The organism is Pseudoalteromonas sp. S2755 (assembly GCF_005886535.1).
GTDB lineage: Bacteria > Pseudomonadota > Gammaproteobacteria > Enterobacterales > Alteromonadaceae > Pseudoalteromonas.
In genome coordinates, this window is sequence record NZ_PNDS01000004.1 from 1 (window position 1) to 57370 (window position 57370).

Genomic DNA, 57370 nt, shown 5'->3' on the forward strand with positions numbered 1-57370 from the left:
TCAATTTGAAGGAGAAAATCGTACGATAACTTCGTTAAAAATTTCTAATTTAGAACAACTAAATAGCAAAATTTTCGCCTTGCCTACATGAATGTAGGTACCTTGGCGTGAGCAGGATGCGGAAGCGGTGTTATCGACAAGATTTTCTCGCCTCAAAATAGATCACTTAATTAAGCTAATTGGTATGACAGAGAAGAAAATGAATTGGAAAATTAAAAGTTATGATGCGCTCACTAAAGATGAGCTTTTTGAGATTTTAAAACTAAGAGTAGATGTATTCGTTGTGGAACAAGCATGTCCCTATCCAGAAATTGACGATACCGATAGGGCGTCTGAAACTCGACATCTGTTTTTGGTTAAAGATGAACACATCTTAGCGTATGCACGTTGTTATAGAAAATCCGCAACTACCGCATCCATTGGCCGTGTTATTGTTTCATCTATGCTGCGAGGGCAGGGTGTTGCGCATGACCTCATGCATCGCGCGATTGCTTGTTGTGAGATGGATATTGCTCATGAGGCTTTAGTTATTTCTGCACAGTGTTATTTAGACAAGTTTTATACTGGGCTCGGTTTTGTGAAGCAAGGTGAAGAGTATCTAGAAGATGGGATCCCACATCAGGATATGTTATTTGTGAAAAAGTAAAAGAGGCTACGTGTAGCCTCTTTTTTATGAGCGAAATTATAGTGAATTCAAAAATACTGCAGCAATGGCGATTGGACAAACGAAGCGAATGTACCACGGCCATATCTTCCAGAAAAAGCTACTACCAACTTCCGGGCATCCTGATTCAATTTCTTTAAGCAGTTTTGCTCTGTGCCAAATCCAACCGACAAATACACAGCACAACATGCCAAGTAGTGGCTGGCCAAACTTCGTTGTCAGGCTAACAGTAAGGCCGAACAGGGTTTCGATGTTTACCAAAATGGTGAAGCTCACGGCTGTTACCAAGGTGCCGATAATCCAGGTAGCCTGTACTCTTCCCAGTGCGAAACGTTCAACAGCATAGGATACGGGCGCTTCTAACATCGAAATAGATGAGGTGAGTGCGGCAATACTCATCAAAGCAAAGAAAGCAAAACTTACCAAAAGGCCAATACTCCCCATGCTATCAAACAATGCAGGTAATACTTGAAACACTAAGGTGTCTTCATTGAGCAGTGAGCCGTCAGCTGCAAAAATCTCTACGCCTTGTGCTTGCGCGACATACATGGCGGGAATGATAAGTAAGCCAGCAACGAATGCGATAAAGACGTCAATTAAGGTAACCATTGCACCAAGTGAAACTAGATTCTCTTTTTTACTTATGTATGAGCCGTAAATGATCATCACGCTGGTACCGAGCGAAAGCGAGAAAAATGCTTGCCCTAGGGCATCAACGAGTAACTGTGGATTAAGCACAGAAGAAAAGTCAGGAACAAGATACACCTTAAGACCTTCAACGGCACCTTCTTGGGTTAATACATACGCAATTAACGAGAATAAAATACCGATAAGTGCGGGCATCAAACGCTTTGACCACTTTTCTATCCCGTTTTCTACACCTTTACTAATTATGAGCACGGTGAGTGCAATAAAGGCGGCTGTAAAGACGATGTTGCGTGACATAGAGGAATCAGCAAGCCAAGATTGCGCTTGAGTCATTGAGGCAGCTTCCGCGATGGGCTCAAGTGTTGCGCTAAACATCCACCCAGCCACGATGGCATAAAAACTTAAAATAAGACCCGCACAAATTATACCGCCGAACCCGACAACAAAAGCAAGTTTACTTTGCCATGCTGTATTTGTTAGTTTGCGCAGTGAAGACACTGCATTTGCTTGGCCGTGACGACCAACAACGAGTTCTGCCATTAGTGCTGGATAGGCAAGACAAAAAGCCAAAACCAGATAAACTAAAACAAACGCAGCACCACCATTGGAGGCCGTTTGTGTTGGAAACCCCCAAATGTTTCCCAAACCTACCGCCGACCCTGCGGCGGCCATAATAAAACCAAAGCGAGAGCTGAACTCTCCTCGGACATTGCTCATAATTATTATACTTCTCTAAAAATTTCTAACGGCGCTGACAATCTACTGTAATTAAAAAGAAATAAAAAGAGTAAATTACCTTGATTTAGCGCAAGTTTTAACCTGATATTTAGCCGTAATTAAGTTGTTGCACTCAAAAAGCAAAGCTTAGCTTATAAGCCAATGTTTTCACGATTATTTCTGTACGAGATAAGTCGCCGTGTAGCGACTTATTTACAATAATTATTTTTCTTTACAGGGTAGCGAAAGAACAAATTTTGCGCCACCTAGTCGCTCTGACTGGTCAACGGTGGCTGTACCATGATGCCAATCCATGACTTTCGCAACGATTGCAAGGCCTAAGCCATAGCTTTTACCTGCACGGTTGCGGTGAGTTTGCTCTTGAAAGAAAGGACTAAAGACTTTATCCCAATTTTGTCTTGCGATCCCAGGTCCATCGTCTTCAACGGTAATAATGAGCCAATGCTCGGTGCGGTGTGCACTTAATAACACACTGGCAGTGGCAAAATCACAAGCATTGCTGATCAAATTACTTATCGCTCTCGCAAGCCAATGTAAGTCACCATGGATCATTAAGTGCTCAGGAATTTCTACACGACCAGATAGCTTGCTTTTTTGTAGTTTTGGTTGCATTTGCTGCATCAAATCTCGACCATAGCGAGATAGGGTCGTTACTTCATGTTTGAGTAGATGAGACTTTTGTTCAAGCGTCGCAAAAGATAGGTAGCTCGAGAGCATGTCCTCCATTTGATCTAAATCTTTTTCCATGCGTGCTAAATAATCGTGAATGGCACCGATGTCACTTTCATCTAAAGCGGCATCTAGACCAAATCTTAAACACGCAACAGGTGTTCGAATGTCATGAGAAAGACTAGAGGCCATTAGCTTATTCTCAGCCATCAACTTCTCTATTTGGCTTGCCATTCGATTAAAGGTATTTTCTAAGTCACGGATGTACGTGAAATGATTGGGGGCGATGCGCGCGCTTAGATTACCGCTGGCAAAGTGCTTTGCTGCAGTGTTGAGAACGATCAAGCGTTTAACTAACGGAGAGAGAATAAACCATAATATTGCGCAAATGCCACCATAGAAAAATAACGTCAGCAATACGTCGTAATTTGCCTGTTCAACCTGAGGTTTCCATTCTAGTTCAACGTAATCAGGCGCCATTTCAGGCGTTGTTTTTAGCAGATATACATTCTCGTTCTCTATCACTAACCCATCAGGTAGTAACATCTGTTGTTTTAGTTCGAGGGGCATGGCTAAAGTGTCGCCATCTTTATAACGAATGTTGATGTCGAATTGTTGGGCAATTAAAGCCGTTGCATTTTCGCGCTTTTCCTGCTCAATATTCGCAACTTGCTTCGCAAGGCCGGTGATCAGCTTGCTTTGCCACTCAAAACTATCTTCTAAGGGAGCGGTTTGCTGATTGTAGGTGTCGATCACCCAACCTAGTGCAAAGATCGAAATCAATGCACCAGCGAGTAAGTAAATGTAGAGTTTTTTCACGATATTAGCTTGCGACCTTCATTACCAAGCTGACGGCACGAGTAGATATCCTTTACCCCATACCGTTTTAATTTTTTCTGGGTTTTGAGGATCATCATTGAATTTTTTACGCAGGGCAGAAATGAGCACATCGACGCTTCTGTCGAGACCGTCATATTCTCTCCCTTTTGTCGCTTTAAATACTGCATCGCGAGAGACAACTTCACCAGCATGACTAGCTAAAAATTGCAGTAGTAGATATTCGGCACTAGAAACGATGACTTCTTGACCAGCAACACTGACTTTGCGAGCTTGCGTATCGATACATAACTGTCCAACCACGAGTTCGTGATTAGCTGTGTGATGATCTTGGGGTTTTTCCTGTGCAGCGCGCACATTTGCTTTGATCCGAGCGAGTAAGGCTCGAGGACGAACGGGCTTGATAACGTAATCGCTAGCACCGACTTCCAAACCAATGACTTCGTCCATTTCTTCATCTTTAGCAGTGAGCATAATAACAGGCTTGTTATAAAACTGACGTAAGTCGCGACATACACTGATACCGTCCTTACCTGGGAGCATAAGATCAAGTAAAACAAGGTCCGGGTCTAGTGACTTAACACGTTCAATAACTTCATCACCGCGATAGCAGCAATGTGTTTTATAGCCTTGGTTATCAAGATATTCAGCGACCCATTGCGCCAATGAAGTATCATCTTCAACCAATAAGATTGTGCCGTATTGCTCCATGTCTTTACTCCGAACTTTTTATTTTTCTGCGTCGAGTATAATCCTAAAAGCTCCATTGTCTGTAAATAAGTGTAGCGCCAGCTTGTAGTTGACCGCTGTTAAACTGGCGAGTACTTAAGCTACTTAACGTTTAGCTTCTCAATTAAACTTTCGGCTAGGTGTTTTTGCATATCAGCTGTTAACGCTGATACTTCCGTTTGGGTACATGCACCTGCTGTCTTTTCGAGCGGTGAAACCGTTTTAGTTACCTTGTAAGGGGGAATATCAACTGGTTTCTCGCCACGTTGACGGCGTGCCTCGTCGGTATTTTGTGCAACGATAAACGACAGTACATCATGTTCGTTTTCTATTTTCTCCACCTCAGTAAAGGTAAATTGTAGAGGGATACCTTGGAAGCCCGCGCTATCTACCGATGACTTGGCAAACCAGACAACATCTGATGATGCTTGGTGTGCTAAACGCATACTGACAGAAGCCACAATATTAGTACATTGAAATGCTGGTGAATTTTGAGCAAGTTCAGCAATATGTGGGTGTGGATTTCTTGGCCTATCCAGTGCGTAAGTTTTATTAGCTGCAAATTCCAAATCAAGTTGATGAATCGTTAGCGTGTAGTTTGCGTTCTTAGCTGCAACAACCTTTAGGCCTTTTTTCTCAAGTAAAGCAACAATCTGCTTTCTCAGTGTATCAGTCAAGCTTACCTTATCTGCGTTGATGTAGACGGTGTCACCTTGAGCAAGTGGATGAGCGGGTAATTGCACTGATTTAATTCGTGCGGAATTAAGTTCAGTACTATAGCTGATTTGATAAACAGACTTTTTTAGTAGTGGCTTCTTAGGTACATCTAACTTTGGCGCTAATGGCGCTGTGGTGACACATCCAAAAAGTAGACTTGTACATAGAGCTGCTAGCACTAAACGCATTAAAATACCTCAATTAAACAGTTATTTTCTTATATTTAGTGAGTTCCGCCAATTCATCATGTTAGTATGGCGAGCGAGTGTTAATGAGATGAGTCATTATGAAGTCGCTAATTCTCACATTAGTTTGTTTTTTTTGCATTAGTTATCCAAAAATAACAATTGCAAAAGCCCCAAACCAGCAATGGTCACAATTTTTAAAGAGCTATTCTAAGCAAGTCGAGCGCAAACTAAAAGAAAAATCGGTGCCCGGTGCTGCTTTATCCGTCGTGCATGTCGAGCACGGCAGCTACGCAGAAGGTTTTGGCAGGACGAAAAGTCGACATGGAAGAGTGGTCAACGAACAAACTCGCTTTCGCTTGGCATCGGTTTCAAAAACGTTTGCAGGAAGCCTAACGGCTAAATTGGCGAGCGACGGGTATTTTAATATTGACGATAGAGTGAGCAGCTATTTGCCGCAAGTCGCCAAAGGTGATTATAGCCAACTTAAGCTCTATCACTTGTTAAGCCACTCGAGTGGTTTAGTGCCTAATGCCTACGATAATTTAATCGAGTCTCGCATGGACTACCCACAAATTGTTGAGCGCTTACTGCAAGTCAAAGCGTTATGTCAGCCCGGGGAGTGTTATGGATATCAAAATGTCATGTTTAGCTTGATTGGAGATGTTATCGAGCAGGCGACGAATATCAGTTACAAAACTTGGATGGAAGAGTTTATTTTCGCGCCTCTTAATATGCGTAACGCCGGCCTTGGCTACAAGCAAATGACAAAGAATGACAATTTTGCGTGGCCACATGTCAGAGGGCGAAAGCGTTGGCATACCGCTAAATTAAAACCGCATTATTATAAAGTTCTCCCCGCAGCCGGTGTAAACGCCAGTGCTGCTGATATGGCGCAGTGGTTAAAAGCACAATTAGGTCTGTATCCAAGTGTTTTATCACCGGATGCTCTGAGTAAGCAATCAGTGCCGTATACGTTGACGAAACGTGAGCTGCGCAGGCGCGTGTGGCGCGGTCATGTAGAGGAAGCTTACTATGGACTTGGATGGCGAATTTATCGCTATGATGGCAAATTGCTCTATTACCATAGCGGCTGGGTGCAAGGTTATCGTACTGATGTGGTGATTATTCCAGAGCTTGGTATTGGGTTTAGTCTATTGTTAAACGCAGAGAGTGGTATCATTAATCAGTTAACTAACGACTTTATTGTTGACGCATTGGCGCTTGAGAAGAAATTACTGCCTCGGGTGAGTGAGCAAGAAATAACGAAAGTAAAAGCAGAAGAAGCGAGTTTATTACAAGAGATTGCGACGTCTTCAGATGAAAACGTCACAGGCGACAAAGATTAGTTGCGAGGTAACTGGATCTTTTTGTCTTCGCTTTGGCGGTACAACACAATGATATGGCCAATGGTTTGTACTTTATGTGCATTTGTTTCACGAACAATTGCCTCAAAAATCAGCTTCTTAGTTTCACGATCATTGGTTGGTACTTTTACCTTGATAAGTTCGTGAATGTTCAGGTTTTGCTCAATTTCAGCCATGACGCCTTCGGTTAGGCCGTTTGCGCCAAGAAGAACAACTGGGTTTAAAGAATGAGCTAGCCCTTTTAGGAACTGCTTTTGTTTATTTGATAAGGTCATATTGATACAATCTTATTTATTAAAAGGCTTGAATTATCGATATTCTAACGCCATCTAGACAATATTACTAATGAGTTGTAGTTAATATGGCAAATAAAAAACATTCCGCCAGTTCGAAACGTTGGTTAAAAGAACACGTAGAAGACCCGTATGTGCATGAAGCCCAAAAACGTGGCTATCGCTCACGAGCGGTTTTTAAGCTGGAAGAAGTCCAGCAAAAGGATAAATTGATCCGTAAAGGAATGACGGTAGTTGATTTAGGGGCTGCTCCGGGGAGCTGGTCACAGTATCTCGCAGAGCAGGTAGATATTGACGGACAAGTTATTGCTTGTGATATCTTACCGATGGACTCATTAGCGGGTGTCGATTTCCTTCAGGGAGACTTCAGAGAAGAAGCTGTATTAAATGCATTATTGGATAGAATAAACGGCAAGAATGTTGATGTAGTTTTTTCTGATATGGCGCCAAATATGAGCGGAAATATGTCAACCGATCAATCTGGCAGTATGTATCTGGTCGAGCTAGCATTAGATATGTGCCATCAAGTGCTAAAACCAAACGGTGCATTTGCGGTTAAAGTTTTCCAAGGAGAAGGCTTTGATCAATTTGTACAAGAGGTACGTAATTGTTTTAAGGTCGTAAAGATCCGTAAACCAAAAGCGTCTCGTCCTCGTTCACGTGAAGTATATGTAGTGGCGACAGGTTACAAACTGTAGTACAGTTGGAAAGCATCAAGTTGAATTTGAATTTTTTTGGATACAAGAGGTTAACTCCTTGAGCGATATGGCTAAAAATCTAATACTCTGGTTAGTGATTGCAGTAGTGCTAATGACTGTGTTCCAGAGCTTTAACGGTGGCGAACAATATGATCGCCAAACGAGTTACACACAATTTGTAAAGGATGTGCGCAATGGCTCTGTAAGAGAAGTCAGTATTGATCGTCAAACCGGCGTGATTAGTGGCGTTCGTTCAAGTGGCGATCGTTTTCAAACAGTGATCCCATTAACTGATTTGGATTTAGTTAATGACTTACTTAAGAACGATGTAAACATCAAAGGCGTTGCGCCAGAAGAGCAATCGTTTCTTGCAAACATCTTTATTTCTTGGTTTCCAATGCTTTTGCTTATTGGGGTATGGATTTTCTTCATGCGCCAAATGCAAGGCGGTGGCGGCAAAGGCGCGATGTCGTTTGGCAAAAGTAAAGCTCGATTAATGAGCGAAGACCAAGTTAAGACAACATTCGCGGATGTTGCTGGTTGTGACGAGGCGAAAGAGGATGTTACTGAGCTAGTAGATTTCTTGCGTGACCCGTCAAAGTTCCAAAAGTTGGGCGGTAGCATTCCGAAAGGCGTGTTAATGGTTGGTCCTCCTGGTACGGGTAAAACTCTACTTGCGAAAGCCGTTGCTGGTGAAGCAAAAGTACCATTCTTTACTATATCCGGTTCTGACTTCGTAGAAATGTTTGTTGGTGTTGGTGCATCTCGTGTTCGTGATATGTTTGAACAGGCAAAGAAAGCTGCGCCTTGTATCATCTTTATCGATGAAATCGATGCGGTAGGCCGTAAGCGTGGTGCTGGTATGGGCGGTGGTCACGACGAGCGAGAGCAAACACTTAACCAAATGCTTGTAGAAATGGATGGCTTTGAGGGTAACGAAGGTATTATTGTTATCGCTGCTACTAACCGTCCTGATGTACTAGACCCTGCATTATTACGTCCTGGTCGTTTCGATCGCCAAGTCGTAGTTGGTCTTCCGGATATTCGTGGTCGTGAACAAATCTTAAACGTACACATGCGTAAAGTGCCATTAGACGATAATGTTGAAGCGTCTGTGATTGCACGTGGTACGCCGGGTTTTTCTGGTGCTGACTTAGCTAACCTTGTGAATGAAGCTGCACTGTTTGCTGCTCGCGGCAACAAGCGTAAAGTAAGTATGGCGGAGTTTGACGCCGCGAAAGATAAAATCATGATGGGTGCTGAGCGTAAGTCCATGGTGATGAGCGAGCAAGAGAAGGAAATGACGGCTTATCACGAAGCCGGTCACGCGATTGTAGGTCGTTTAGTGCCTGAACATGATCCTGTATATAAAGTGTCGATTATTCCACGTGGTCGCGCGCTGGGTGTAACAATGTACTTACCGGAGCAAGACCGTGTAAGTCACTCTAAGCAACACCTAGAATCTATGCTTTCGAGTTTATACGGTGGTCGTATCGCTGAAGCGCTGATTTACGGCGATGACAAAGTAACGACAGGCGCGAGCAACGATATTGAGCGCGCAACCGATATTGCTAAGAAAATGGTTACTCAGTGGGGCTTAAGTCCGAAACTTGGTCCACAGATGTATTTGGAAGAGCAAGGCGAGATGTACATGGGTGGTGGTTCTCACCGCATGTCAGGTATGTCGGATGAAACCGCTAAGCTTATTGATGCTGAAATTAAAGATTTCATTGATCGCAACTACCAACGTGCGGAGCAAATCCTAAAAGATAATATGGATATTCTTCACACGATGAAAGACGCGTTGATGAAATACGAAACGATTGATGCATTGCAGATTGATGATCTAATGGAGCGCCGTGATGTTCGTCCACCAAGGGATGCGCATGACATTAAGCCAGAGAAAAAAGCGGAATCTGCGAAAGTAACAGAAGTAAAACCTGAGCCTAAAGCTGAAAAACCAGCAGAAGAGCAGTCAAACGACACATCATCAAACTCAGAACTTGATGACAAATCGTAAGATTAGGTAGAATACGACAGCCCCGAGCAATCGGGGCTTTTTTGTATCAGTTGATATAAGTTTTATCAGCACTCAATGCGAGAACTTAAATCAACTGCTATAAGCCTTTCGTTATCATCAAACTTAAACTACAGAAAATAGGTATAGAATGTACGAGTTACGTTTACCCAAAGGGCGCACCCTTAGTTTAGATAAGCCTCAAGTAATGGGGATTTTAAATGTTACTCCCGACTCATTTTCTGACGGTGGACATTTTACTCACCTTGATAGTGCGATAGAGCAAGCAAATTTAATGCTTTCACAAGGCGCTACCATCTTAGACATAGGTGGAGAGTCCACTCGTCCCGGCGCGCCAGACGTACAACTAGAAGAAGAATTACAGCGCGTAATACCGGTTATTAAAGCAATTCGTACACACTCCAACTGTGTGATTTCGGTAGATACCAGTAAAGCCGAGGTGATGAAGCAAGCAATAGAGGCTGGCGCTGATATCATTAATGATGTTCGAGCGTTGCAAGAGCCAGGTGCGCTCGAAGCCGCAGCTCAATACAGGGATGTACCAATTTGTTTAATGCATATGCAAGGTCAACCTCGCTCAATGCAAAATAACCCTCACTATGATGACTTATTTTCAGACATCAGTCAGTTTTTCAAAGCTAGGATCAGTGCGTGCAAGCAAGCTGGGATTGATATCAATCGGCTGATTTTAGATCCTGGCTTTGGCTTCGGTAAATCTCTAGAGCATAACTTTCAGATATTAGGCGGGCTGGACAAGTTTCACGCTTTCAATTTGCCTATTCTGACAGGTCTCTCTAGAAAGTCCATGTTTGGACAACTACTCACTCGGGAAACGCATGAGCGCGTAGCTGCGAGTCTAGCTGGTGCACTGATATGTGTGCAGAAAGGCGCGCACATAATTCGTGTTCATGACGTAAAAGAAACAAGCGACGCGCTTAATGTATGGCTAGCGTCGGTCAATGGAGTTACTCAATGACAACAAGAAAGTACTTCGGTACGGATGGTGTAAGGGGCATGGTGGGCGAGTTCCCAATTACGCCTGAGTTTGCAATGAAACTAGGCTGGGCGGCTGGAAAAGTGCTGTCTGAGCGTGGTACCAAAAAGGTAATTATTGGCAAGGATACCCGTATTTCTGGCTACCTTCTTGAAACCGCGTTAGAGGCTGGATTAATTGCCGCTGGGATCAATGTGATTTTATTAGGGCCTATGCCGACACCTGCTGTTGCTTATTTGACGCAAACGTTCAGAGCTGAGGCTGGTATTGTGATCAGTGCATCTCATAATCCATACCATGATAATGGCATCAAGTTTTTTGGTGGCGATGGCAAAAAGCTCCCTGACGAGGTGGAACTTGCAATAGAAGCAAAGCTGGATGAACCGATGACGTGTGTAGCGTCTGAGAAGCTCGGTAAAGCTAAGCGTCTAGAAAGTGCGGACGGTCGCTATATCGAATTTTGTAAAGGCCAGTTTCCTAAAGAGCTATCGCTTGAAGGGTTGAAAGTGGTATTGGACTGCGCAAATGGCGCGACTTATCACATTGCGCCTAGCGTAATGCGTGAACTTGGTGCGGATGTGATCACAACTGCATGTGAACCGAATGGTGTTAACATCAACGAAAAATGCGGTGCAACGCATGTCGAAGCGTTGAAAAAAGCCGTGCTTGAACATCAAGCGGATGTTGGTATCGCTTATGACGGTGATGGTGACCGAGTTATGATGGTTGATCACGACGGCCATGTATTTGATGGTGATGATATCGTCTATATTATTGCATGCCAAGCTCATGCCGATGGCACATTAGGTGGCGGTGTTGTCGGTACGGTAATGTCTAACATGGGGCTCGAAAACGCCCTTAAATCACGCGGAATTGCTTTTGAGCGCAGTAAGGTCGGTGACCGCTATGTGATGGAGCTTCTTGGTGAGAAAGGCTGGAAAATCGGCGGCGAAAGTTCAGGTCACGTTTTAAATCTGGACCTGATCAGCACCGGTGATGGCATTGTCTCTAGCTTACAAGTGCTTGCAGCCATGGTTGCGCAGAACAAAACATTAAAAGATTTGGGTGAAGGTTTTAGCAAATACCCAATGAAGATGATTAACGTGCGTTATAGCACTAAAGATGATCCAACCGAGCAAGACGCTGTTAAAGCAGTCGTCGCTGAAGTTGAAACTCAGCTTGCAGGTAAGGGCAGAGTGCTATTGCGTAAATCTGGTACAGAGCCAGTGGTTCGCGTCATGGTTGAAGCTCAACAACAGAAGCAAGTTATCGATTTTGCCCAAAAAATCGCTGAAGTTGTTGAATCTGTGAGCAATTAAACCAAAAATTAAATTTATTTCTTGTAACTTCGGGTGAGTAGAGTTAGTATCTCACCCGCTTTCTACTGCGGAGTATCGTATGACAACTAGAAAGCAAATTGTTGCTGGTAATTGGAAAATGAATGGCTCAAAAGCCCTCATTGACCAAATATCAGAAGCAGTAAGCAATCAAACATTTCAAGCAGATGTAATTGTTTTTCCTCCTGCCATGCTCATTGAGCAAGCAGCAAGTAAAGGGCTTACTGTCGGAACACAAACTGTTTCGGAATACAAAGAAGGCGCGTACACTGGAGAAATTCAGGCGTCCCTAGCAAAATCGCTAGGTGCAACATATACCTTAGTTGGTCATTCAGAGCGTCGAGCTATTTATGGCGAAAGCGATGAAGATGTTGCTAATAAATTTGCACAAGCTCAAGAACAAGGTTTGACACCAATTTTATGTGTTGGTGAGACCGAAGAAGAAAGAGAAAATGGGCAGACAGAGCAAGTAGTTGCTAGGCAAATAAACGCAGTTATCACCAAATTAGGTGTAGCAGCGCTAGCAAACTCTGTGATAGCATACGAACCTGTTTGGGCTATTGGTACTGGTAAGACAGCATCTCCTGAGCAAGCGCAAGCAGTACACAAATTTATACGTGATTTGCTTTCAGGCAATGACAAGCAAATTGCACAATCACTGCAACTCCTTTACGGCGGCAGTGTTAATGAACAGAACAGTGAATTGTTATTCGCACAAGACGATATAGATGGTGGACTTATCGGTGGCGCAAGCCTAAAACCTGAGAGTTTCGCTGCTATATGCAGAAGTGCAAAAGGATAAGTAAATGTACGAAATTCTAATGGTTGTTTACTTAATTGTGGCATTAGCATTAATTGGTATGGTGTTAATTCAACAAGGTAAAGGCGCAGATATGGGCTCTTCGTTCGGTGCAGGTGCATCAGCGACAGTTTTTGGCTCATCAGGCGCAGGCAACTTTATGACCAAGACAACAACAATCTTAGCAACGGTATTCTTTGTGCTAAGTATTGTTCTAGGTAACCTAACTACGGGTCAGATTAAAAAGACTAATGAGTGGGAAAATCTAGAGGCACCAGCTGCTGCAACAACGGTTCCAGCTTCAAATGATGTGCCAGCGACAGAAGAAAATCCAGCTTCTGACGTACCTAACTAATCATTAGGAAATACACCGAATTTGCGAATGTGGTGGAATTGGTAGACACGCCATCTTGAGGGGGTGGTGGCTTCGGCCGTGGGGGTTCAAGTCCCCCCATTCGCACCAAATAAATAAACCAGCTTAGGCTGGTTTTTTTTCGTCTACCGTTTGTCGCTAAGTCTAATTAGTCTTACAATTCACAGGTTCGCTATTCGTCAATAGAAGTTATTTCAAACAAATATAAACCATGGTAAAAATCTAGGTAAAGTTTCAATTTAGTAACATATTATCCAGTTATCCGGTATAATTACTTGTTCTATAACGATTTTTTATTAAAATTAATTTCCTAACATTGGTTTTATTATGGTTACAAAATCCCTAAAAGTAATTTTTATTAAATAAATATTTCAATTTGCCCAAGTTGTGACTACAATACCCCTCCAGAGGAAAGAGATGCCCCTAGTGCATCTTTTTTTATGCCCAAAATTTGTAGTGTTTAAGTCTATTTAGATTTAACGGATTACTGGGCTAGAAGTAATAACACTGAGCTTGTTACTTCTCTAGTTTGCGACCTCTCGCAACTAGCACACACACGGTGATTCCTTTGGAGATTATATGATTACAGTTTTACCTCGCCTTGGTTTATCTGCGATTTCAGCTGCAGTGTTAGCAGCAGTAGCCCTTCCTAGTACAGCATTGGCTGAACAAGCTAATGTAGAGCAAGAAAAACAAGTTTTTGAAAAAATAGAAGTGACTGCTCGTAAACGTACAGAAAGCTTGTTCGAAACGCCTACTGCAATTACTTCTATCGGTGCTAGTGATATTGATAAAGCCAATATCAGCAATCTAGACGATATTGGTAAGTTCGTTCCAAACTTAAATATTACTCGCTATGGTGTAGGTAACGCTGCACATGCTTCTGTATTTATCCGTGGTATTGGTCTACAGGACCATGTGATCACCACAGATCCTGGTGTTGGTGTGTACGTTGATGGTGTATATCTTGGCCGTCAGATGGGTTCTAACCTTTCATTGCCCAATGTTGAACGCGTAGAAGTACTACGTGGTCCACAAGGTACACTGTACGGCCGTAATACATTAGGCGGTGCCGTAAATGTGATCACTAAACAACCTGGCGCTGAAGAAGTTGCACGCGTTGAAGCTAAAATAGGTTCTCGCGGTCGTTTAGCGACTGATCTTTATACAAGCCAAACGTTAACAGACACACTAAGCTTTTCTGCAAGTGCTTCTTATAAAGAGCGTGATGGTGTAGGTAAAGCAATCAACTTAGCAAATCCTGAAAAAGAAATCGGTGAAGAACAAGAGTTTAGTGGTCGCTTAGCACTTAGATGGCAAGCGACGAATGATTTAGTTGTCACCGCTGCATTTGACGGCGTTGAGAACGAGTCTGGTCAATCGCCGTATACTATCGAATTAACAGATCCACTAGACTCAAATGACCCTTTCAATGGTGATTTCCCATTGCTAGATGAATCTATGCTGCCAAGCAATCCTGATGATTTGGCAACAACGGTTGCTGGCATTGAAAGCAATGATTATTCTGGTTGGGGCGGCTCCGTGACTGCTGATTGGCAAGCAAGTGATGTTTATTCGGTTAAATTTATCGCAAGCAAGCGTAGCTCTGAATATACCGGCGGCCTAGATGACGATGCGGTAGCACTTAATCTATCAGAATTCCCAGAAGAGGGCGGTGCAGATCAGTACTCATTTGAACTACAGCTAAATGGTACTTATGACTCTTGGGATTTTGTATCGGGTCTTTATTACTTTAACGAAGACGGCTTTACCAGCTCTGGTCCGTTCGTATTTAGCCCATGGAACACGCCAAATGGATTATTGAATGATGGTCAGACCGCTTCTTTTGGTGGCTACGGTTACTTTGACATCAACCAAGAAACCGATGCCTATGCGGCATATATCAATGCAAGCTTTGACGTGACTGAGTTACTCAGCATTGGTGGTGGTTTACGTTACTCTGAAGACAAAAAAGAGGCAAACGCGCTATTCCCAAGCTTTGGTGCTCGTAAATACGTTAGCGCAGACTTTGACGAAGTGACGTGGGATGTGAATGCGTCATACCAGCTAACTCGTGACATCAATGTCTACGCACAGGTTCAAAAAGGATACCAAAGTGGCGGCTTCCCACCTCGCCCATTTGGCGGCCCAGATCAATTCGCTGCGTTTGATGAAACTAAAGCAATTAACTACGAAATTGGTTTCAAAGGCCAAGTGCATGAAAACGTATCTATGATGGTTGCTGCATTTGTAACGGATTACACCGATCTGGCGTTACCTTTCAACGACCCGACAGCTGGTGGTGGTTTCGTCACTATCGTGGAAAATGCGGGTGAGTCGAAAGCACAAGGTATTGAACTTGAAACGACAGTCGCAATTACTGATGATTTCTCAGTACGCAGCTCAATCGGTTATCTAGACTCTGAAATTACCCATGTTGATGAAGGTGTTATTGGTATTGGTAAAGGCGATGCGCCAGCACTTACGCCAAGATGGACTGTGATGGTGGCACCATCTTACTTCCATGACTTAGAGCATGGTGCAACGATTGCAGTTAACGCCAGCTACTCGTACCGCTCAGACATGCAAGGTCAGTCTGTAACACGTGCAAGCGAGCATATTGATTCTCGCGAATTGTTAGGCTTTAACATCTCATACACCAACGCTGAAGGCGATATGGAAGTAACGTTATACGGTGAAAACGTGCTTAACGAAGTGTACGATGTAGGTCGTCTACAGCAAAGTGGCTTTGTTGGTGTCATGCGCAGCAATGACCGCAGTGAGTTTGGTATTAAGTTCAAAAAAGAATTCTGGTTAGATTAATCTAGCCCTAGTTTGAAGATAGAAAAAGCCGCTTAGTTTCTTACTACGCGGCTTTTTTTATTTTAAATGTCTCGTACTAAATTATTTTGAAACATTTCAATCTCATTCAGTATGCACAAAGTAATGGATATAACTGATTGTTTACATTGTGATTAATCTATGGGAATCTAGTTATAGATAATATATCTAGTCCAGCTTTTATTCGTGTTGAGCTAATCATATCGCTGTAACTCGTTTACCTATAAATGTGAACACCATTCGCGATCTAGAGTCTATTTGAGCGTAAATATTACTAAGGAGAAGAAGTTGAGCAATACTATGTTAGAGGAAGGAAAGGAGATCCTAGCACAGCAGTCTTTTAGTTTGTTGTTGGGCGCTGAGTTGGAGGTGTTTGAGGTTGGCGTTGCAGAGTTAAGCCTTGCTATTCGAGATGATCTTAAACAAAACTATGGTTTTGCACATGGCGGCGTGGTTAGCTATCTAGCTGATAATTGTATTACTTTTGCTGGTGCGTCGGTGCTTGGCAGCTGTGTTACCTCAGAGTATAAAGTAAATTATGTTAGACCCGCTATTGGCGATAAGCTAATCGCGAAGTCAACCGTGTTGTATTCGGGTAAACGTCAGGCGACATGCGAATGTAAGGTATATGCCAAAAGCGGTGACGAAGAAAAGTTAGTGGCGGTTTCTCTTGGCACAATTACTAAGGTTTAGGGCAGCAGAGGGCACTCTGAAGTGCATTTGCAAGAAGTTGCCCCGCAATAAACGTGTTAGGTCTTTTTAGCGCTACCAGCCTCAGGCATTTGATATAAGCGGGCAGCGCTATGTTAAACGCTTAGTTACAGCAACTAGAACGTATACGCAACGCTAAATTTCACACTTCTTGGCATGATATAGCGGCCATTGGGCGAATCTGGGTTACGAGGATCCCCCTCGGTGATCCCTTGCTTGTCAGTAAGGTTATCTACCGCTAGTTGTAATTTTACGCCCTCTGTTGGCTCTACGATAAGGCCAATATCAAGCTTTTCGTAGCCCTCTAACACGACAGTATTTTCATTATCCCCAAAACGGTCATCTACAGCCGAAAGGGTGCCATACAAGGTGGCGTACATACCCGACATTTCAAAGTCATAGCTTGGTGTAACGCGCAGCATCCAATCAGGTTGGCGCTGTGCTTTATTTCCCTCATTTGTTGGGCTTTCAGTAATTTCAGTGTCTTGCCAAGTAGCATTCAAGTTTATTGATAAACCCGATTCATGGTTATAGCTGTAATCAAGTTCTACACCGGTTGCTTCATTGGTGAGAATTTCTGCAGGTATACCAGGGCGTCTTACAAACGTGTCGCCTTTCACTTCATTGGTAAATAAAGTAACAAACAGGTCGCCGGTTTCACCCATATATTTATAGCCAAGCTCAGCTTGTGTGACTTCTTTAATCAGCGACTCGCCCGATTCATAGGTACTATAGTTGTCTCTGAAGTCGTCGAAATAAGGCATTTTGTAGCCTTTGTTCATACGCACAAAAACACCTGAATCTAAGCTCAAACTATAGTCAGCACCTAAGGTCCATGAAGTCTTGCGCTCATCATAGTCAACCGCTTTGGTGATAGCCCCATCTAAACCTTCGTCGACTGAATACTCAACCTCGTGTTGCTCGCTACGTAAGCCTAAATCTAACTTAAGGGCTTCCGTTGCTTGGTAACTTTGGGTGGTGTAGATGGCCCACGTTGTCGCATCACCAGAACTGTTAATGTCGTAGTTGAAGGCGCAGCCCGCAACATCGCTATTACACGCGATACCATCTAACACCTCGCCACCTTGTTCTAAAACGTGGTAGGCGGTATTACCTAAGCTCCACCAGTCTTTTGCAGAGGTAGTTGCAGTATAAATACCAAAGGCACTTGACCAATCACCAAAGGTTTTGCTTACAGCTAAGTCATTGGTGAAAGCTTCGATATCTTTTAATACAACCCAGCGACCATACTGCTGCACCATTGTATCACCAGCATACTCATTACCAGTGACACTGCCAGTAGCTGTTTCGCCATTGTCCGCTACATCACTTAAAAGCATTGCGCTGCCAGCAGGCACTAGGCCTATTGTATTAGCATCTCCTTGCGTTAAACTAAAGCGGTCGTTTAGTTGCCAACCATTGTCGAAATTTACTTTCAAACTACCGCCTGACACGTGACCCTTCCAGCCACGACCATCCCCTATATCTACATTCATCGTGGTGTTGTGTTCACCAAAATAAATAGTTGCTTTGCGATTGTTTGTGCCTAGTTGAGTAAAACCGGCATCTACACCTTCAACATTAAGGGGAGTTGGTAGGTACCATGCGCCAGTGTCATCAGTTTGACGGGTATAAAGATTAAATTCACCATTAGCAAACTCTTTAGTTAGGTTAATGGTAAATTGATGACCCTTTTCTGAGGTAAATCCCGCATCACGGATCCCAGAAGAGCGTTTGATATAGCCGCCAACCATATAATAAAGGTCATCGGAGATCTCACCACTTAACACGCCGTCAATACGATTTAGGCCATAGTCTGTGGTGGTATATTTAAATGTACCTTCGGTATCGGCTTGGCCACGTTTAAGTTGAAAGTTAGTTGTTAAGCCAGGCTGACCATTAGACACCACTGGGTTTGGTCCACCACGCAGGCCTTCCATCATACTGATGGTTTCATCGAGTCTGAAAATCGACGTGTTTTCTAAGAATGAGAGTGTTGGTGCAGGATAGATTGGACTGCCTTGCAAACTAACTGTTAAGAATGGTGCATCACCACCACCTGGAAAACCACGAACAAAAACGTTAGCGCCGGATTCTCCACCTGAACTTTCAACCCAGATCCCTGGTACCGCTTTCAGTAAGTCAGCTGTGCTTTTGGGCGCGAGCTTATCAATTTGCACTGCATCGATATTAGTTACAGCAAAGCTTGCATCAATTTTTCTGATCCCTGCGCCACCTGGTGTACCTGACACAATAATGGTTTCTACTTTCTCTTTATTATCTTTCGGTGTTTGCTCAGCCTGAGCTGATGTGCTTAACGCAAGCGTTATAGCAGCAGCGATCAAGCTTAAGGAGTTCGTTTTTATCACGGCTAAAGCCCTCTTGTTGTTGTCATAAACTGGTATTTAACGACTGTCTACTCTTTAAAATAGATCTTAATGCAAACGTTTGCAATGATGTTGTTTAAAATTTTGTCATAAAATGATGTAAGGCATTACAAATATAGCTTGATTGGTGTTCTTTTCTGCTCAGTTAGATTAAGGGATTCAATTAGTTATGGTCTAATTATCAAAAAATTGTAAGAATAGCAGTGCTATTAAGTGCATTTATTAAGAGGTTTGCGATGGGAACTACACAATTAAAGCTATCTGATCTAGCAAGGTTAGCTGGAGTCTCTACCTCCACAGCTTCCCGCGCACTCAATGATAACCCACTGATAAAAAAGGAAACTCGAGAGCGTATTCAGGCGCTTGCAAAAGAGCATCACTTTAGTATCAACGCAGCGGCCAGTCGCTTACGGATGCAAAAAACCAAAGTCATCGCTGTTATTATTAATCTCGAAGCTGAAACCAAACAATCTGTTGACGACCCATTTTTACTTAAGGTAGTGAGCGATATAAATCGTGCAGTGAATCGAAAAGGTTACGAGTTACTACTCTCCAATTCATATATGGCGGGGGAGGACTGGCATGGCTACTTTATTTCTGGTCGTCGAGCTGATGGAGTTATCGTCGTAGGGCAAGGCAAAGAGCAAGCACGAATCGAACGGGCCGCAAAAGCAGGAACACCAATTGTGGTGTGGGGCGACCCTAAAACTTCTGCTAATTACCCTATCGTTGGTAGTGATAATTTTATTGGTGGTATTAGCGCAACGAAGCACTTAATAGCCAAGGGTGCGTCTAAACTTCTATTTATGGGCGACCCAGGTCATGCTGAACTTGGTGAGCGCTATCGGGGGTTTTGCCATGCGGTAGAAGAAGCTCAAGTAGAAGCGCAGATGGTTAAAATCGATATTACCTCAGAAGCAGCCTACGCGAGTATAAACGCTTTGTTGCGAGCACAAGGATTAACCTTTGATGGGATATTTGCTTGTAGTGATATGGTTGCACTTGGGGTACTAAAAGCCCTAAAAGAGCGTTATGTCAGCGTGCCCAATGACGTTCGAATTGTTGGCTTTGACGATATTGCGATGGCACAAATTAGCTTTCCAGCACTTACGACGATTAAACAAGACACTAGTGCGGCGGCACAGTTATTGGTGGAGAAGCTACTCTCTCAGCTAAGTGGTGAAAAAACCACTTCTCAAGAGATTCCATCCTCATTGGTTATCAGACAATCCAGTTAAACCTTTGCAATTGTTATAATAATCATTAGCTTATAAAGCCTTGTTATGATTTAAAATGCAAACGATTGCAAAAAAGGAAAAGTCTGTCTAGACTAAAAAGAAATCACAGTGTTTTAACGAGAATAACAATGAACCGAGCACGTATCATACTTGCCATGGCCGTTAGTTACTTCCTATTCGCTATTTTGCTTAATAGTGTAGGGACGGTCATTTTGCAGTCCATTCATAGTTTTGGTATTACAAAAGCCCAGGCCGCCACGCTAGAGGCATTTAAAGATCTTCCTATCGCCATCGTTTCATTTCTGGTTGCGTCGGTTATTCCCAGGGTTGGGTTTAAGATCGCTCTGACCGCAGTGCTCGCGGGCGTAGCATTAATTTGTAGTATCACTCCTATGGTCGCTGAGTTTTGGATTCTTAAATTAGTATTTGCTTCTGTAGGGGCGGCATTTGCGGTGGTTAAAGTGTCGGTTTATGCGCTGGTTGGTCAAGTTACTGAAGGGAGCAACCAACATTCAAGCCTGCTTAATTTCATTGAAGGCGTGTTTATGTTGGGGGTCCTCGGCGGTTATTGGATTTTTGCAGCGTTTATTGACAACGGCGATAACTCTCTTGGCTGGTTAAACGTCTATTTCGTGTTAGCTGTTCTGAGTGCTTTTACTGCATTTATCGTTTGGATCTCCCCAATTGCAAAGCCAGAGCCAACGCAAGCTACCGAGTCTAGTGTCTCTGCATTTATGGCGATGTTAAAGCTTGTTGCTAAGCCGCTTGTGCTGGTATTCGTGATTTCCGCATTTTTATATGTATTGATAGAGCAGAGTATAGGCACTTGGCTGCCTACTTTTAATAATGAGATCCTGTCATTACCGGTGAACATTAGCGTGCAAATTACCAGTGTTTTTGCTGCCTGCTTAGCACTCGGCCGGCTAGGTGCTGGCATTGTGCTCACCAAAGTACATTGGTATGTGGTGTTAAATGTTTGTCTTGCCGCTATGGCAGGGTTAGTGATTTTAACCTTACCTATGACTGAGGGTATTGAGAAAACGCTTATTTCTTCGTTATTTGACGCACCCCTTGTGGCTTTTCTCATGCCGCTGATCGGTCTTTTTATGGCGCCTATTTATCCAGTGATTAATTCGGTAATGCTAAGTAGTTTACCCACTACACAGCACGCTCCGATGACAGGGCTAATCGTTGTATTTTCAGCGCTGGGTGGTAGCACGGGTTCAATGATCACAGGTTTAGTATTTCAACATTTTGGCGGTCAACAAGCGTTTTATGGGGCACTTATTCCCATGCTGGTGATTGCTGTGTGTTTATATTTCTTTAAATCGATGAGTGAGTCTAGCCAATCAAATCATGCTCACATGCCAAATCAACAAAAGGTGAGCTGAGGTTTTACATGCAGTACCAATCAAACTTTTATTCCACAGAGGTTTTCAAGGCGGTGCAAAGCGCTGGCCTGTTTTCAGACAGTAAAGTTTTTGCAGATGCCATCGCAAAAATTCCGCTCGCAGAGATAGAAAACCAGTATGTGATGCAAAAGCCGACGGGAGAGGCGTTACTTAGATTTGTGCATGCGCATTTTGACTTTGTTGCCAACAAAGAGTTAGATGCCTTACCAGACTTTACTAGTGCGCAGCAGTATATCAGTGCGCTGTGGTCGCGTTTATCTAGAAAGCCGAGCACCGTTGCCAAAGGCTCCTTGCTACCTTTACCTCATCCGTATGTCGTACCGGGTGGACGTTTTAATGAGATTTATTACTGGGATAGCTACTTTACGGCACTTGGGCTTTTGGATGCGAACAGAAGCGATCTCGTTGAGGGAATGTTAGATAACTTTGTGAGTCTTATTGATCGTATTGGACATGTACCTAACGGTAATCGAGATTATTACCAAAGCCGCTCCCAACCACCTGTAACCGCATTAATGGTTGATTTAATGTGGCAGGAAAAGTCCCACGATGAGCAGTGGCTGTCGCGAGTTACTCAGGCATTACTGAAAGAACATCAGTTTTGGCAAACCGGAGAGGATTTGAGTTGCACGGATAAAAAAGCCCAGTACCGAGTCGTAATCATGCCGTGTGGGGGCAAACTGAATCGCTACTGGGATCCGCTTGCAGCACCGCGCCCAGAGTCTTTTATTGAGGATATAGAATTAGCCGCAGCGGTTACGGACAGCGAAACGTTTTATCAGCACATTCGTGCGGCTTGTGAGTCAGGGTGGGACTTTAGTAGCCGCTGGTTAGCAAACGCTGACGATTTAGCGAGCATTCGTACAACAGACATTATCCCTGTGGATTTAAATGCACTGCTGGTATTGCTTGAGTCGCAAATCGCACGGTGTTTTGAGAAGTTAAACGAGCTAACGCAAGCGCAGTACTATGCCAATTTAGCGTCAAATCGTAGTGCACTGATACAGAAATATTGTTGGTGCGATAAAAAAGGCTGGTTTTTCGATGTGGATCTTAATGATTATGCGCGTACCACGGTTGAATCTCTAGCGGGCGTTGTGCCTATGTTTGCTGAGCTGGTTACACCCGAGCAGGCTAAGCATATTGGCAAAAAACTCGAGGCTGAATTTTTGCAACAAGGCGGATTGGTTAGTACCTTAGTCACTACTTCACAGCAGTGGGACAGCCCTAATGGCTGGGCACCACTGCAGTGGTTTGCGGTGTCAGGTTTAAGGGCATATGGCCAAAATCAACTCGCGAATAAGATTATGCAAGCATGGCTTTATGCTGTTGAAACCGGCTTTGAGCAAATCGGCTGTTTGCTTGAGAAGTATAATGTGGTTGAACCGGATAAACAGGCAAGTGGCGGAGAATACGTGGTGCAACAGGGTTTTGGCTGGACTAACGGAGTAACCAGTCGTTTTTATCGGCTTTTAGTGCCTGAAGTTGATAGTCCTTTGGGGTGACATTAAAGGCTTGTTTAAACGCTCGACTGAATTGACTTGGATGCTTAAAGCCGAGTGCAAAACTAATTGCGGTGATCTGATTTCCTGCTTTTAGTTTTGCCTTTGCTTCAGCTAGTCTTCGGGCTTGGAGCCACTGCTGTGGCGTCGTCGCAAATGACTTTTTAAATTGATTGAAAAAGCGGCTTCTACTCATGCAGCTAATTTTACAGAGCTTTTCTACATCTAATGGCTCGTCTAAATGCGTCTCCAAATAATGCATCGCTTGATACAAACCGTTTTGATCTGGTGTTTGTTTTACTGCGCCTAACAGCAGATCTCGGCTTTGTTGCTGTAGTAGTCTTGCAATTAGTTCGTCCATTGCCAAATCGATAAAGTACCCCCGCTCAGCCTCATTCTCACTGAACAGATGGAGCAATCGCCCCAAGCAGTGCTGGGTTTGCCAGTTATGCTCGGTGTGAACCAGCTGCTTTTGATAATTAAAATCACTAGGAAGCGAAAGTGCTAACTTCTCACTCACGGTATTAATTTTCTCTCGACTGATCTCAATTGCTAAACAGGTGGTGGGAGCGGATAAGCTGGCGTCGGGAAAGTCTATAAATACGGTTTGTTCTGGTGCCAATACGAAGCTTTGATGAGGTAAAAAGGGCTGATGATAGTCACAACTGTCTACGTGCATCACTTTTTTGCCCGTGATCATTGCACAAAACAACACTTCATTAGAGGCGAGTTTGACTCTATTGGTACTTTCGTAAGTGTCATAGACGCTCAGCTCTACGTGATTGGCGGCAAAACTTATCTTGTTTTCAACTAAGCGTTCGACACGACTGCGATGTTTAGAGATCTGCAAACAATGCACTCCTCCTCGGTTACTTTTGGACTGTGCGTATACATTCCGAGACCCTAAGTTAAGTTTTTAAAGGTGAATTTGGCTAATGTCAAATATTAGTAAAAACAAAACTGGGACGAATGAAGCCCAAATAAATAACACAAGTTGCAGAGGTAAAAATGATATACGCAAACCCAAATACTGAAGGTGCAGTCGTCAGCTTTAAGTCTCAATATCAAAACTTTATTGGCGGTGAATGGACGCCACCCGTTAACGGCCAGTACTTCGACAATATTAGTCCTGTTAATGGCGAAGTGTTTTGTCAGATCCCGCGCTCAAATAATGCAGACGTTGAACTGGCACTTGACGCCGCCCATGCCGCAAAGGCTGAGTGGGGTAAAACTTCGGTCACTGAGCGAAGTAATATATTACTCAAAATCGCAGACCGAATGGAAGCAAACCTTGAATACCTAGCGGTAGCCGAAACATGGGATAATGGTAAAGCTGTACGTGAAACGCTAGCCGCGGATGTTCCCCTTGCTGCTGATCATTTCCGCTATTTTGCAGGTTGCATTCGTGCTCAAGAAGGAGCCATTGGTGAAATTGACGAGTCAACCGTGGCCTATCATTTTCATGAGCCTCTGGGCGTTGTGGGGCAGATCATCCCATGGAACTTCCCATTACTTATGGCCGCTTGGAAACTGGCACCCGCTCTCGCAGCTGGAAACTGCGTAGTGCTAAAACCTGCGGAGCAAACGCCTGCATCTATTTTGTTGTTGATGGAACTTATCGCTGATTTATTACCAAATGGCGTGGTTAATGTCGTAAACGGCTTCGGTAGAGAGGCAGGCGAAGCGCTTGCTACGAGTACACGTATCGCAAAAATTGCGTTTACAGGCTCGACTCCTGTGGGTTCTCACATCCTAAAATGTGCCGCTGAAAATATCATTCCCTCAACGGTGGAGCTAGGGGGTAAGTCGCCTAATATCTACTTTAGTGATGTGATGCAAGCTGACGATGATTACCTAAGCAAGTGTATTGAAGGCGCGGTGCTGGCCTACTTTAACCAAGGAGAAGTATGTACTTGTCCATCGCGATTGCTCGTGCAAGAAGATATATACGATGACTTTATAGCCAAAGTCATCGAACGCACCAAGGCGATTAAACGCGGCAATCCGCTTGATACAGAGACCATGGTTGGTGCACAAGCCTCACAAGCTCAATTTGATAAAATCCTTAGCTATATTGATATTGGCAAGAAGGAAGGGGCTGAAGTGTTAATCGGTGGCGAAGTCGCAGAGCTTGGCGAGGGTTATCATAAAGGCTTTTATATTCAGCCGACGCTGTTAAAAGGGCATAACCAAATGCGGGTATTCCAAGAGGAAATATTTGGTCCGGTGATCTCTTTATGTACTTTTAAAGATGAAGCGGAGGCGTTGGAATTGGCGAATAGCTCTGAGTTTGGTTTAGGTGCTGGGGTGTGGACTAGAGATATGAATCGCGCATATCAATTTGGTCGCCAAATCGAAGCGGGTCGCGTCTGGACTAACTGTTATCATATGTATCCTGCGCACGCGGCATTTGGTGGTTATAAAAAATCAGGCATTGGCAGAGAAACTCACAAAAAGGCGCTGGATCATTACCAACAAACCAAGAACCTCTTGGTGAGCTATAGCACCAGTCCTTTAGGGTTTTTCTAATAACCTTAAGTTATTTTATTAATTGAGTACTGACAATGTTGGCAGTACTCAATTAATCAGTCATAAGACTAAGTTGTTTATTCGCAAACACTATCCTACGTTTGAGCCTTTTACCAGACACGCTGGTGGTGCAAGAAGGCTCACATAGCCGATTTAGTTCAAGTCCCGATATGCCTTTACCATTTTTATCTGCTAGTGTCAGGTTGCCTACGGATATTTTCTAATACTACTCGTTTTCAGAAGTGGTGAGTTCATCAGCCAAACTTGTTAAGTCAGTCAGCACGTAATCTGGTGCCTTTGCCAGTGGATAAAGTTGCTTTTGTGGTCTTGCAATAAACGCAGTTTGCATGCCCGCGGCTTTAGCGCCGGCAACATCCCAGCCGTGAGCCGCCACCATTAGCGCTTGGTCTGGGCGAATATTTAGTTGCTGTAACGCCCACTCATAGGCTCTAAGGTCGGGCTTATACACTTTAATGTCTTCAATACTCAAGCGTTGATCAAAATAGGTGATTAGACCGGCATTTTCAAACTGCGCTTTAACTCCTGCATTCGATGAATTGGTTAAACTCACGAGTTTAAAGCCTGCTTGTTTGAGCCGTTTTAGCGCTGGAATGACATCTTGATGCGGGGGCAAAGAGAGCAGGGCGGGCACAATTGCTTGCTTAGCTTGTGCGTCAGTTATCGTTAGGCCTTTGTTTTTTGCAACCATCTGTAGCGCGGCAACGCCTATCTTGCCAAAATCTTGATAATCACCACTTACTGTAGTCACTAACGAGTGATGTAGCATAGTGGAAAACCAAAGGGGTAATAGGGACTCATCACCCCCCAAAACTTGGCTAACTGGTTTATTCATTGACTCTAAATCAAGTAAGGTTTCATTGACATCGAAGAAAATAACTTCCGGGCGTTCAACCTTTGAGTTGGCTTGGCTAATATTCGGCATTAGGCCTCCTAACATAACGAATAGACTAATTAAGGTGCGTTTCATTGATAATTCCAATTTAGTTGCGATGAGAAGCAGTATATTTATTTGATAAATTTAAACAAAGCGCGCATATTCGAAAGCAAGATTCGAAAAAACTAAATCGACATGTATTCAATCGCTGAACTCGAAACATTCTTAGCTATTATTAAGCACCAAGGAGTAGTTAATGCTGCAAAGCAGTTGAGACTCTCACCTGCGACGGTTAGTCATCGCCTTAATAAGTTAGAGCAACATTTAGGCACGACTTTGCTGTTTAGAGATAGTCGTACGCTAACTTTGTCCCCAGCCGGAAGTACTTTTAGAGAGAGGGTGGAGCATATATTAGAGGCGCTTTATGATGCTGAGCATGAAATAGGTGCAAGGGGCTCTGCAGTAAGTGGGTTACTTCGTGTCACTATGCCGCCTTGGGTGTTTTCACAATTTGTGATGCCAAATCTTAGTCAATTTGAACAAGCGCACCCACAGTTAGCACTCGATTTCCTGATCAATGACCAGTTTGTAAACATAGTTGAAGGTGCTCAAGATGTAGCGATACGTGTTGGGCAGCTGGCTGATTCGGGGTTGTTGGCGAGAAAGCTATGCGATAACCACCGGATATTATGTGCAGCGCCGAGCTATATTACTCGCTATGGCATGCCTGACAATATCAATGAATTACAAAATCACTTTTTTGTATGCTTACCATGGCAACGAGAATTTAAGTTAAAAGAGCCAAACGGTAGAACTGTACACTTTAACGCAAAAACTCGTTTTACGATTTCAAACTCAGACAACATGACTTCTGCCGCCTTGGCTGGGCATGGCATTGCAGTTAAATCTCACATCGCCATCAGAGATAACCTAAAACGGGGTGAGTTAGTGCCTATAATTCCAGGTTGTCTCGAAAGTGACGACGCACCTATTTGGTTTGTCAGGCCACAGCACTCGCTAAAGACACGCAAGGCAGAGGCATTTTATGAGTTTATGAAAGCATTATTCGAAAATAGGGGCTAATACTTTAGTCTGCTTGTGCTTTTAAACTAATAGCTCTAAACTCTGTATTAAAATTAGAAACTAGCCAGCTTGATGATTGTAAAATCGAACTGGTAACACTGATAGCAAACGGAGCTGCTATGTTTAAATTCATTTCTTGGATTTTTTCTATCACCGCGTTTTCACTTACTCTATTCTTTGTCGTGCAAGGTAGTTATATGCTTTGTTTAGTCATGCTATTTGCTGGATTAATTGCATTGCCAAAACATGAAAAAGAGTTGCAACCACTAGGTATGAGATTACATGCTAAGCATTTTTCTCGTGAGTCTCGTTCACTTAGCTCAAAAGAGGTAATAAACTTTTTATTAGCATGCTCATTGGCTGGCGCTAGCCTCGCATACCAATGGCATGTGGTAACAATATAGACTTTACTTTACGTAAAAATCCTTAGTCTTTATATGTAGCTATAATCCGAGTTCCAATTAATGGGATACTCGGATATTTTTCAATGCTATCCCGCGATAGGGTTACTTCATAACACAAATAGCATAAAACATACTGGATGTTTAAAATTTGCTCAGTAGCTGTTAGATTGGTTTTAGCTATCGCAGCATTGAAGAGCAATTGAATGTCACAGCCGTTAAAACCCTCATCAATACGTGTTCAAGAGTTCCTAGCCAGTCGTGGGCATAACTTCACCGTTACAGAGCTTGCAGACTCTACTCGTACTGCGAAAGATGCTGCAAATGCGATTGGTTGCACTGAGTCTCAAATCGCCAAGTCTCTGATATTTAAAGATAGCAATACAGAAAAAGCGGTCTTGATAATTGCTTCTGGTAGCAACCAAGTGTCCGTGAAAAAAGTGGAAGCTGCAATTAGGGCCTGTTGATCTTTCAAGTTTGTTTTTGCAGCAGTTTGATTGGTATTTATACAAGGCAGAGCCTGCGTAGCATAGTCATTCTATGTAAGTCTGGCGATAAAGACTTTGTGCTCCTGCAAAGTCACCTTCAAAATAATCGTATTAATACCGCTCTCAAGGTAGTTGAATTTAAAAAGTAAAGACACAGAGATACATGATAAACTTACCGCCAATAATTCAGTAGTATGACTATCTAAGATAATCGAGCTACTAGTCATAAGTGTGACCAAGCGTGTGACCTTTTGATACTTGTGATTTGTATTTTAATCATAACTTTATGATATTTAGGGTTTAAGTGATTTATGTGCGAGCTTTTGGGGATGTCGGCGAACGTACCGACAGATATTTGTTTTAGCTTTTCAGGGTTATTGGAGCGCGGTGGCAATACGGGCCCTCATAAAGATGGCTGGGGTATCACCTTTTACGAAGGGAAAGGATGTAGAACCTTTAAAGATCCGGAGCCGAGCTGTCAGTCAGAAATTGCTAAACTGGTCAAAGCGTATCCGATAAAAAGTGTGTCCGTAATAAGCCATATTCGGCAGGGAAATAGGGGGCGGACTTGTCTTGAAAATACCCATCCATTTACGCGAGAATTATGGGGCAGGGAGATCACTTACGCTCACAATGGTCAGCTTTCGGACTATAAAGACCTAAAAACTGACTTTTACCGACCCGTTGGAAACACTGACAGCGAGCTAGCCTTTTGTTGGATTTTGGACAAAGTACGAGAAAAATACCCAAGTCGTCCGTCAAACATGATCTCAGTTTTTAGGTACATCGCAAAGCTAGCGCACACATTGAGAGATAAAGGCGTGTTCAATATGTTGATCACCGATGGCATTTATGTGTTGGCGTATTGTACCAATAACTTACATTGGATAACCCGTAGAGCTCCATTTGGTAAGGCCACATTAATCGATGCGGATATGGTGGTGGATTTTCAAAAGGAAACCACACCAGATGATGTCGTTACAGTGATCGCAACTCGGCCGCTTACTAACGATGAACAGTGGCAAAAGCTTGAGCCCGGTGAGTTTGCTTTATTCAAATTAGGTGAGAAGGTGTAGTTCTGAGTTTTTGTAAGCAAAGGCGGCTTAGTTGAGCCGCCTTGATGAATTAACGATGTTGCTATCAACTCTCTGATTTGGGCTGATAGGTTTTAAGCTCTATCTGAAACTGCTCCATACCATCTTTACCTTTGTACATTTTAACTAGCATATGATCATAACTCGGTGCAAACCAAGCAATGGCTTGACGATCGCTATCATCATAAATGCGTTTAACTTTGATGGTTTTGACGTTGCCAAAAGGCAGAGTGATCATTTCCTCGCCGGCCACCTCAAAATCATAGCTTCGCTGGTCGCCTTTTTTGTCTATGATTGGGTAGCTAAACTTGGTCTTTCCCGCCTTTAAATCTTCTCGCAGCTGTACTTGATAACTAATTAAATCTTGCTGATTCTCAAGCCATTTCACTTTCAGAGGATACTTTTCTTCACTGGAGGTAATTGCTTGGTTTTGGTGATCAAACTTAATTTTGTAGCTTTTATCTGGGCCAGTCCCTTCACGGGTCATACTGTAATGTAGTGGGCTGACGGTATGTTCAGCGACTTTAAACAATGATTCTTCAGTTCTTACGTCTGAAAAAATCATCCATTCGATATCGCTTTTGTAACGTACAGCGTATGTTGCATCCGCTATTTTTGTGAGGTCTCGCGTGGCACTACCATGAACCTTACCTTTGCGTGAAACTTGGTATTCGGCGTGATATTCAGTGAGTGAGTTTGCGAATGTCGAAGTGGAAAGTAGAGCGCTAATACCAATTAGCACAGCGCTCCATTTTTTATTTTTCTGGGTACGGCGCACCTTGAACTGGTAAGATTTTGTTATCAAAAACAGCATAGTCTGCTTCCATTGTTAGTCTTTGTTCGCTGAACCATTTGACCACCAAAGGATAAAGAATGTGTTCTTGCTTATGCACACGTTGCGCCAGTGACTCTGCCGTATCATCTGGAAGAATAGCGACCTTGGCCTGACAGACCACAGGACCACCATCTAACTCCTCTGTGACAAAGTGAACGCTAGCACCATGTTCTGCATCATTTGCATCGATTGCTCTTTGGTGGGTGTTCAGCCCTTGATACTTAGGCAACAAAGAAGGATGAATGTTCAACATTTTTCCTCTAAATTTTTGCACCAAGTTTGGAGTTAGAATACGCATAAATCCAGCTAATACAACCAAATCTGGTGTAAAGCTATCAATTAGTTGACCAAGCGCAACATCATACTCTTCACGAGAAGCGTATTGCTTATGATCTAAAACGGATGTTGCTATACCAGCCTCTTGCGCTCTGGTTAGGCCGTATGCGTCCGCTTTATTACTAATAACGGCTACAATTTCACCTTGAATATAGCCAGCTTTGCAAGCATCAATGATTGCTTGCAAATTTGAACCACTACCAGAAATCAGAACAACAAGGCGAGTGGGTGCCATTACTCGGCACCACCTAAGATCTCAACTTGCTCTTCACCAACCTGAGCATCTTGAATTTCACCGATGTGCCAAGCATTTTCGCCTTGTGCTTTTAGGATTTCAAGGCTTTGCTCAAGCTTGTCAGCAGGAACAACTAAGATCATGCCAACACCACAGTTGAATGTGCGGTACATCTCGTGAGTTGCAATGTTGCCGTTCTCTTGTAACCAGTTGAAGATTGCAGGCCATTGCCAGCTATCACCTTTGATCACTGCTTTTGCAGATTCAGGTAGCACGCGAGGGATGTTTTCCCAGAAGCCACCGCCAGTGATGTGAGAAAGTGCGTGAACATCAACTTCTTTTAATAGCGCTAAGATTTGCTTCACGTAGATACGCGTTGGCTCTAGCAGGTGCTCGCCTAGCGTTTTGCCTTCGAACTCTGCGTTAGTATCTGCGCCAGATACTTCTAGTACTTTACGGATTAGAGAGTAGCCGTTTGAGTGCGGACCGCTTGAACCCAATGCAATCAGCTGATCGCCAGCCGCAACTTTAGTTCCATCAATGATTTTAGATTTTTCTACCACGCCAGTACAAAAGCCTGCCATATCGTAGTCATCGCCTTCGTACATGCCTGGCATTTCAGCCGTTTCACCACCGATAAGCGCACAACCAGATAGTTCACAGCCTTTACCAATACCAGATACTACGTCCGCCGCAACATCAACGTCTAATTTGCCTGTAGCATAGTAGTCCAAGAAAAATAGGGGTTCAGCGCCTTGGACAATAAGATCGTTAACACACATAGCAACTAGGTCAATACCTACTGTGTCGTGCTTTTTCAAATCGATAGCTAAGCGTAGCTTAGTACCAACACCGTCAGTGCCAGCAACCAAAACAGGCTCTTTATATCCAGTTGGAAGTTCGCATAGTGCACCAAAACCACCAATGCCACCCATTACTTCTGGGCGACGAGTTTTTTTCACTACGCCTTTAATTCTTTCGACCAATGCGTTGCCCGCATCGATGTCAACGCCAGCGTCTTTATAACTAAGAGACTGTTTTTGTTCGCTCACAGGTTTTCCTCAAAAGTTGCTAGATAGATTTGCTTAGAAACGCCGACATTTTACAACAATTGCATCTAGGCGGCTAGCGACTTTGCGAGAAACCCTAAGAATGTGGTCAAAGGTCCTCGATTTTGTCTTTCGAACAGTATAAAGAAACGACAAAAATTTGATTGTTTATAACTGAATGTGATTTGCGTTAGATCAATATTCAAGGAAGGTAGCAGCGTACTATGGATACAGACCCAATCAGACAGTAACTTCAAAAAATGTATTCGAAATCACTGTCACTAACGGCGCATTGATTGGGTCTACCCAAAACTCAAATGCATTTTCAGCCTTAGTCTGAGGTTTGTACCTAAACTCAGATTACCTAGCTAATTATGGGAATAAAATGATGAATATTGAACGCCACAGCCTAGCTAAAGAACTGCCGGAGTTTAAAGACAGAATTCATGAATTAAAACTGTCTGATGGACATTTCTCAAAACTTTTTAAAGATTACCATGAAGTAGACAATGAAGTTATTCGAATTGAAGACGGTGTAGAGCACTCAAGTGATGAGTATCTTGAATCACTGAAGAAAAAGAGGCTGTGGTTAAAAGATCAACTTTACCGAATTCTAAAAAACTGTTAATCAAGGCCAACCGGCCTATGAGCGGGCTGCCAAGCCCGCTACTATATTCCCCGCCAATTGTTGAATAATTTAGCCTGTCCCGAGCAAGGGCAGATTTATAATCTATACTCTAACCATTGTATTCCATGCACGACGATTCCTTTGATTGCACTTATATTAGTATTAGCTGGCAGCTTTATCATGGGATTAGCTTTTTCTCCGGCCTTTAAAATATGTCGATTAACCTCATCGGTCGGGTGGCGAGTGTTGTTAATTCTTATGGCTCTGTTTGAACTCGGATACTTGAGCTTTGCCTACTTCCTGTACGATCACAATAGCGCTAGTTTTATTGAGCAAGGCTTAAGTTTAATCCTGTTTCTTGGCTCCATTTTTGTTTTTGTGGTGAATTGCCTAAGTCTAACTAGCCTGCAAGAATTAAATGAAATTGCAACGCAGGCCAAATATAACGCTGAACATGATTTTTTAACGGATTTGGAGAATCGTCAGCGCTGCATAGATGCCATTAATGAACGTAAACATCAGCAGCTTGACTTTAGTGTAATCTTGGTTGATTTGAATAATTTTAAACAGATCAATGATGCAAAAGGGCACTTCTTTGGTGATAAATTGCTGGTGGAACTTGCCCATAAAATGCGCGCAGCACTGCTTCCTCGTAGCAAGTTATATCGCATGGGCGGCGATGAATTTATCATCCTGATGGACGTGACAGACGTAAATTGTATTTACTCTCAAAATAATGCACTGCTCAGCGAATTAAAGTCAGGTATAGAAATTGAAGAGTTGCAGCTGGACGTGACATATAGTGCAGGAGCAAGCTTATGGACTAAATCACGCCAACTTGATGTGTTTGACCTTTTGAAGCAAGCTGATATTGCCATGTATTCGGCCAAACATAGCCGTCAGAGCATTGTTATTTTTGATGAAGAGCTTCATGAGGGAATTGAGGCCGAATTTCAACTTTTGGCTAACCTCAAAGTTGCGCTCGCTCGAGGTGAACTGACGCTCTATTATCAACCGATAGTGTGTTCTCAAAGCGGTGATATTCATGGAGTAGAAGCACTAATAAGGTGGCCTCAGCCTGATGGCTCAATGATAATGCCAGATCAGTTTATCGAGTTAGCGGAGCGCAATAATTTGATCAGGCAAGTGAGTGCATTTGTGATCAATCGTGTATTCCAAGATCTCGCCATTTTGACCGAAATAGATAACAAGTTAGTTGTGCACATTAATCTTTCCTGCCAAGACTTTGCTGAACAGAATCTAATTAATACTCTTGCCATGCTATTAGATACTCATCGAGTAGACCCAACCCATATAGTATTTGAGCTTACAGAAAGCACCGTGATGGAAGAGGTGGAAAAAGCGAGAAGCTTAATTGAAACATTGATAGATATGGGATTTGCAGTGAGTATTGATGATTTTGGGACCGGTTTTTCTTCATTTTCTATTCTAAAAGAGTTACCAATTTCGCAGATAAAAATAGACGGCTCGTTTGTCAGGCTAAGTCATGAAAGTGAAAAAGATCAAGCCATAGTAGAAACCAGTATGTTTTTAGCGCGTAAATTGAACTGCAGTATTGTTGCCGAGGGTGTTGAAAGTGATGCCTGCTTGCAGTATTTATATAGTTTAGACTGTCCTTATATTCAGGGTTTTCAGATATGTGAACCGCTCTCGCTAAGCGAATGCGTAAAGTGGATTAATTCCCAGAACATGGTGAGAGGCGCGATGAAAAGGTTAGACGGTTGAGGTCTATAACCCCCTCGCCAAAAAGCTTAATACCAAGATATACGGATAAATTGCCTCGACTAGAAAGTTAACATGGGTTTAGGTGGGATAAAGCCGTACATTTGTTCAAACCCTGGGATTTCAGTTTCCCATATTGGGGTTTCTTCACCGATATATGCACGGAATGCATCAAGAAACAGCCTAGTCCTGACTGGTAAATCACGATGAGGATAGAGCGCATACATCGCAGCAAAATCGACCAGTTTTGTATTAGTCAAAATCGGTTGTAATTTGCCTTCAGTAATTTCTTTACCGACTAAAAAGGCTGGTGCAACAATATAACAAGTACCGGATAGCACACTTTCCATCAATGTATCTCCGTCGTTGGTTCTGAAGATACTCTTCACAGGCATTTGCTGCTCGATGCCTTGCTCGTCTTGATAGGTGATACTGGTAAACCTTAACGCATCACTGGCGTAGGTCGCGGCAGGTAATTCGCTGAGCTCCTCAAGCGAGTTTGGCGTGCCATGAGTTTTTAAGAACGTCGGGCTTGCTAATATGAGCAATCGATTGCGTGCAATTCTGCGGGCGATAAGCGATGAATCTTTCGGCTCGCCGACACGAAAAGCCAAATCAAAGCCTTCACCCACTAAGTCTACGAGTCTGTCTTCAAGCCTAAGCTCAACCTCAACATGAGGAAAACGTTTTTGAAAGTCATTGATAACAGGTTGCACATAGCGTCGACCCACCACAGTAGAGCTGGCAATTTTAAGCAAACCTTTAGGCTCGGTATGGTAATTCTGTGCGATGCGTTGAGTATCGTTTAGTAGTAGCCTTAGCTCTTCTGCTTTTTTTACCATTTCGGAACCTGCAGAGGTGAGCGAGAAAGAACGAGTTGTACGATTCATTAATCTTACACCGAGTTCTTCTTCCAGCTTGGTCATCTGCTTAGAAATAACAGAGCGATCGATATTTCTCAGTTGCGCCGCACTGGCAAAGGAACCTCGTTCCACGACATCTAAAAAGATTAATAATCTGCTGCTAATATCCATAAGGCGAGAAAGTTCAATAAGACTGATGCCATTGTGACACTAAACAATTGGAATTGCGAGGGGCATATTTACACTAATAAAGTTGTGGCAAAATGCTAACAATGGTTTAATGAATTTAGTCTCACTACTTTATTTTTAACATAACGCAAAGGCATATGATGAAAGCAGTCCGATTCAATCACACAAATGGACTTACCTTCGAGCAGGGAGAAATTAACTTACCTGAGGCAACCGATGATCAAGTTTTGGTCAAAGTTGAATACGTTGGTTTAAGCTTTATCGATACCAAAGTGGCCAATTGCCCCTGTGAAGAAACACCGAATAGAGTGTTTGGTGTGGATGCTGTGGGTGTTGTGGAAAAAGCATGTAAAACGGGATTTCCAGAGCCTGGTACACGGGTTTTTTGGCATGGTGACATTCGAGAGCAAGGCACGATGAGTGAATTTACCTTGGTGCCAAGTCACGCACTTACTGTACTGCCAGAAAATGTTGATGGTAAGCTCGCCTCAGCGGCAATCGCACCGGCTATGTGCGCATTAATAGCGCTATTTAAGCTTCAACTAAATGCAGGTGATACAGTTTTAATCGAATCTGCTCATCATCCAGTAGGCCAAATGGCAATACAGTTTGCCAAACAGGTGGGGCTTGGGGTGGCGGCATGTTCCGAGTCCAAATATAAAAAGCTGCTTGAAAAGCTAGGTGCGGATCTCGTGTATACCCAGTCTGATTTTGCCGGCCTAGCCGATGCCCTGCAGCTTCATTTTGGTGCAGCAGAGGTGCAAGGCGCACTAGATTTAACAGGTACACATACCCAACAATTGATTTCACATTTGATATTTTGTGGTCGAGTAAGTTGCTTAGCGGGATTACCTGCTATTGAACAACACGTCTTAATGAAGAAAGCGCCAAATATAGGCATCGTTTCTTTGTGTGGCAGTTGGCTTTCCAACAGTGTTTGTGCGCAGCAGAGAATGGCATTTATTGGCAATACCCTGGCTGAAAAGCTTGAAAAAAACGAAATTACTTTGCAGCAACTTGAATCAATTTCACCGCAGCATGATGCGTTAATTGAAACGCTGAAAAAGCTAGAAAGCGACGATAACATCACGTTTTTTGCGGCAGATATGAAACTGTAGTCCCCACGAGCAAAAATGATTTATCCCCTTTACGCAACAATACTGAGCTTGGCTGCATTCGCTAGGCTCAGCGTCCAAATAAATTGATACAATTTCTGACATTTTTCATCGTTTGAACACCGTATACTTCCCGGCAGGCCTCGACATGAAGGGAACACGTCATTTCTTTCCGGCTTCATAGAGAGTCATTGTTATCGCAAGGCGAAATTTTACATTGCGTCAATTGATGTCAGGGAGGCATCAATTTGGTGCGAATTGATATGTTTATTTGCACTCGTCAAATTGGATAGACTAGTGCCATCGGTTTAATAAGGATTAAACAATGAAAAAGTTACTTGTTATTTTCAGTTTTCTCATCTTCTCAGGTGCCGCGTTTGCGAATGACACACCTTATGAATTAATTAACCAAGTTGGCGATAAGTTATTTGCTGATATAAAAACGGTTAATCAAGATGGCAAGGCAACTGAAACTCAGATGAAGGGCATAGTACGTAGTCGCTTGATGCCACACATCGATGTGAAGTTCGTATCTTTTAAATTGCTTGGCAAACATATTAAAGGGCTAAAAAGAGACGAAGCCATCGAGTTTATTAGTGCGGTTGATAACTATCTTGTATCTACCTACGCTAATGCACTTTTACAGTACAAAGGCCAAGACGTATTGTTTGAAGAGTTACCGGTTTCTGATGGTGCTGATTTTGCGACGGTTAAGGTGGTAATAAGAGAGCAATCAAAACCAGATATAGACATGCATTTTAAGTTTCGTCAAAGCAAAGATGGAGACTGGAAAGTGTATGACATGGTTGCTGAAGGTATTTCTTTATTGAGTGCTAAGCAAAAAGAGATCACGATGAGAATTTCAGAAGTAGGTTTAGCTCAGGTTACAGCTGAATTGAAGAGTAAAGCATAAATCAAATTACTTCCCCCGACTTTGAAGTAACCAAAAGAGCACATCATAATTGATATGCTCTTTTTTTTGGTTCTGAAATCAGACTACTTGGTTTAACAACGGCTTTTCCAACCTTGCTGCGTCGAGGTTTTCACAGGTTATTGTTGCAATTTGTTTTAGTGCTTCTTTGGTAAAGAAGCCTTGATGCCCTGTAACTAGTACATTGGGAAAGCTAACCAAACGCGAGAAAACATCGTCTTGAATTATTTCTTCACTGTGGTTTTTAAAAAATAGCTCTGACTCTTGCTCATACACGTCTAAGCCGAGGTAACCGAGTCGTTTAGACTTGAGCGCGGCGATACAGGCTTTGCTATCTAACAGGGCGCCTCTACTGGTGTTAATAAGCATTACACCCGCTTTCATTTTGGCAAACGCAGCATCATCAATAATATGATGAGTATATTCATTAAGCGGACAGTGCAAACTAATAATATCCGATTGTGCTAGTAAGATATCTAGAGAGACCAAAGTGTAGGGGCCTTCTCCAATGTTTGGGTCATAAACCAACACATTGGCGCCAAAGCCGTTCAAGATACTGACTAAGGCTTGGCCAATTTTGCCACAGCCGATGATACCGACCGTTTTATTATAAATATTAAAACCAAGTAAACCGTTGAGATCAAAGTTATCTTCTCGAACTCGATTGTAGGCCTTATGTGTCTTGCGGCTGAGCGTTAGCATCAACGCGATACAATGTTCTGCAACCGCTTCTGGGCTGTAGGCTGGAACACGGACAACCTTTATGTCACGCTGTTTTGCTTGTTGAATATCAACGTTATTGAAACCTGCGCAGCGTAGGGCGATGGTTTTAACGCCATAGTCAGCCAGTTTATCAATCACTTGCGCATTTACAGTATCGTTTACAAATACACAAACCGCGTCATAGTGCCGACACAGTGAAACCGTATTTTCACTGAGTGACTCACTAATAAAACTTATTTCAAGTTCAGAGTAGGAATTTACGGCTTGTTCAAAAAATGGCACTTCATAGTTTTGCGAACTGAATAGGGCGATTCTCATGATTAATGTGGCTCTCTATCACTGACTTAAGCGTTTCTGGTTTTGTTCTTGGGGCATATCTTGATACTAGCATGCCTTCTGAGTTTATTAGAAACTTGGTAAAATTCCATTTAATTGCGCGGTTTTGGGCGATACCACGGGTATGAGATTTTAAGTAGCTAAACAATGGATGTGCATCAGGTCCGTTGACTTGTGTTTTAGTACAGATCTTAAAGCTTAAATTGAAATGCGTATTGTAAAATTCTTTAAGCATTTCATCTTCAAGTGGTTCGTTGCGACCAAACTGATTACAAGGAAAGGCCAATACCTCAAATCCAAAAGGTTTGTATTTGTTGTATAGTTTTTCAAATGCAGAAAGTTGTGGCGCAAAGCTACATTTACTCGCAATGTTAACGATCAATAACGGTCTTCCCGCCAGAGACTGTAATGGCAAAACTTGGCCATCAATAAGTTGTGCACTAAAACGATAAATATTCTCCATCCTTTCAGGCTCCGTGTGATTTATTCATGTTATTCGGTATCAAAGCGGTTTTTTCATTTGCTATGACAGAGGTGCTCGGGTATAAAAACTCCATTCTTATTAAGATAACAACGAAATAGGACAGAAATATGTCAGTGAAAGTCGCATTTATAGGATTAGGCGTCATGGGGTATCCAATGGCTGGGCATTTGCAAAAGGCGGGTTACCAAGTCACGGTATACAATCGTACTACCAGCAAAGCCGAAAAATGGGCCGCGGAGTATGCTGGCAACTTTGCAGTTACACCTAAAGACGCAGCGACTGACTGTGATTTTGTGTTTATGTGTGTTGGTAACGATGATGATTTACGCTCAGTCGTATATGGCGAAAGTGGTGTATTAGCGGGAGTGAAACCGGGAGCGGTGATAATTGATCATACTACAACATCTGCAAAGGTTGCCCGTGAAATAGCGCAAGCAGCGAAAAAATTACAAGTTGAATTCCTAGATGCTCCTGTATCAGGAGGTCAGGCTGGTGCAGAAAATGGCGTGTTGACGGTAATGGTTGGAGGAGATGAAAGTACGTTTGCAAAAGCGCAGCCAATCATGGCCGCGTTTGCTCGCTTTAGCCAATTAATTGGAGAAGTGGGTGCAGGGCAGCTGTGTAAAATGGTCAATCAGATTTGTATCGCAGGTGTGGTACAGGGGCTCGCAGAAGGCTTGCACTTTGCTAAAAAAGCGGGTCTTGATGGTGAAAAAGTGATTGAAACGATTGCTAAGGGGGCTGCTGGCTCTTGGCAAATGGAAAATCGTTATAAAACCATGTTATCAGGCGAATATGACTTTGGTTTTGCAGTCGATTGGATGAGAAAAGATTTAGGCATTGCACTAGACGAGTCAAGAAGTAACGGTGCTAATTTGGCGCTTACAGCTTTAGTGGACCAATATTATGCGGATGTTCAAGCGCTTGGCGGCAACCGTTTTGATACCTCAAGTCTACTGGCAAGACTTGATGCTATCCACGACAAAAACAAATAACCTTTCGTTTCTAGTCTAAGTAACTTAAGCTCGGAACAGTCGTTATGGCTGCGCTACATTGGTGATAAATTGCTGATGTAGTGCGCTGAGATTCGCCAATATTGCGTCTTTACCTTTGATATCACTGCGTTTCAGCACGGCACCAATCGCATCAACGGACTGCAGCGTGGCAAGTTTTGATGCCGTTAGCTGGTGGCTAATATGCCAAGGCTCCGCAGCAACTCCCCCCCGATAACAATCATAAGGCCGGTAGAAACCAAAAGTTGCTAAATGCGCATCAAGCCACAGCGAAAATTCGTGCTGATGTCCATCTTGCTGGTATTCCCATGGTTCTAGTTGTAGTGATTGCCCTGTCGGTACAAGGTTTTTGGCGAACACATCCAGATCAGTACCCAAATGGTGGCGGCTAGCACTAGGTAGGGCGGAGAACAACATAATTGCTTTTACTTTGTCGATGTCTGAGAGATTACTCAGTTCTACCTCTTGGTTAGAGATATCAAAAACAGGACGGTGCATCGCAAACTTGCTATTCCAAATCGCTTTTTGTCTTTCAAATCCTCGATATGCGGACGCCATGTAAAACTCAAAACCTGCCTTTTTTGCAGCTTTGGAGAGGGCACTGAGATCGGAAACGATTGCGCTATGCACATGACGACCATGGTAAAAAACCAAATGTGATTCATTAACGCCACAAGCGCTGCATTCAGCGCTTGTAAGCACATAGTTGCTAGGCAAGTAACTTCTCCAAGATCTTTTCATAGATTAAGGCTAATTGATCTAGGTCTTTGCAGCTCACGCATTCATCGACTTGATGGATTGTGGCATTAATTGGACCAAGCTCAATTACTTTACATCCCGTTTGGGCAATAAATCGGCCATCCGACGTGCCACCTGAAGTTTCCGGTGTGGTTTGCCTTCCCGTCACTTCTTTGATGGCTGCAATCGTCACATCGAGCAACGGACCTGGTTCAGTTAAAAATGGTAAGCCATTCAGTACCCAATTAAGCTCATAATCAAGTTGATGCTTGTCTAGAATAGCAATAACGCGCTGTTTGAGCTCATCGGCTGTAACTTCGGTGCTAAAACGGAAGTTAAACTGTACTTGCAGGGAACCTGGTATCACGTTGCCAGCCCCTGTTCCGCCATTGATATTGGACACTTGGAAGCTTGTTGCGGGGAAAAATGCATTCCCTTGATCCCACTCGGTCTGACTGAGTTCAGCAATCGCCGCCGCAGACAAGTGAATGGGGTTTTTAGCAAGGTGAGGGTAAGCTACGTGACCTTGTTTTCCAATCACTTTTAGGTGTCCTGTGAGTGAACCGCGACGTCCATTTTTTACTACGTCGCCAAGCTCATGGCGTGATGAAGGTTCGCCGACCAAGCACATATCAATTTTTTCGTTTCGGGCTTCTAATAAATCTACAACTCGAGTTGTGCCGTTCACGAAAGGGCCTTCCTCATCAGAGGTTATCAAAAAAGATAGTGACCCTTTGTAGTTGGGGTGCTTTTCGATGAACCTTTCTGTTGCCACGATCATAGCTGCAAGTGAGCCTTTCATGTCAGCAGCTCCACGGCCATGCAACATGTCATTTTCAATCACTGCAGCAAATGGCGGGTGTTGCCATTGACTCTCGTCGCCAACCGGTACTACATCAGTGTGTCCAGCAAAGCAAAAATGTGGTCCGCTGTCGCCTTTTCGTGCCCATGTGTTGAGGGTATCAACAAAGAAGTGTTCTTCGATGGTAAAGCCAAGCTTTGCCAAGCGTTCATTCATTAATTGTTGGCAACCAGCATCATCAGGTGTAACAGAAGCCCTTTGGATCAGAGCTTGAGCGAGCTTAACTACTTCGCTCATTAGGCAAAAATCTCATCATACTGCGCAGCTTTAAAACCCAAGTGATATTGACCTTGGTACTGCAAAATAGGGCGTTTTATCATGGCTGGTGCCGCCAAAAGGTGTTGTTTCGCTGACTGCGCATCGAGATTTTGTTTTTGCTCTTCGCTAAGCGCTCGGTATGTAGTCCCGCGTTTGTTTAACACGTTTTCCCAGCCAAGTTGGTCAATAAAAGTAGTGAGTAGAACTTCGTCTAATCCATCTTTGCGGTAGTCGTGAAAAGTGAATTCGATATTGTTGTCTTGAAGATATTTTTTGGCTTTTTTAATGGTATCGCAGTTGCTGATCCCATACATGGTGATTGTCATAAAGCACACGCCCTTGCAATTGTGATTATCGGCTCTTTGGCCGCAGATACTTGTTTTAAAGGATAATAACACGCACCAAGCTTTTGTGCATTGAGTAGCACAATAGCGGCCATGGTTTTTGCTTCACTGAGTGGAATATCAAAAAAGCATAGCGGCTCTCCAAGCTTTATCGTGGTTTTGCCAAAGCTGTTTGCTTTGAGATATTCGGGTTTGGCAAACTCATTGCCGACTTCTAAGCTCAGCAACATTTTTAAGCCGTTATTGGCGTGTAAAATGTATTCGCAGTTATTTTTTCTGATCTGGATTAGTTTTCCGTTACAAGGAGATAGCAGCAAAGGTACGCGCATTTGTACACAAACACCAATCCCTAACATTCCTGACGCAATCGCCGCGTTTGGGTGCGCACTTAGCGGTAAGACTTTACCAGAAAAGGGACTTGGAATATGGGCAATAGGGTTTGCGATTTGGGATATCGGCCGATATTGGATAGGTGATGAGAGTTCAATCAAAGTAATAAATATCCATCTTTTTTTAGTGCTAGCATCGCTTGCTGGATTTGGCTTTCTTTTACCAGGATGTAATCGGTATCGTACGTTGATAACGTAAAAATAGAGACGTTTGACTTTGCTAGCACACCAGAAATATTGGCCATAATTCCCGTAAGCGAAAACCCCAGCGGGCCCACGACTTCTAATGCTCTCCAATGGTTTTCAGCCGCGAGGCTACTGACTGCGATATCTGACGTGCAAACGATAGAGAGTTCATCCTCAGTTTTGGCAATAAAAAAGATTTTACTGTTTAACACTGCTTGTGGAACAGCGTCATCGCAATCCAAGCTATGTATCGTAAATTCTTGTTTGAGCAATTGCAGCGTTTGCTTTGACATTACCAACCCTTGTCTTTGAAAAAATACCAATTGGTATAATTCATAGTATAGCGAAGTCAATTTAAAGACCAGAGGGTTCACCCGAATTCTAGGCAAAAGAAAGGATTAGTGAGGTGATAAAGAAAAGGGCTCACGCATTGAGCCCTTAGTGTGAAGACTATTCTTCGATTTGTGTTGCCTGAATAGCAGTTAAGGCTATGGTGTATACAATGTCATCAACCAAAGCCCCGCGGCTTAGGTCATTAACCGGCTTACGCATACCTTGTAACATAGGCCCGATGCTGACAAGTTCAGCACTTCGCTGCACTGCTTTGTATGTGGTGTTACCCGTATTTAGATCTGGGAAGACAAATACCGTTGCTTTACCAGCGACTTTGCTGTTTGGCGCTTTTTTACGTGCGACATTTTCCATAATGGCGGCATCATATTGCAGCGGCCCGTCAATATCGAGATCAGGGCGTTTCTTTTGTGCGATCTCGGTGGCTTCACGCACTTTCTCTACATCTGCACCTTGTCCAGATGTTCCTGTGCTGTAGCTGATCATGGCAACGCGAGGCTCAATGCCGAATGCTGCAGCGGAATCTGCAGATTGAATTGCGATATCTGCTAACTGTTCTGCCGTTGGATCAGGGTTAATTGCACAGTCGCCGTATACTAACACTTGATCCGGTAGCAACATGAAAAATACTGAGCTTACCAACGACGCGCCTGGTGCCGTTTTGATTAACTGCAGTGGTGGGCGAATAGTATTGGCGGTGGTATTTACCGCACCAGATACTAAGCCATCAACTTGGCCTTCGGCTAACATCATGGTGCCGAGCACGACGTTATCTTGCAGTTGCTCTGCTGCAACAACCTCGGTTAGGCCTTTGTTTTTACGTAGCTCAACCATAGGCGCAATGTACTTTTGCAGCTCTTCTTCTGGAGATAAGATAGTCACATTTTCATTAAGCTCAACACCTTGTTGCTGGGCGATACGTTCAATCTCTTCTCTATCTCCAAGTAGAATGGTTTTAGCGATATTTCGCGCACCACAGATAGCCGCCGCCTTAATCGTTCTAGGCTCATTACCCTCAGGCAGCACAATGGTTTTGCTCGCACGTCTAGCTAAATCAGTCAGCAGATAACGAAACGCAGGAGGGGAGAGTTTTCGGGTTTTACCGACCCCTTTTGCCAAACTTTCCAGCCACTCGCTATCGATATGGCGAGCGTTGTGCTGTTTTACGCGCTCGATGCGCTGCTCGTCATCACTTGGCACTTCCATATTGAAATTATGTAATAGCAAAGAAGTGCGCCAAGTATCAGCCTCAGTAGCGAGAATAGGCAGACCGGTATCCATCGCTTGCTCACATAAGGTCATGATCTTCTCTTCTGGTTTGAATCCACCAGTTAACAAGATAGCGCCAATCTTGGTGCCATTCATAGCTGATAAACACGCAGCAACTAAGATATCCGAACGATCGCCAGGAGTAACCAATAGGGCACCTGGCGTAAAGTGGTTAAGAATGTTCGATACCGTTCTTGCGCAGAAAGTAACACGGCGCAGACGACGGTGCTCCATATCACCCGCATTGATGATTTCGGCTTTTAAATAATTGCTTAAGTCGATAACTCGCGGCGCAACTAAGTCAAAGTCCCATGGTATGGCACCTAAAAGTTGAAATGGGTGTTTTCTGAAAATAGGCAGCGATGCTAAACGATTCATTTCGTTTTCAAGCTCTTCTGGTTTGTATTGATCAACCAGATCGGCGCGCGCTCTGCCATCTTCATCCAGCGGTGCATTCACTTTATTGAAAATACAGCCCAATACGCGAGGGTGGTTTACACCGCCATAATTGCCTGCAGCTATCTCTAAGCGGTCTTCAAGCTCGTCGATAGAGTCATTACCCGGCGTTAAGACAAACACGATATCTGCACCTAACGTTTGCGCAATCTCGCGGTTTACACGGCCAGCGTAAGGTTGACGACGGGTGGGAACCATTCCTTCTATAATGGCAACTTCATCGTCTTGTACTGTGCCTTCAAAGCGCTCCACTATTTCTTCTAACAGGTCATCGCCTTTACCATCACCTATCATTTGCTCAGCGTAGCTAAGCTCAAACGGCGTGGGTGGGGCAATGGTTGAACCTTGCTGAACGATGAGTGTTGACTTCTCGGGGCCGACTTCATCTTTACGAGGTTGAGCGATCGGCTTAAAGAAGTTTACTTTTACCGCTTTTTGTTCCAGTGCTCGGACTATTCCTACAGACACCGACGTCAAACCAACGCCCGTTGAAATAGGAATAAGCATGATACGACGACCCATCATTACACTCCTTTAGCAAGCGTGGCTGCATCGTTGGCAATCACCCATTCTTCATTGGTTGGGATGACCATAGCGACAGGAGAGTGAGACTTATCAGTGATCACACCTTGGTTACCAAAGCGCGCGTTGAGGTTACGCTCTTTATTGATATGCATGCCAAGGAAGTTAAGCTGGTTCACTACTTTTTCACGGATAACGTCAGAGTTTTCGCCAATTCCACCTGTAAATACAAGTGCATCTAAACCGTTTAGCGGGACCAAGAAGCTAGCAATTTGTTTGGCTAAACGATAACAGAAAATATCAAGCGCCAGTGTAGCTTGAGAGTGATTTTCCTGCGCTGCTTCTTCAATAGTACGGCAATCGTTAGAAAGCTCACTAATACCTAAAAGGCCACTTTGTTTATTCAACAAGGTGTCAATTTGTTGTGTTGAATAGTTCAGGTGGTTAACTAAAAACGAGAACAGGCCCGGATCAATATCACCACTTCGGGTGCCCATCACTAGACCCTCTAATGGTGTTAAGCCCATGCTGGTGTCTACCGATTTACCGTCTTTAATTGCGGTAACGGAACAACCATTGCCCAGGTGTGCAGTGATAATACGAGATGGCTTATCTTTTAAGCCTAAAATCTCGATGGCCTGCGCCGATACATAAGCATGGCTGGTGCCGTGGAAACCATAACGTCTAACACCATGTTCACGGTATAGTGAATAAGGTAGGGCATAAAGGTACGCTGTTTGATCCATACTTTGATGGAAAGCCGTATCAAAGACTGCGATTTGCGGTAGATGTGCAAATGCGGCTTGGGCTGCGCGGATCCCAAGTAGGTTAGCTGGATTATGTAAAGGCGCCAGACTCGCCGTTTCTTGGATAGCATTGATAACGGAGTCATCGATAATGACAGAGTGTGTAAAGCGTTCACCGCCGTGTACCACGCGGTGGCCTACAGCGACAAGACTTGCATCCAACGCAAGGTCTTTGATGAGTTTTACAAGGGTTGTGATCGCAATCTGGTGCGCATCACCACTATTTAGGGGCACGATTTCCTTGTTGCCTTGGAACTTATATTTAATTTGTGGTGATTGTTCAGCTAGGCGTTCAGCCAGACCTGATAAAATCTCCTCTCCCGTTGCGTTATCGATGATTGCAAACTTAAGACTGGAGCTTCCACAATTAAGAACCAAAACATGCTGAGATGACATAATGACTTTCCGTTTTGACAATAACAGTTATTGCGTATTAAGCTTAAAGCTATAGCGCATATAAGCTACGCATTTAGACTAAGGTATAGTTGACAGTAAAGACGTCGATTTTACCTCATTTTTTATATAAAAGTTAGCACCTAGGAGTTATGATGCAAAAAAGTCTTATTTCGCAAGTGCAACTTGGACGTCAATACTCGAAAGAGTGGCCTATGCGCAAGGAGTTAGCACCGTTGTTCCCTGAATTTAGGGTGATCAAGGCGACAGAACTTGCTTTAAATACAATGCCTATGCTGGCGGTGCTTACCCTGTTTTTGCAGACCAGCCAATTGGGTTTCCAATATCTTCCTCAAGCCATTGCGATTGCTTTGTTCTTTTTATCGCTTCCTGTCCAAGGATTATTATGGCTTGGTAAAAGAGCTGAAACGCCGTTGAATCCGGCTTTGTATTCTTGGTACACAGAGCTGCATCAAAAGATGGTTGCTAATGGCTATGATTCGCCCCTGGCTTCAAGAAAGCCTAGATACAGAGATTTAGCGCGATTGCTAAAAGATATGTTCGATAAGATGGACAAAGCGTTTACGCAAGAAAATCTGTAGGACCTGTTTTCCTGCCTACCAAGCAAGTAGGCAGCGATTTGCTCATAATTGGTGATCTGGTGTTGGGTTACATGCGCTGATATTCGTTTATTAAAAACGAGAGCGTGATTTCGATATGATCCATCTTTTGTAATCTGTCCATGTGTTGTTGCTTAAATTTCCATGCAAACGGCGTCATCATGATTAAGTGCTCAACACACTCAAACTCCATGCTATGTGTTTGTTGTAATTTAGTTCGTTCAACCAATTCAAAGCCTTGTGGAGTTTCAGGTGCCTTGTGGAGCTTTACATTGTCATAAATCAGCGACTTGAGTTCGAATAGATGGTGCTCACCAGGTGAGACGACATACAAACTGCCTGATGGTTTGCATAGACGGGCGAGTTCCTCGGCAAACACTGGCGCAAAAATACTCACAATCACATCTGCAAATTCATTTTCAAAAGGGGCGTCTTTGATAGAGGCTACGCTAAACTCTACTTGAGGATAGCGTTTAGCAGCATAGCGGACAGCAGGTTTTGCGATATCGACTCCATAGACTTTAGCATTCTCGCAGCGGTTTGCGATTTCACGGGTATAAAATCCTTCACCACATCCTAAATCCAGTAGGGTAGCCGGCGCTTTTTCAGAGACGATTTGTGCAAGTCTATCACGTAGAAAGTGATAGTGATCGGTTTCGAAGAATGCCCGACGCGCAGCAACCATTTCCTGGTTGTCGCCCGGTTGTTTTGATTTTTTATTTTGCACGGGTAGCAAGTTGACATAGCCTTCTTTGGCAATATCAAATTGATGATTATTATTGCAACTGTAGCTGGCACCGCCCTGATATAAAGGCAGTTTACACAGTGGACAGCGGTAGTGGGAGATCATTTGTCTAAGTATTCCCTATCAAAAAAAGTTTTTACCCAGTGTGGGCGATATGTAATGAGCAAGGTGATGGCCATACCATTCAACATGGCTTCCGGGAACCACATTATCACCGCAAAATGGAGATAATTGTCCGCCAACTGATACCAAGTATAGGCATCGACTGCATAATAATAGAATGCGCTTAGGAGTATCTTTAAACAGCCCACCGTACCTGCGAAAATAAATGCACAAACAAAAATATAAACGAAAAAGTGCCGCGGTAAATGATGATAGCAAAGAGCAAAAAGTCCATAGCTTAAGTAAACAGGAAGCAGTGCAGTGAATAACCAAAAGTTACCGAACTCTATCAAAGTAAAAGCGCTAAAGTAACTGTGGACGAGACAGGACAAAGTCGCACTTAGTGCGCCTAGCCGCCAGCCCAAAATTAACGTTACTGCGGTTATTCCAAGGATATGAATGTTCAACTCAGGTAGGATACCTGCTTTTATTTGCCAAAGGAATGTAAGCACGACCGCACAGCTAAAGACACCAGTTTGTCTGGCAGGCACTTGTAACAATTGCTGATATTCTTTGCGATGAAAACTGAGTAAAAATAACCCAAGGGCAGCGATAAACGTCACGTTTCTATCCAGTTTTTAAATTGGTGATTTTAGTATATGCCGAGCACTGAATTTACAGTCTCGGCGGAAAAGCGGGCGATTAAATGTCGAAAGTTGCCCAAATAGGTGCGTGATCTGAGGGTTTATCAATTCCTCTCAATTCGTAATCTATGTCACTTTCAATACACTTCGCAGTTAAAGGAGCAGTTGCTAGAACTACATCAATGCGTAGGCCACGGTTATCATCAAACCCTTTAGAGCGGTAGTCAAACCACGAATATTTTTCGGTTGCATCAGGTGTCAGCACTCTAAATGTATCTTTAAAGCCCCAATCTAGCAGTGTTTTTAGCCATTCGCGCTCTTCTGGTTGGAACGAACACTTACCAGTCTTTAACCAACGCTTGCGGTTTTGCTCACCAATACCAATATCTGCATCCTGTGGAGAAATATTAATATCGCCCATGACCACAAGGTTAGATTGAGGATCGGCAAAATCATTTAAGTGGGTCATGAGATCTGCATAAAATTGTCTTTTATACGGAAACTTTGTTTCATGGTTGATGTTATCCCCTTGAGGGAAGTAACCATTCATAACGGTAACTTCGTTACCTGAATCACTTTCAAACGTACCGCTGATCATGCGACGTTGTGATTCATCAGTATCCGTTGCGAAGCCTTTTTGTATCGCTTTTGCAGGTTTCTTGGAGAGTAGTGCCACACCGTAATGCGCCTTTTGCCCATGGAAATAAACATGGTAGCCAAGCGCTTCTACATCGTCGACCGGAAAAGCTTCGTCATGGACTTTAATTTCTTGCAGCCCAATGACATCAGGTTGGTGTTTTTCAATCAATGCCTGTAATTGATGCAGTCTAGCTCTAAGGCCGTTTATATTAAACGAAACAATTTTCATCGCGCTCTCTTTAGATTCTTGCTGTTATTTGACAAAGTTTATCACTTAAAAACGAGAGGGTCAGCGCTTGGGTGAAATAACTTCTTTAGTGAATGGGTACGCATGTTGGCAGTTGTTAAATTTTGCACAAGTTTAGCGCGAGGATAACGAGGATTTTAGCTTAGTGTGAATAGATCATTAAATAATCAAAATTGCATGATTTAGCTGTTTACTTATTCTTCATTGTAATTATAATCCGCGCCGAATCGTTCAATTGGGGTATATTATGCTTAAATCTCTCTCTTTCATTGGTCTTGTTTCTTTGGCTTCTACAACAACGGCTGTTGCTTCACAGGTTGAGTTCACTCAAGCTGATGCATCACCAGCGACAAAAGTATGTGCTGTTGCAGCAGAGCAAGGTTTCAGTGCAGCACGTAAAGAAGCTGCATCACTAGGCCTATTTATTTCTCGCTTCTCACCAAGCATCCACTGTAATGGTGAAGATATCCGTGAGTTTGCAAAAGCGGCAAAGCGCTCGCAAAAGCAAGAAAAGAAAGTTGAGCTAATCGCTGAAAAAACAGATACCGCAACTGAGCTATGCTTAGACGCAGTGCGTCACGGCGTAAATCACCTACGTTTGAATAACCAACAGGTTCGCAACTTACGTTGTAACGATATGCCTGTTAAGCAATTCGTCAAAGAATTTAGAAACGCAGCAATCTAACCTAATTGATGTGAAGAGAAGGGGCGTTTAGCCCCTTTTTTATTGCTTTTTATTCAATTGTAAATCACGATATTTGTTGTAACAGACTAGCGCTGCCAAACCTCCTACTGGTACTGTGATAATACCGAACCAGCCACCCGTATATAAGATGGCAAGTAGCATTCCAATATCAATACCGCCGATAACACAATCAGAATGACCACTTTCTGAAACCCGACAATTCAGTACTGCAACGATAAGCTCAGCAATGAATACGCCACATAAAGGCGCAAGGGCGAGAAACCCTAGGCTTACCGCTAAAAGTTTCAATTGCTTGTGTGACATGAGCATCTCCTTATTTACCACTTTTGAGCATTGTGCGTTAACGTGATTAATCTTAACTGAGAAGTTGTTCTGGCTAAATAAAAATCAGTAGTAGAAGATTACAGTACTCAGATAATTCTTTGCTATAATCCGCACAATTTTGGTACATAGACACTGATCTACAATGACATTTAGCGAGTTACAACTTCACCCTGAACTACTAAGCGCAATTACTGAGCTTGGGTTTGCGTCACCAACACCAATCCAAGAAAAGAGTATTCCACTGCTGCTCAGTGGTTTTGATTTAATTGCAAGTGCCCAAACTGGAACCGGTAAGACTGCTGCCTTCATGTTGCCGATTTTGCACTCCATGCTGATAGGCGGCGTGCAAAATGAGAAATCGGTTAGGGCGTTGGTACTTACCCCAACGCGTGAGTTGGCGCAGCAGGTTGCTGAGCATACTGAAAAGTTAGTGGTGAACAGCTGTTTAAATGTCGTGTGCTTATATGGCGGTGCAAATATTGGTCCGCAAGAAAAACGCTTAAGAGCGGGCGTTGACATCGTGGTTGCGACACCTGGACGTTTACTTGACCACCTAATTAAAGGCACATTAACACTCAAAAATATTCAACACTTGGTCTTCGATGAAGCAGATCGCATGTTAGATATGGGGTTTATGGGGGAAATTAAGCGGATCATGCGCACTATGCCGCTTCAGCGTCAAACGTTGCTATTTTCAGCTACGGTTGATGATGCTGTGTTATCCCAAGTAAAGCCCTGGTTGAACGACCCTAAGCGAGTAGGTGTTGAATCCCAGAACAGCACTGCAAGCACAGTTACGCAAACTTTTTATTCGGTAGACGAAGATCGTAAACGTGAACTGATCTCCCACTTGATTGGCAAAAATAATTGGCATCAGGTACTGGTGTTTACTCGCACAAAAAATAGCGCTGATAGCTACGCAACAGAATTGAGCAAGGATGGCCTTAAAACCGCAGCGATCCACGGTGATAAGTCCCAAGGCGCGCGTGACAAAGCGCTATCTCAATTCAAATCAGGTGAAATTCGCGTCTTGGTCGCAACGGATGTAGCAGCTCGTGGCATTGACATTGACTCGCTAAACTATGTCTTCAATGCTGAGTTACCCTATGTTGCTGAAGATTATGTGCACCGTATCGGCCGTAGTGGTCGTGCTGGACAAAACGGTCAAGCTATTTCGCTTGTGAGTATTGATGAACAGTGGCTACTAGAAGAAATAGAAATTTTCCTAGATGAGCGATTTGCGCCGCAATGGCTGCCTGGCTATGAACCTGATTTAAGTAAAGAGCCTAAAGACACTCGCCGTAATTCTGGTAAGTCTAAGAAGCAAAGAGACAAAAAGCGTATTCTAGGAACAAGAACCAAACGTAAAAGGAAGTAATGGCTTAGCGCTAAAGCTTATGTTTGGCTTCTCTCATCCAAACATAAGCATCATTGGCCATTAATTACTAGTAGAGGTTTTGATATAAACAGCTGCCCCAGATACAGATAAAAACGATAAGTGCGATCAACACGCCTGCAGAGCCCAAGTCCTTGGCAAGCCCCGACAGTGGGTGGATTTCTAAACCGACTCTATCAATTGTTGCTTCAATAGCAGTATTTACTATCTCTGCAAACATCACAAACAGCGTTGCACAAAACAACATAACGCGCTGAAAAAAGCATACAAACAGAATTAAGCTGAACCTAAGAAAAGTTGCCATGACTCTACCTTACACAGTATTTTCCACTCGAGAGAAAACCGATAATGCGCTCTATCTCACAAATCTCTCTATTAACTTGTTCAAAGGTTAACTCTCCAATTTCTGGCTTACGAAATTGCGTCACTAGCCTTGTTTTTTTGCGAACTTCACTTAATTCATTCAATATATTCTTGAGTTTCTTTGCTGTTGTACCTGATGAGAGCTTATCGATGTAATGAGTTTGTATGTACTCATCACTTCCTCTTTCCAACATGGGGTGTGGATTATCATTCTCGACTTGAGTAATACAATTCATTCTTTCAGTATAGGAATATTCTTTTTTCCTACACTTCAACAAGTTACTATCAATTAATTTATCCCGTTTAACACTTTCTTTTCCATACTGGACAGAATATTCATCGTCCATATAAGGTTGATTCGTTTGCCAAGGTGGCTGCTCATATCTAACAATGACATCGTTGGCCATACTCTGGAGTGACAGTAAACCGAGTGCTATAAGTGTATGTTTATATTTCATGATTAATCCCTATCCGTTATGTTGCTTGATGTGATTGATTCAGCCTTAATGATCTTCCGCTTTAATGCGTCAGCTTGCTTCCTCGCGACAATTTCTTCGATTGATAATTCAGATCTGTTTTCAGCAGAATTTTTACGCATGTCCGCCAACTGCATTTTTTGCTAACTAATAAATGCGCTATTGTTTGCAGAGTAGGCAGCTCAGATTCTGGATCCAAAGAATCAATAGTTCTTTCCTGCCTCCTAAGGTTCCCCTCAAATAACTCTAGCTGTTCATCATAACCTTCATTTATCGTTGCCTTATTTACAGTCGCTTTCTGATAATTAATTATGATTTCTGATGCTTTACTCTTTTAATCGATAAATTTGCTCCTGATAGGCCAAATTACTAAATAATACATGAGATAGTGTTTTTTCTTTTAAGTCAATGGTGTGTGTTGTATTCACCAGTGGTTTTTTGCTGAAGCCATTGATGCGGAACTTACTGTCTAGTTGGAAGGGAGCACTTTTACCTTTACATTGACTCTTGTCAGCGTTACTCAACAGTGAGTTCCTAGCTGTCAACTTAAGGGGAGTTACAGTTCCCCGGTAAATACGCGTCGATGCGTTTTTCGTGCATATTCATCAGACATGCCGCCAAGATAGTCTGCTAACACGCGCATTTGCTGCGTTTCATCGGTTGCTTGCTGGTACAATGTTTGGGTTGTATATGGCAATAATCGCATGGGATCACTGGCAAAAACTTCAAATAAATCGATCAGCAGGTTTTGACCACTAAATTCAATTTGCTGCATTTTAGGCTCACGAATTAATCTTCGATATACGAACACTTTTAATACTTGTAGGATTTCTTGAAATTCGGGTGCCATCTCAACGGTAAAATGAAGTAGGGCGGAGTCAAAATCTGAGTCTTGAACGGTGAGTTTACAGTGCACAATAAACAGGTTGACGAGTTCACCTATGGTATCTTTACGGTTAGATTCATCTTCTGAAAATAAACTCTCGCTCACGCGCTGTAAGTTTTGCTTTAACCAAGGTGAGCCTAACTTTTGCAATTCAGGCAGAGCAAAATCATGCCACGCTGCCTCGTTAAGGGTCTCGGTTGCAATCGCATCTTCTAAATCATGAACTGCATAGGCGATATCATCTGCATATTCCATAATGGCGCAATCTAACGATTTAAACTTAGTCTTGCGACGGAAGGCGTCTTTTACCTCAGTTTCCTGCAGCTTTCTTTGGTCGCTTTGAGAAAATGGCGAGAGGATCCAATCAAATACCGATTGGTCGCATTGATAAATGCCTTTGGCAGGCAGCCAATCACTAGACAATATGTATTTTCGACTTTGTGTTTGCGTTGGTTGGTGATACCAAAGTGTGTCGATTAATGCAGGATATTTAATAAAACCTAATAAGGTGCGGCGCGTTAAGTTCATGCCATAACCTTTAGTATAGGGTTCTAATTTAGTTACAATGCGCAAGGTTTGGGCATTACCTTCGAATCCTCCATGGTCACGCATAAGGTAATTAAGTGCGATTTCTCCACCATGGCCAAAAGGGGGGTGGCCGATGTCATGGGCTAGACATAAAGTTTCAATAAGGCTTGTCGAAGGAAAGTGTTCAAATTCAGGGTGTTGTTTTCTTAAATGGCGCAGGAGACCGCTGCCTATTTGCGATACTTCCAAAGAGTGTGTTAGGCGAGTTCGATAAAAGTCGTTGACGCCGATAGCCATAATTTGGGTTTTGGCTTGCAAACGCCTAAAAGCCGCGGCATGTATGATCCTAGAACGATCTATTTGCCATGCTGAGCGATTGTCGTTAGGGCGGTTTTTTTGCTGCGATAGCAGACGCTGCTGCCAAGCGTTAGACGTCATACCTCTGTTCCTTTTTCTTTATATCTTAAATTCGTCTAAACTATGTACTATAACTGAACGAAAATTCGCGTTTAATTTCGGCTTTTGATATTATCAGCCGCTATTTTTGAATACTGTTATTTTGGCGCAATGTATCAACGCCCTATCAAACTATAGTAACAGAATAAAACTGTTATTAGGCGGGCTTGAGAAAAGTTCTTAGAGACTTAAGGAAAGAGACTCCGTTTCCAGAACAACGCCACTGCGAGGAGAAGTATGCAAGCTAAACTGATTAAACTCATTGTTGCCCTAGTGACCATTTGGGCGTTAATTTATCCTTTTATCCAAGACAAAAGTCCTCAAGATGCCACTTTAGAGCAAGAGGATGCGGGTGCAGAGGTTGTACCTAAAGTGCCTGAAAAGCCACTTCATAGTGTGAAGTTACCTAATTTTTCAGCCATTCGTGATATTAAGGAAAAGAAAACGGCGTTTTTCGACTTTATTAAGCCGCATGTAGAAGCCGAAAACAAAAAGATCTTAGAGCAACGGGCAACGCTTGAAATCGCTCTGATGATGGTGCAATTTGATGAAACGCTAACACGCAAACAAATAGAAAAGATCGCGATGATTTTCACAAAGTATGATCTAAAAGGAGAAGCCATTAATGAATCTTCGCTCAAAAGAGCATTGCGCCGAGTGGATATTATTCCTAAAGAGCTAGCGTTGATGCAGGCCGCGAATGAATCTGCTTGGGGTACGTCACGGTTTGCACGAATTGGATTAAATTTTTTTGGCCAATGGTGTTACACCAAAGGTTGCGGTATGGTACCTAAGCGGCGAGAAGATGCGGCCGATCACGAAGTTAGAGCGTTTCAGTCGGTAAGAGCTGCGGTCAAATCATACTTTAGAAATATTAACACTAATGATGCATACAGGGAGTTGCGTTCGGTACGAGCAGAGTTGCGAGCTCAAAAAGCGCCGATTGACGCGACAGTATTAACAAGTGGTCTTTTGAGTTATTCAGAGCGTGGTGAAGACTACGTGAACGAACTTAACGATATGATAAGGCATAACCGAGCGTATTTTGATGAAGAGTAAGATTGTACTTGCCTTAATAATGGTATTTTGGAGTGTGATAGCCTCCGCTAAAACGGTTACCTTTGCATATGACAGCTTTTACGACAGACTAAAAGTGGTAAGTAAAGGCGAGTTTGAGTTTGCACGTGTGGGTTTTTACCTTGTCGATACAGTGAGTATGCAAGCGTGTAAAATCACGATGGGTAATATTGTGACCGAGGAAGCGAGCTTTCCACTGTCGTACACTGATGAAGCGCAACTACTGCTTCCATTTGACAAAGAATTGGACAAAGATAAAGCAAAAGTAGTGATTGAAACGAAGGGCGTAAGCTCGGACTGCCAGCTAAAAATGCAAATTGAAGCTGAGTTATTTAACACGACCTCTCTGAGCAAAGCAGACCTTTACAAAATGCAACAGGAGTTTGAAGAGCTACTGGCTGATCTCTCTGGCTTTTTTATTAAAAACTTGCTGTCATTTTTGCTGCCTGAGCAACAAGGAGTCATTGTGACCTTTGGCAGAAGTCAAACCGTCACCGGCGCTACAATGAAGTGTGAGTCGCAAGTCTGTCAAATCAGCGTCCCGAAGACGTGGTCAAACGACAAGACACATTTTGCGGATTCTGCGAATATAAAGTCAGTTCAACCTTGGCTAGCACTATAATTAGCTTATCATAATATAAAGTAACGTCTATAGACTTTAGTCGAAGCTATTCAGACTAAACCAAATTCGTTGGACGTTACTTCATCCTTACATTTCTTGCAAGTAAAACCCTCTCTTGCCAGCTTTAATCCTTCTTTTAACAATAATTCAAGCTAGCAAATAACGGTGTTTATTCGTCGCTCTTTTCTGTTGTCACATCCCTAAGTTGGAAACTTTTTGTTAAATAAATGCATTGTTAAAGTTGCTTCGGTATGCTAATAATGGCTGGATTATTAAAAAAACTACAGTGTAATTATCAACTTAAGGGGAAACAGGATGACCTACAAATTACCACTCAGTGCGCTCTCTATCGCCGTTTTAATTGGCATGAATCAACAAGTTAAGGCTGAAGAAGCGAAGCAAGTTGAACGTATTGAAGTGACCGGTTCTCACATTAAAAGAACAGATTTAGAGGGCCCGTCACCAATCCAAAGTTTATCAGCCGCTGATCTAGCTTCAACGGGATCAACTGACCTTATTGGTGCGTTGCAAAAACTGCCGGTATCGGGGACTGGTACTTTTAGTACGCAAGGCAACTCCAGTGATGACACCGCAAATGGTGGTTCTAGTGTTGCATTAAGAGGATTAGGAGCATCATCGACGCTTGTATTAATTAATGGCCGCCGCGTTGCGGTGAGCCCATTTGCAAAAGATATCGAAACATCATTTGTTGACTTAAATACCATTCCGGTTTCATCGGTTAAACGTATAGATATTCTAAAAGATGGCGCCTCCGCAACTTATGGTTCTGATGCGGTAGCTGGTGTTATTAATATCAT

General features: G+C 43.1%; 58 protein-coding genes and 1 tRNA gene (1 of these 59 cut by a window edge). 30 read left to right on the forward strand and 29 right to left on the reverse strand.

Features of this window, described 5'->3' with window-relative positions:
- The first annotated feature begins 199 nt into the window (after positions 1-199).
- Complete coding sequence (locus tag CWC03_RS01140; RefSeq protein WP_138580286.1) at positions 200-646, forward strand: GNAT family N-acetyltransferase; 447 nt, start codon at positions 200-202, stop codon at positions 644-646.
- A 36-nt stretch (positions 647-682) separates the two neighbouring features.
- Here the strand turns inward: CWC03_RS01140 and CWC03_RS01145 are convergent, their stop codons facing one another.
- From CWC03_RS01145 to CWC03_RS01160, 4 genes are all read right to left on the reverse strand, one after another.
- Positions 683-2029, reverse strand: coding sequence for a sodium-dependent transporter (locus tag CWC03_RS01145; protein ID WP_138580244.1), 1347 nt, complete (start codon positions 2027-2029; stop codon positions 683-685).
- 222 nt (positions 2030-2251) lie between these two features.
- Complete coding sequence (locus CWC03_RS01150; protein WP_138580245.1) at positions 2252-3538, reverse strand: sensor histidine kinase; 1287 nt, start codon at positions 3536-3538, stop codon at positions 2252-2254.
- Between the two features lie 21 nt (positions 3539-3559).
- Positions 3560-4267, reverse strand: coding sequence for a response regulator (locus tag CWC03_RS01155; protein WP_138580246.1), 708 nt, complete (start codon positions 4265-4267; stop codon positions 3560-3562).
- Positions 4268-4386: 119 nt separating this feature from the next.
- A complete protein-coding gene (locus CWC03_RS01160; RefSeq protein ID WP_010605083.1) occupies positions 4387-5190 on the reverse strand; it encodes a hypothetical protein in 804 nt (267 codons plus the stop codon).
- Between the two features lie 98 nt (positions 5191-5288).
- On the opposite strand from CWC03_RS01160, the gene CWC03_RS01165 reads away from it, so the two are divergent.
- Positions 5289-6536 (forward strand): serine hydrolase domain-containing protein, encoded by a 1248-nt coding sequence (locus tag CWC03_RS01165; protein WP_138580247.1) that lies wholly within the window; start codon positions 5289-5291, stop codon positions 6534-6536.
- Here CWC03_RS01165 and yhbY read toward each other — a convergent pair.
- Positions 6533-6829: a ribosome assembly RNA-binding protein YhbY gene (yhbY, locus tag CWC03_RS01170; protein WP_010373854.1), complete on the reverse strand. Its 297-nt coding sequence runs from the start codon at positions 6827-6829 to the stop codon at positions 6533-6535. The genes CWC03_RS01165 and yhbY overlap by 4 nt on opposite strands.
- Before the next feature lie 86 nt (positions 6830-6915).
- On the opposite strand from yhbY, the gene rlmE reads away from it, so the two are divergent.
- The 9 genes from rlmE to CWC03_RS01215 all read left to right on the forward strand — a co-directional run bounded on the left by rlmE (position 6916) and on the right by CWC03_RS01215 (position 16620).
- Positions 6916-7545, forward strand: a complete 630-nt coding sequence (gene rlmE, locus CWC03_RS01175) for a 23S rRNA (uridine(2552)-2'-O)-methyltransferase RlmE (protein WP_017215956.1) — start codon at positions 6916-6918, stop codon at positions 7543-7545.
- A gap of 67 nt (positions 7546-7612) precedes the next feature.
- Entirely contained in the window at positions 7613-9565 is a 1953-nt protein-coding gene (gene ftsH, locus CWC03_RS01180) for an ATP-dependent zinc metalloprotease FtsH (protein WP_138580248.1), read from the forward strand.
- Positions 9566-9713: 148 nt separating this feature from the next.
- Complete coding sequence (gene folP, locus CWC03_RS01185; protein WP_138580249.1) at positions 9714-10559, forward strand: dihydropteroate synthase; 846 nt, start codon at positions 9714-9716, stop codon at positions 10557-10559.
- Positions 10556-11896 carry a phosphoglucosamine mutase gene (glmM, locus tag CWC03_RS01190; RefSeq protein WP_010373858.1) on the forward strand — a complete coding sequence of 447 codons (1341 nt, stop codon included), beginning with the start codon at positions 10556-10558 and terminating at the stop codon, positions 11894-11896. The genes folP and glmM overlap by 4 nt, the downstream gene beginning before the upstream one ends.
- 79 nt (positions 11897-11975) lie before the next feature.
- Entirely contained in the window at positions 11976-12716 is a 741-nt protein-coding gene (tpiA, locus tag CWC03_RS01195) for a triose-phosphate isomerase (RefSeq protein WP_138580250.1), read from the forward strand.
- Positions 12717-12720: 4 nt separating this feature from the next.
- Positions 12721-13068 (forward strand): preprotein translocase subunit SecG, encoded by a 348-nt coding sequence (secG, locus tag CWC03_RS01200; protein WP_130126140.1) that lies wholly within the window; start codon positions 12721-12723, stop codon positions 13066-13068.
- Between the two features lie 23 nt (positions 13069-13091).
- A tRNA-Leu gene (locus CWC03_RS01205) sits at positions 13092-13176 on the forward strand.
- A gap of 489 nt (positions 13177-13665) precedes the next feature.
- A complete protein-coding gene (locus CWC03_RS01210; RefSeq protein ID WP_138580251.1) occupies positions 13666-15909 on the forward strand; it encodes a TonB-dependent receptor in 2244 nt (747 codons plus the stop codon).
- A gap of 306 nt (positions 15910-16215) precedes the next feature.
- Positions 16216-16620: a PaaI family thioesterase gene (locus CWC03_RS01215; protein WP_223193607.1), complete on the forward strand. Its 405-nt coding sequence runs from the start codon at positions 16216-16218 to the stop codon at positions 16618-16620.
- Between the two features lie 134 nt (positions 16621-16754).
- On the opposite strand, the gene CWC03_RS01220 is transcribed toward CWC03_RS01215, so the two are convergent.
- Entirely contained in the window at positions 16755-19007 is a 2253-nt protein-coding gene (locus CWC03_RS01220) for a TonB-dependent receptor (RefSeq protein ID WP_138580252.1), read from the reverse strand.
- 254 nt (positions 19008-19261) lie between these two features.
- Here CWC03_RS01220 and CWC03_RS01225 point away from each other — a divergent pair, with 254 nt between their 5' ends.
- The 3 genes from CWC03_RS01225 to CWC03_RS01235 all read left to right on the forward strand — a co-directional run bounded on the left by CWC03_RS01225 (position 19262) and on the right by CWC03_RS01235 (position 23180).
- Positions 19262-20263 (forward strand): LacI family DNA-binding transcriptional regulator, encoded by a 1002-nt coding sequence (locus CWC03_RS01225; RefSeq protein WP_138580253.1) that lies wholly within the window; start codon positions 19262-19264, stop codon positions 20261-20263.
- A 128-nt stretch (positions 20264-20391) separates the two neighbouring features.
- Complete coding sequence (locus CWC03_RS01230; protein WP_138580254.1) at positions 20392-21654, forward strand: MFS transporter; 1263 nt, start codon at positions 20392-20394, stop codon at positions 21652-21654.
- 8 nt (positions 21655-21662) lie between these two features.
- Complete coding sequence (locus tag CWC03_RS01235) at positions 21663-23180, forward strand: trehalase family glycosidase (RefSeq protein WP_138580255.1); 1518 nt, start codon at positions 21663-21665, stop codon at positions 23178-23180.
- Here the strand turns inward: CWC03_RS01235 and CWC03_RS01240 are convergent.
- Positions 23116-24027 carry a helix-turn-helix domain-containing protein gene (locus tag CWC03_RS01240; RefSeq protein WP_138580256.1) on the reverse strand — a complete coding sequence of 304 codons (912 nt, stop codon included), beginning with the start codon at positions 24025-24027 and terminating at the stop codon, positions 23116-23118. The genes CWC03_RS01235 and CWC03_RS01240 overlap by 65 nt on opposite strands.
- A 158-nt stretch (positions 24028-24185) precedes the next feature.
- Here CWC03_RS01240 and exaC point away from each other — a divergent pair, with 158 nt between their 5' ends.
- Positions 24186-25706, forward strand: coding sequence for an acetaldehyde dehydrogenase ExaC (gene exaC / locus CWC03_RS01245; protein WP_138580257.1), 1521 nt, complete (start codon positions 24186-24188; stop codon positions 25704-25706).
- A 226-nt stretch (positions 25707-25932) separates the two neighbouring features.
- Here exaC and CWC03_RS01250 read toward each other — a convergent pair whose 3' ends face one another.
- Entirely contained in the window at positions 25933-26649 is a 717-nt protein-coding gene (locus tag CWC03_RS01250) for a haloacid dehalogenase type II (RefSeq protein ID WP_138580258.1), read from the reverse strand.
- Positions 26650-26796: 147 nt separating this feature from the next.
- On the opposite strand from CWC03_RS01250, the gene CWC03_RS01255 reads away from it, so the two are divergent.
- The 4 genes from CWC03_RS01255 to CWC03_RS01275 all read left to right on the forward strand — a co-directional run bounded on the left by CWC03_RS01255 (position 26797) and on the right by CWC03_RS01275 (position 29649).
- Positions 26797-27684 (forward strand): LysR family transcriptional regulator, encoded by an 888-nt coding sequence (locus tag CWC03_RS01255; RefSeq protein WP_138580259.1) that lies wholly within the window; start codon positions 26797-26799, stop codon positions 27682-27684.
- A gap of 119 nt (positions 27685-27803) precedes the next feature.
- A complete protein-coding gene (locus tag CWC03_RS01260; RefSeq protein ID WP_138580260.1) occupies positions 27804-28088 on the forward strand; it encodes a hypothetical protein in 285 nt (94 codons plus the stop codon).
- Positions 28089-28291: 203 nt separating this feature from the next.
- Positions 28292-28552 carry a YbaK/EbsC family protein gene (locus tag CWC03_RS01265; protein WP_249313915.1) on the forward strand — a complete coding sequence of 87 codons (261 nt, stop codon included), beginning with the start codon at positions 28292-28294 and terminating at the stop codon, positions 28550-28552.
- 332 nt (positions 28553-28884) lie between these two features.
- Positions 28885-29649 carry a class II glutamine amidotransferase gene (locus tag CWC03_RS01275; RefSeq protein WP_138580261.1) on the forward strand — a complete coding sequence of 255 codons (765 nt, stop codon included), beginning with the start codon at positions 28885-28887 and terminating at the stop codon, positions 29647-29649.
- 64 nt (positions 29650-29713) lie between these two features.
- On the opposite strand, the gene CWC03_RS01280 is transcribed toward CWC03_RS01275, so the two are convergent.
- From CWC03_RS01280 to purM, 3 genes are read right to left on the reverse strand one after another with little or no spacing between them, the layout of a single operon-like run.
- Positions 29714-30409 (reverse strand): DUF3108 domain-containing protein, encoded by a 696-nt coding sequence (locus tag CWC03_RS01280; RefSeq protein ID WP_138580262.1) that lies wholly within the window; start codon positions 30407-30409, stop codon positions 29714-29716.
- Positions 30410-30422: 13 nt separating this feature from the next.
- The gene (gene purN / locus CWC03_RS01285; RefSeq protein WP_138580263.1) at positions 30423-31073 is read right to left on the reverse strand and encodes a phosphoribosylglycinamide formyltransferase; all 651 of its coding nucleotides are present in this window, start codon (positions 31071-31073) and stop codon (positions 30423-30425) included.
- Complete coding sequence (purM, locus tag CWC03_RS01290) at positions 31073-32125, reverse strand: phosphoribosylformylglycinamidine cyclo-ligase (protein ID WP_138580264.1); 1053 nt, start codon at positions 32123-32125, stop codon at positions 31073-31075. The genes purN and purM overlap by 1 nt, the downstream gene beginning before the upstream one ends.
- A gap of 382 nt (positions 32126-32507) precedes the next feature.
- Between purM and CWC03_RS01295 the strand changes: the two genes are divergently transcribed.
- Complete coding sequence (locus CWC03_RS01295) at positions 32508-32750, forward strand: HP1242/YdcH family protein (protein WP_502705363.1); 243 nt, start codon at positions 32508-32510, stop codon at positions 32748-32750.
- Positions 32751-32993: 243 nt separating this feature from the next.
- On the forward strand, positions 32994-34496 hold the full coding sequence (locus tag CWC03_RS01300) for a putative bifunctional diguanylate cyclase/phosphodiesterase (RefSeq protein ID WP_249313916.1): 1503 nt from the start codon (positions 32994-32996) through the stop codon (positions 34494-34496).
- Positions 34497-34555: 59 nt separating this feature from the next.
- Here the strand turns inward: CWC03_RS01300 and CWC03_RS01305 are convergent, their stop codons facing one another.
- Complete coding sequence (locus CWC03_RS01305) at positions 34556-35527, reverse strand: LysR substrate-binding domain-containing protein (RefSeq protein WP_010605058.1); 972 nt, start codon at positions 35525-35527, stop codon at positions 34556-34558.
- 155 nt (positions 35528-35682) lie between these two features.
- Here CWC03_RS01305 and CWC03_RS01310 point away from each other — a divergent pair, with 155 nt between their 5' ends.
- Both CWC03_RS01310 and CWC03_RS01315 read left to right on the forward strand, forming a co-directional pair.
- Positions 35683-36663 (forward strand): zinc-binding dehydrogenase, encoded by a 981-nt coding sequence (locus tag CWC03_RS01310; protein WP_249313917.1) that lies wholly within the window; start codon positions 35683-35685, stop codon positions 36661-36663.
- 322 nt (positions 36664-36985) lie between these two features.
- Positions 36986-37573: an MlaC/ttg2D family ABC transporter substrate-binding protein gene (locus CWC03_RS01315; protein ID WP_010605056.1), complete on the forward strand. Its 588-nt coding sequence runs from the start codon at positions 36986-36988 to the stop codon at positions 37571-37573.
- A 78-nt stretch (positions 37574-37651) separates the two neighbouring features.
- Here the strand turns inward: CWC03_RS01315 and CWC03_RS01320 are convergent, their stop codons facing one another.
- Positions 37652-38632 (reverse strand): 2-hydroxyacid dehydrogenase, encoded by a 981-nt coding sequence (locus CWC03_RS01320; protein WP_138580265.1) that lies wholly within the window; start codon positions 38630-38632, stop codon positions 37652-37654.
- Positions 38598-39113 (reverse strand): glutathione peroxidase, encoded by a 516-nt coding sequence (locus CWC03_RS01325; RefSeq protein WP_138580266.1) that lies wholly within the window; start codon positions 39111-39113, stop codon positions 38598-38600. The genes CWC03_RS01320 and CWC03_RS01325 overlap by 35 nt, the downstream gene beginning before the upstream one ends.
- A 128-nt stretch (positions 39114-39241) precedes the next feature.
- Here CWC03_RS01325 and CWC03_RS01330 point away from each other — a divergent pair, with 128 nt between their 5' ends.
- Positions 39242-40129 carry an NAD(P)-dependent oxidoreductase gene (locus tag CWC03_RS01330; RefSeq protein ID WP_138580267.1) on the forward strand — a complete coding sequence of 296 codons (888 nt, stop codon included), beginning with the start codon at positions 39242-39244 and terminating at the stop codon, positions 40127-40129.
- 42 nt (positions 40130-40171) lie between these two features.
- Here the strand turns inward: CWC03_RS01330 and CWC03_RS01335 are convergent, their stop codons facing one another.
- From CWC03_RS01335 to CWC03_RS01365, 7 genes are all read right to left on the reverse strand, one after another.
- Positions 40172-40864 carry a M15 family metallopeptidase gene (locus CWC03_RS01335; RefSeq protein WP_138580290.1) on the reverse strand — a complete coding sequence of 231 codons (693 nt, stop codon included), beginning with the start codon at positions 40862-40864 and terminating at the stop codon, positions 40172-40174.
- The gene (dapE, locus tag CWC03_RS01340; protein ID WP_138580268.1) at positions 40857-41984 is read right to left on the reverse strand and encodes a succinyl-diaminopimelate desuccinylase; all 1128 of its coding nucleotides are present in this window, start codon (positions 41982-41984) and stop codon (positions 40857-40859) included. The genes CWC03_RS01335 and dapE overlap by 8 nt, the downstream gene beginning before the upstream one ends.
- Complete coding sequence (locus CWC03_RS01345; protein WP_138580269.1) at positions 41984-42331, reverse strand: ArsC family reductase; 348 nt, start codon at positions 42329-42331, stop codon at positions 41984-41986. Before CWC03_RS01345 ends, dapE begins: the two co-directional genes overlap by 1 nt.
- Positions 42328-42840, reverse strand: a complete 513-nt coding sequence (locus tag CWC03_RS01350) for a PTS glucose transporter subunit IIA (RefSeq protein WP_138580270.1) — start codon at positions 42838-42840, stop codon at positions 42328-42330. The genes CWC03_RS01345 and CWC03_RS01350 overlap by 4 nt, the downstream gene beginning before the upstream one ends.
- Positions 42837-43217 (reverse strand): ACT domain-containing protein, encoded by a 381-nt coding sequence (locus CWC03_RS01355; RefSeq protein ID WP_138580271.1) that lies wholly within the window; start codon positions 43215-43217, stop codon positions 42837-42839. Before CWC03_RS01355 ends, CWC03_RS01350 begins: the two co-directional genes overlap by 4 nt.
- 157 nt (positions 43218-43374) lie before the next feature.
- Positions 43375-45522 (reverse strand): phosphate acetyltransferase, encoded by a 2148-nt coding sequence (gene pta / locus CWC03_RS01360; RefSeq protein WP_171040188.1) that lies wholly within the window; start codon positions 45520-45522, stop codon positions 43375-43377.
- A gap of 2 nt (positions 45523-45524) precedes the next feature.
- Positions 45525-46724, reverse strand: a complete 1200-nt coding sequence (locus CWC03_RS01365) for an acetate kinase (protein WP_138580273.1) — start codon at positions 46722-46724, stop codon at positions 45525-45527.
- A gap of 152 nt (positions 46725-46876) precedes the next feature.
- Here CWC03_RS01365 and yfbV point away from each other — a divergent pair, with 152 nt between their 5' ends.
- Complete coding sequence (gene yfbV / locus CWC03_RS01370; RefSeq protein WP_138580291.1) at positions 46877-47323, forward strand: terminus macrodomain insulation protein YfbV; 447 nt, start codon at positions 46877-46879, stop codon at positions 47321-47323.
- A 67-nt stretch (positions 47324-47390) separates the two neighbouring features.
- Here yfbV and rlmA read toward each other — a convergent pair whose 3' ends face one another.
- The 3 genes from rlmA to xthA form a co-directional block, all read right to left on the reverse strand.
- Positions 47391-48191 carry a 23S rRNA (guanine(745)-N(1))-methyltransferase gene (gene rlmA, locus CWC03_RS01375; protein ID WP_138580274.1) on the reverse strand — a complete coding sequence of 267 codons (801 nt, stop codon included), beginning with the start codon at positions 48189-48191 and terminating at the stop codon, positions 47391-47393.
- Positions 48188-48811, reverse strand: coding sequence for an energy-coupling factor ABC transporter permease (locus tag CWC03_RS01380; RefSeq protein WP_138580275.1), 624 nt, complete (start codon positions 48809-48811; stop codon positions 48188-48190). The genes rlmA and CWC03_RS01380 overlap by 4 nt, the downstream gene beginning before the upstream one ends.
- 79 nt (positions 48812-48890) lie before the next feature.
- Positions 48891-49700 (reverse strand): exodeoxyribonuclease III, encoded by an 810-nt coding sequence (gene xthA, locus CWC03_RS01385; RefSeq protein ID WP_138580276.1) that lies wholly within the window; start codon positions 49698-49700, stop codon positions 48891-48893.
- A gap of 265 nt (positions 49701-49965) precedes the next feature.
- On the opposite strand from xthA, the gene CWC03_RS01390 reads away from it, so the two are divergent.
- Positions 49966-50403: an exonuclease III gene (locus tag CWC03_RS01390; protein WP_138580277.1), complete on the forward strand. Its 438-nt coding sequence runs from the start codon at positions 49966-49968 to the stop codon at positions 50401-50403.
- Between the two features lie 39 nt (positions 50404-50442).
- Here CWC03_RS01390 and CWC03_RS01395 read toward each other — a convergent pair whose 3' ends face one another.
- Positions 50443-50727, reverse strand: coding sequence for a hypothetical protein (locus CWC03_RS01395; RefSeq protein WP_138580278.1), 285 nt, complete (start codon positions 50725-50727; stop codon positions 50443-50445).
- 163 nt (positions 50728-50890) lie between these two features.
- Between CWC03_RS01395 and CWC03_RS01400 the strand changes: the two genes are divergently transcribed.
- Entirely contained in the window at positions 50891-52126 is a 1236-nt protein-coding gene (locus CWC03_RS01400; RefSeq protein ID WP_138580279.1) for a DEAD/DEAH box helicase, read from the forward strand.
- Between the two features lie 67 nt (positions 52127-52193).
- Here the strand turns inward: CWC03_RS01400 and CWC03_RS01405 are convergent, their stop codons facing one another.
- The 4 genes from CWC03_RS01405 to CWC03_RS01420 form a co-directional block, all read right to left on the reverse strand.
- Positions 52194-52448: a diacylglycerol kinase gene (locus tag CWC03_RS01405; RefSeq protein WP_249313918.1), complete on the reverse strand. Its 255-nt coding sequence runs from the start codon at positions 52446-52448 to the stop codon at positions 52194-52196.
- A 4-nt stretch (positions 52449-52452) separates the two neighbouring features.
- Entirely contained in the window at positions 52453-52965 is a 513-nt protein-coding gene (locus CWC03_RS01410; protein WP_138580280.1) for a hypothetical protein, read from the reverse strand.
- A 344-nt stretch (positions 52966-53309) separates the two neighbouring features.
- Entirely contained in the window at positions 53310-53507 is a 198-nt protein-coding gene (locus CWC03_RS01415; RefSeq protein ID WP_138580281.1) for a hypothetical protein, read from the reverse strand.
- Positions 53508-53539: 32 nt separating this feature from the next.
- Positions 53540-54835, reverse strand: a complete 1296-nt coding sequence (locus CWC03_RS01420) for an anti-phage deoxyguanosine triphosphatase (protein ID WP_138580282.1) — start codon at positions 54833-54835, stop codon at positions 53540-53542.
- A 255-nt stretch (positions 54836-55090) separates the two neighbouring features.
- Here CWC03_RS01420 and CWC03_RS01425 point away from each other — a divergent pair, with 255 nt between their 5' ends.
- The 3 genes from CWC03_RS01425 to CWC03_RS01435 form a co-directional block, all read left to right on the forward strand.
- A complete protein-coding gene (locus CWC03_RS01425) occupies positions 55091-55912 on the forward strand; it encodes a glucosaminidase domain-containing protein (RefSeq protein ID WP_138580283.1) in 822 nt (273 codons plus the stop codon).
- Positions 55902-56552 (forward strand): DUF2987 domain-containing protein, encoded by a 651-nt coding sequence (locus tag CWC03_RS01430; RefSeq protein WP_138580284.1) that lies wholly within the window; start codon positions 55902-55904, stop codon positions 56550-56552. Before CWC03_RS01425 ends, CWC03_RS01430 begins: the two co-directional genes overlap by 11 nt.
- Positions 56553-56867: 315 nt before the next feature.
- Positions 56868-57370, forward strand: the 5' end (the start) of a protein-coding gene (locus tag CWC03_RS01435; RefSeq protein WP_138580285.1) for a TonB-dependent receptor plug domain-containing protein. The gene runs 2164 nt beyond the window's last position; the window shows 503 of its 2667 coding nt (coding positions 1-503); it begins with the start codon at positions 56868-56870; the stop codon falls past the right edge of the window.

Coding starts and splice junctions, on each gene's coding strand:
- CWC03_RS01255 (WP_138580259.1), top strand. CDS start 26,797: ATGTATTCAATCGCTGAACTCGAAACATTCTTAGCTATTATTAAGCAC.
- rlmE (WP_017215956.1), top strand. CDS start 6,916: ATGGCAAATAAAAAACATTCCGCCAGTTCGAAACGTTGGTTAAAAGAA.
- glmM (WP_010373858.1), top strand. CDS start 10,556: ATGACAACAAGAAAGTACTTCGGTACGGATGGTGTAAGGGGCATGGTG.
- CWC03_RS01260 (WP_138580260.1), top strand. CDS start 27,804: ATGTTTAAATTCATTTCTTGGATTTTTTCTATCACCGCGTTTTCACTT.
- CWC03_RS01345 (WP_138580269.1), bottom strand. CDS start 42,331: ATGACAATCACCATGTATGGGATCAGCAACTGCGATACCATTAAAAAA.
- CWC03_RS01310 (WP_249313917.1), top strand. CDS start 35,683: ATGATGAAAGCAGTCCGATTCAATCACACAAATGGACTTACCTTCGAG.
- CWC03_RS01395 (WP_138580278.1), bottom strand. CDS start 50,727: ATGTCACACAAGCAATTGAAACTTTTAGCGGTAAGCCTAGGGTTTCTC.
- secG (WP_130126140.1), top strand. CDS start 12,721: ATGTACGAAATTCTAATGGTTGTTTACTTAATTGTGGCATTAGCATTA.
- tpiA (WP_138580250.1), top strand. CDS start 11,976: ATGACAACTAGAAAGCAAATTGTTGCTGGTAATTGGAAAATGAATGGC.
- xthA (WP_138580276.1), bottom strand. CDS start 49,700: ATGAAAATTGTTTCGTTTAATATAAACGGCCTTAGAGCTAGACTGCAT.
- exaC (WP_138580257.1), top strand. CDS start 24,186: ATGATATACGCAAACCCAAATACTGAAGGTGCAGTCGTCAGCTTTAAG.
- CWC03_RS01160 (WP_010605083.1), bottom strand. CDS start 5,190: ATGCGTTTAGTGCTAGCAGCTCTATGTACAAGTCTACTTTTTGGATGT.
- CWC03_RS01320 (WP_138580265.1), bottom strand. CDS start 38,632: ATGAGAATCGCCCTATTCAGTTCGCAAAACTATGAAGTGCCATTTTTT.
- CWC03_RS01140 (WP_138580286.1), top strand. CDS start 200: ATGAATTGGAAAATTAAAAGTTATGATGCGCTCACTAAAGATGAGCTT.
- CWC03_RS01430 (WP_138580284.1), top strand. CDS start 55,902: ATGAAGAGTAAGATTGTACTTGCCTTAATAATGGTATTTTGGAGTGTG.
- CWC03_RS01420 (WP_138580282.1), bottom strand. CDS start 54,835: ATGACGTCTAACGCTTGGCAGCAGCGTCTGCTATCGCAGCAAAAAAAC.
- CWC03_RS01365 (WP_138580273.1), bottom strand. CDS start 46,724: ATGTCATCTCAGCATGTTTTGGTTCTTAATTGTGGAAGCTCCAGTCTT.
- purN (WP_138580263.1), bottom strand. CDS start 31,073: ATGGCACCCACTCGCCTTGTTGTTCTGATTTCTGGTAGTGGTTCAAAT.
- rlmA (WP_138580274.1), bottom strand. CDS start 48,191: ATGATCTCCCACTACCGCTGTCCACTGTGTAAACTGCCTTTATATCAG.
- CWC03_RS01330 (WP_138580267.1), top strand. CDS start 39,242: ATGTCAGTGAAAGTCGCATTTATAGGATTAGGCGTCATGGGGTATCCA.
- CWC03_RS01390 (WP_138580277.1), top strand. CDS start 49,966: ATGCTTAAATCTCTCTCTTTCATTGGTCTTGTTTCTTTGGCTTCTACA.
- CWC03_RS01155 (WP_138580246.1), bottom strand. CDS start 4,267: ATGGAGCAATACGGCACAATCTTATTGGTTGAAGATGATACTTCATTG.
- CWC03_RS01295 (WP_502705363.1), top strand. CDS start 32,508: ATGATGAATATTGAACGCCACAGCCTAGCTAAAGAACTGCCGGAGTTT.
- CWC03_RS01305 (WP_010605058.1), bottom strand. CDS start 35,527: ATGGATATTAGCAGCAGATTATTAATCTTTTTAGATGTCGTGGAACGA.
- folP (WP_138580249.1), top strand. CDS start 9,714: ATGTACGAGTTACGTTTACCCAAAGGGCGCACCCTTAGTTTAGATAAG.
- pta (WP_171040188.1), bottom strand. CDS start 45,522: ATGGGTCGTCGTATCATGCTTATTCCTATTTCAACGGGCGTTGGTTTG.
- yfbV (WP_138580291.1), top strand. CDS start 46,877: ATGCAAAAAAGTCTTATTTCGCAAGTGCAACTTGGACGTCAATACTCG.
- dapE (WP_138580268.1), bottom strand. CDS start 41,984: ATGAGCGAAGTAGTTAAGCTCGCTCAAGCTCTGATCCAAAGGGCTTCT.
- CWC03_RS01425 (WP_138580283.1), top strand. CDS start 55,091: ATGCAAGCTAAACTGATTAAACTCATTGTTGCCCTAGTGACCATTTGG.
- CWC03_RS01355 (WP_138580271.1), bottom strand. CDS start 43,217: ATGTCAAAGCAAACGCTGCAATTGCTCAAACAAGAATTTACGATACAT.
- CWC03_RS01250 (WP_138580258.1), bottom strand. CDS start 26,649: ATGCCGAATATTAGCCAAGCCAACTCAAAGGTTGAACGCCCGGAAGTT.
- CWC03_RS01325 (WP_138580266.1), bottom strand. CDS start 39,113: ATGGAGAATATTTATCGTTTTAGTGCACAACTTATTGATGGCCAAGTT.
- CWC03_RS01210 (WP_138580251.1), top strand. CDS start 13,666: ATGATTACAGTTTTACCTCGCCTTGGTTTATCTGCGATTTCAGCTGCA.
- ftsH (WP_138580248.1), top strand. CDS start 7,613: ATGGCTAAAAATCTAATACTCTGGTTAGTGATTGCAGTAGTGCTAATG.
- CWC03_RS01165 (WP_138580247.1), top strand. CDS start 5,289: ATGAAGTCGCTAATTCTCACATTAGTTTGTTTTTTTTGCATTAGTTAT.
- CWC03_RS01145 (WP_138580244.1), bottom strand. CDS start 2,029: ATGAGCAATGTCCGAGGAGAGTTCAGCTCTCGCTTTGGTTTTATTATG.
- CWC03_RS01225 (WP_138580253.1), top strand. CDS start 19,262: ATGGGAACTACACAATTAAAGCTATCTGATCTAGCAAGGTTAGCTGGA.
- CWC03_RS01410 (WP_138580280.1), bottom strand. CDS start 52,965: ATGAAATATAAACATACACTTATAGCACTCGGTTTACTGTCACTCCAG.
- CWC03_RS01235 (WP_138580255.1), top strand. CDS start 21,663: ATGCAGTACCAATCAAACTTTTATTCCACAGAGGTTTTCAAGGCGGTG.
- CWC03_RS01315 (WP_010605056.1), top strand. CDS start 36,986: ATGAAAAAGTTACTTGTTATTTTCAGTTTTCTCATCTTCTCAGGTGCC.
- CWC03_RS01230 (WP_138580254.1), top strand. CDS start 20,392: ATGAACCGAGCACGTATCATACTTGCCATGGCCGTTAGTTACTTCCTA.
- CWC03_RS01265 (WP_249313915.1), top strand. CDS start 28,292: ATGTCACAGCCGTTAAAACCCTCATCAATACGTGTTCAAGAGTTCCTA.
- CWC03_RS01400 (WP_138580279.1), top strand. CDS start 50,891: ATGACATTTAGCGAGTTACAACTTCACCCTGAACTACTAAGCGCAATT.
- CWC03_RS01275 (WP_138580261.1), top strand. CDS start 28,885: ATGTGCGAGCTTTTGGGGATGTCGGCGAACGTACCGACAGATATTTGT.
- CWC03_RS01405 (WP_249313918.1), bottom strand. CDS start 52,448: ATGGCAACTTTTCTTAGGTTCAGCTTAATTCTGTTTGTATGCTTTTTT.
- yhbY (WP_010373854.1), bottom strand. CDS start 6,829: ATGACCTTATCAAATAAACAAAAGCAGTTCCTAAAAGGGCTAGCTCAT.